This window comes from Achromobacter pestifer, from assembly GCF_013267355.1.
GTDB classification, from domain to species: domain Bacteria; phylum Pseudomonadota; class Gammaproteobacteria; order Burkholderiales; family Burkholderiaceae_B; genus Achromobacter; species Achromobacter pestifer_A.
In genome coordinates this window covers 6,642,598-6,700,268 of the sequence record NZ_CP053985.1, presented here as the reverse complement: position 1 = coordinate 6,700,268, position 57,671 = coordinate 6,642,598, and the positions used below count along the sequence as shown (strand labels likewise).

The 57,671-nt window shown below is 66.1% G+C and carries 48 protein-coding genes (2 of these 48 only partly in view); 25 read left to right on the top strand and 23 right to left on the bottom strand.

The window, feature by feature from the left end; translation table 11 throughout:
* The 3 genes from hutG to FOC84_RS31485 form a co-directional block, all read left to right on the top strand.
* A protein-coding gene (gene hutG, locus FOC84_RS31495) for a formimidoylglutamase (RefSeq protein WP_173149282.1) crosses the window boundary here: on the top strand, positions 1-392 show its final stretch. Its footprint begins 556 nt before the window's first position; 392 of the gene's 948 nt are visible here — the last part of the coding sequence; its start codon lies off the left edge, out of view; the stop codon is at positions 390-392.
* A gap of 302 nt (positions 393-694) precedes the next feature.
* Positions 695-1,984 carry a Glu/Leu/Phe/Val family dehydrogenase gene (locus FOC84_RS31490; protein WP_173149280.1) on the top strand — a complete coding sequence of 430 codons (1,290 nt, stop codon included), beginning with the start codon at positions 695-697 and terminating at the stop codon, positions 1,982-1,984.
* A gap of 333 nt (positions 1,985-2,317) precedes the next feature.
* On the top strand, positions 2,318-3,427 hold the full coding sequence (locus FOC84_RS31485) for a porin (RefSeq protein ID WP_173149278.1): 1,110 nt from the start codon (positions 2,318-2,320) through the stop codon (positions 3,425-3,427).
* Positions 3,428-3,624: 197 nt separating this feature from the next.
* Here FOC84_RS31485 and FOC84_RS31480 read toward each other — a convergent pair whose 3' ends face one another.
* The 6 genes from FOC84_RS31480 to FOC84_RS31455 form a co-directional block, all read right to left on the bottom strand.
* Complete coding sequence (locus FOC84_RS31480; RefSeq protein ID WP_173149276.1) at positions 3,625-4,443, bottom strand: RsiV family protein; 819 nt, start codon at positions 4,441-4,443, stop codon at positions 3,625-3,627.
* A 34-nt stretch (positions 4,444-4,477) separates the two neighbouring features.
* Positions 4,478-5,254, bottom strand: coding sequence for a lipoate--protein ligase family protein (locus FOC84_RS31475; RefSeq protein ID WP_173149274.1), 777 nt, complete (start codon positions 5,252-5,254; stop codon positions 4,478-4,480).
* Entirely contained in the window at positions 5,251-5,526 is a 276-nt protein-coding gene (locus FOC84_RS31470) for a lipoate protein ligase C-terminal domain-containing protein (RefSeq protein ID WP_173149272.1), read from the bottom strand. Before FOC84_RS31470 ends, FOC84_RS31475 begins: the two co-directional genes overlap by 4 nt.
* Positions 5,527-5,556: 30 nt before the next feature.
* Positions 5,557-6,021: a GNAT family N-acetyltransferase gene (locus tag FOC84_RS31465; protein WP_173149270.1), complete on the bottom strand. Its 465-nt coding sequence runs from the start codon at positions 6,019-6,021 to the stop codon at positions 5,557-5,559.
* A 10-nt stretch (positions 6,022-6,031) separates the two neighbouring features.
* Positions 6,032-6,733 carry a glutathione binding-like protein gene (locus tag FOC84_RS31460; protein ID WP_173149268.1) on the bottom strand — a complete coding sequence of 234 codons (702 nt, stop codon included), beginning with the start codon at positions 6,731-6,733 and terminating at the stop codon, positions 6,032-6,034.
* A gap of 136 nt (positions 6,734-6,869) precedes the next feature.
* On the bottom strand, positions 6,870-7,775 hold the full coding sequence (locus FOC84_RS31455) for a DMT family transporter (RefSeq protein ID WP_173149266.1): 906 nt from the start codon (positions 7,773-7,775) through the stop codon (positions 6,870-6,872).
* 123 nt (positions 7,776-7,898) lie between these two features.
* On the opposite strand from FOC84_RS31455, the gene FOC84_RS31450 reads away from it, so the two are divergent.
* Positions 7,899-8,366 carry an Lrp/AsnC family transcriptional regulator gene (locus FOC84_RS31450; RefSeq protein WP_173149264.1) on the top strand — a complete coding sequence of 156 codons (468 nt, stop codon included), beginning with the start codon at positions 7,899-7,901 and terminating at the stop codon, positions 8,364-8,366.
* 8 nt (positions 8,367-8,374) lie between these two features.
* On the opposite strand, the gene FOC84_RS31445 is transcribed toward FOC84_RS31450, so the two are convergent.
* Together FOC84_RS31445 and FOC84_RS31440 are read right to left on the bottom strand one after the other, a co-directional pair.
* Complete coding sequence (locus FOC84_RS31445; RefSeq protein WP_173149262.1) at positions 8,375-8,866, bottom strand: glutathione peroxidase; 492 nt, start codon at positions 8,864-8,866, stop codon at positions 8,375-8,377.
* Positions 8,867-8,879: 13 nt separating this feature from the next.
* Positions 8,880-10,085, bottom strand: a complete 1,206-nt coding sequence (locus tag FOC84_RS31440; RefSeq protein ID WP_173149261.1) for an MFS transporter — start codon at positions 10,083-10,085, stop codon at positions 8,880-8,882.
* Positions 10,086-10,347: 262 nt separating this feature from the next.
* Here FOC84_RS31440 and FOC84_RS31435 point away from each other — a divergent pair, with 262 nt between their 5' ends.
* Positions 10,348-10,680 carry a tetratricopeptide repeat protein gene (locus FOC84_RS31435; protein ID WP_173149259.1) on the top strand — a complete coding sequence of 111 codons (333 nt, stop codon included), beginning with the start codon at positions 10,348-10,350 and terminating at the stop codon, positions 10,678-10,680.
* A gap of 29 nt (positions 10,681-10,709) precedes the next feature.
* On the opposite strand, the gene FOC84_RS31430 is transcribed toward FOC84_RS31435, so the two are convergent.
* Positions 10,710-11,681 (bottom strand): methyl-accepting chemotaxis protein, encoded by a 972-nt coding sequence (locus tag FOC84_RS31430; RefSeq protein WP_173149257.1) that lies wholly within the window; start codon positions 11,679-11,681, stop codon positions 10,710-10,712.
* 113 nt (positions 11,682-11,794) lie between these two features.
* Complete coding sequence (gene phrB / locus FOC84_RS31425) at positions 11,795-13,213, bottom strand: deoxyribodipyrimidine photo-lyase (protein WP_173149255.1); 1,419 nt, start codon at positions 13,211-13,213, stop codon at positions 11,795-11,797.
* A gap of 284 nt (positions 13,214-13,497) precedes the next feature.
* Here phrB and FOC84_RS31420 point away from each other — a divergent pair, with 284 nt between their 5' ends.
* Both FOC84_RS31420 and FOC84_RS31415 read left to right on the top strand, forming a co-directional pair.
* The gene (locus FOC84_RS31420; protein WP_173150554.1) at positions 13,498-14,946 is read left to right on the top strand and encodes a CoA transferase; all 1,449 of its coding nucleotides are present in this window, start codon (positions 13,498-13,500) and stop codon (positions 14,944-14,946) included.
* Positions 14,947-15,496: 550 nt separating this feature from the next.
* The gene (locus FOC84_RS31415) at positions 15,497-22,894 is read left to right on the top strand and encodes an Ig-like domain-containing protein (RefSeq protein ID WP_173149253.1); all 7,398 of its coding nucleotides are present in this window, start codon (positions 15,497-15,499) and stop codon (positions 22,892-22,894) included.
* A gap of 78 nt (positions 22,895-22,972) precedes the next feature.
* Here the strand turns inward: FOC84_RS31415 and FOC84_RS31410 are convergent, their stop codons facing one another.
* The 6 genes from FOC84_RS31410 to FOC84_RS31385 all read right to left on the bottom strand — a co-directional run bounded on the left by FOC84_RS31410 (position 22,973) and on the right by FOC84_RS31385 (position 28,434).
* Complete coding sequence (locus FOC84_RS31410) at positions 22,973-23,509, bottom strand: peroxiredoxin (RefSeq protein ID WP_173149251.1); 537 nt, start codon at positions 23,507-23,509, stop codon at positions 22,973-22,975.
* A 98-nt stretch (positions 23,510-23,607) separates the two neighbouring features.
* Positions 23,608-25,107, bottom strand: a complete 1,500-nt coding sequence (locus tag FOC84_RS31405; protein WP_173149249.1) for an adenylate cyclase — start codon at positions 25,105-25,107, stop codon at positions 23,608-23,610.
* A 30-nt stretch (positions 25,108-25,137) separates the two neighbouring features.
* Positions 25,138-25,302, bottom strand: coding sequence for a hypothetical protein (locus tag FOC84_RS31400; protein ID WP_164794580.1), 165 nt, complete (start codon positions 25,300-25,302; stop codon positions 25,138-25,140).
* A gap of 231 nt (positions 25,303-25,533) precedes the next feature.
* Positions 25,534-25,941 (bottom strand): DoxX family protein, encoded by a 408-nt coding sequence (locus tag FOC84_RS31395; protein WP_173149247.1) that lies wholly within the window; start codon positions 25,939-25,941, stop codon positions 25,534-25,536.
* Positions 25,942-26,108: 167 nt separating this feature from the next.
* Positions 26,109-27,497, bottom strand: a complete 1,389-nt coding sequence (gene dbpA, locus FOC84_RS31390; RefSeq protein ID WP_173149245.1) for an ATP-dependent RNA helicase DbpA — start codon at positions 27,495-27,497, stop codon at positions 26,109-26,111.
* A 178-nt stretch (positions 27,498-27,675) separates the two neighbouring features.
* Positions 27,676-28,434 (bottom strand): IclR family transcriptional regulator, encoded by a 759-nt coding sequence (locus FOC84_RS31385; RefSeq protein WP_173149243.1) that lies wholly within the window; start codon positions 28,432-28,434, stop codon positions 27,676-27,678.
* A 160-nt stretch (positions 28,435-28,594) separates the two neighbouring features.
* On the opposite strand from FOC84_RS31385, the gene xsc reads away from it, so the two are divergent.
* The 11 genes from xsc to FOC84_RS31330 all read left to right on the top strand — a co-directional run bounded on the left by xsc (position 28,595) and on the right by FOC84_RS31330 (position 41,638).
* On the top strand, positions 28,595-30,406 hold the full coding sequence (xsc, locus tag FOC84_RS31380; RefSeq protein WP_173149241.1) for a sulfoacetaldehyde acetyltransferase: 1,812 nt from the start codon (positions 28,595-28,597) through the stop codon (positions 30,404-30,406).
* 86 nt (positions 30,407-30,492) lie between these two features.
* On the top strand, positions 30,493-31,413 hold the full coding sequence (locus FOC84_RS31375) for a bifunctional enoyl-CoA hydratase/phosphate acetyltransferase (protein ID WP_173149239.1): 921 nt from the start codon (positions 30,493-30,495) through the stop codon (positions 31,411-31,413).
* Between the two features lie 133 nt (positions 31,414-31,546).
* Positions 31,547-33,124: an ABC transporter substrate-binding protein gene (locus FOC84_RS31370; protein ID WP_173149237.1), complete on the top strand. Its 1,578-nt coding sequence runs from the start codon at positions 31,547-31,549 to the stop codon at positions 33,122-33,124.
* Positions 33,125-33,136: 12 nt separating this feature from the next.
* Complete coding sequence (locus FOC84_RS31365) at positions 33,137-34,105, top strand: ABC transporter permease (protein ID WP_173149235.1); 969 nt, start codon at positions 33,137-33,139, stop codon at positions 34,103-34,105.
* On the top strand, positions 34,102-35,004 hold the full coding sequence (locus FOC84_RS31360) for an ABC transporter permease (RefSeq protein WP_173149234.1): 903 nt from the start codon (positions 34,102-34,104) through the stop codon (positions 35,002-35,004). Before FOC84_RS31365 ends, FOC84_RS31360 begins: the two co-directional genes overlap by 4 nt.
* Positions 35,001-35,990, top strand: a complete 990-nt coding sequence (locus tag FOC84_RS31355; RefSeq protein WP_173149232.1) for an ABC transporter ATP-binding protein — start codon at positions 35,001-35,003, stop codon at positions 35,988-35,990. Before FOC84_RS31360 ends, FOC84_RS31355 begins: the two co-directional genes overlap by 4 nt.
* Positions 35,987-37,009 (top strand): ABC transporter ATP-binding protein, encoded by a 1,023-nt coding sequence (locus FOC84_RS31350; RefSeq protein WP_173149230.1) that lies wholly within the window; start codon positions 35,987-35,989, stop codon positions 37,007-37,009. Before FOC84_RS31355 ends, FOC84_RS31350 begins: the two co-directional genes overlap by 4 nt.
* 28 nt (positions 37,010-37,037) lie before the next feature.
* Complete coding sequence (locus FOC84_RS31345) at positions 37,038-38,693, top strand: amidohydrolase (RefSeq protein ID WP_173149228.1); 1,656 nt, start codon at positions 37,038-37,040, stop codon at positions 38,691-38,693.
* Position 38,694: 1 nt separating this feature from the next.
* Positions 38,695-39,672 (top strand): CobW family GTP-binding protein, encoded by a 978-nt coding sequence (locus FOC84_RS31340; RefSeq protein ID WP_173149227.1) that lies wholly within the window; start codon positions 38,695-38,697, stop codon positions 39,670-39,672.
* Between the two features lie 124 nt (positions 39,673-39,796).
* Complete coding sequence (locus tag FOC84_RS31335) at positions 39,797-40,189, top strand: nuclear transport factor 2 family protein (RefSeq protein ID WP_173149225.1); 393 nt, start codon at positions 39,797-39,799, stop codon at positions 40,187-40,189.
* A 33-nt stretch (positions 40,190-40,222) separates the two neighbouring features.
* The gene (locus tag FOC84_RS31330; protein ID WP_173149222.1) at positions 40,223-41,638 is read left to right on the top strand and encodes an NAD(P)/FAD-dependent oxidoreductase; all 1,416 of its coding nucleotides are present in this window, start codon (positions 40,223-40,225) and stop codon (positions 41,636-41,638) included.
* On the opposite strand, the gene FOC84_RS31325 is transcribed toward FOC84_RS31330, so the two are convergent.
* The 7 genes from FOC84_RS31325 to FOC84_RS31295 all read right to left on the bottom strand — a co-directional run bounded on the left by FOC84_RS31325 (position 41,618) and on the right by FOC84_RS31295 (position 49,062).
* Entirely contained in the window at positions 41,618-43,198 is a 1,581-nt protein-coding gene (locus FOC84_RS31325; RefSeq protein ID WP_173149220.1) for a PLP-dependent aminotransferase family protein, read from the bottom strand. The genes FOC84_RS31330 and FOC84_RS31325 overlap by 21 nt on opposite strands.
* 107 nt (positions 43,199-43,305) lie before the next feature.
* Complete coding sequence (locus FOC84_RS31320) at positions 43,306-44,133, bottom strand: ABC transporter permease subunit (RefSeq protein ID WP_173149218.1); 828 nt, start codon at positions 44,131-44,133, stop codon at positions 43,306-43,308.
* Complete coding sequence (locus FOC84_RS31315; RefSeq protein ID WP_173149216.1) at positions 44,126-44,959, bottom strand: taurine ABC transporter ATP-binding protein; 834 nt, start codon at positions 44,957-44,959, stop codon at positions 44,126-44,128. Before FOC84_RS31315 ends, FOC84_RS31320 begins: the two co-directional genes overlap by 8 nt.
* A 91-nt stretch (positions 44,960-45,050) precedes the next feature.
* Entirely contained in the window at positions 45,051-46,079 is a 1,029-nt protein-coding gene (tauA, locus tag FOC84_RS31310; RefSeq protein ID WP_173149214.1) for a taurine ABC transporter substrate-binding protein, read from the bottom strand.
* A gap of 214 nt (positions 46,080-46,293) precedes the next feature.
* A complete protein-coding gene (gene folE, locus FOC84_RS31305) occupies positions 46,294-46,839 on the bottom strand; it encodes a GTP cyclohydrolase I FolE (protein WP_088140255.1) in 546 nt (181 codons plus the stop codon).
* Between the two features lie 151 nt (positions 46,840-46,990).
* On the bottom strand, positions 46,991-47,647 hold the full coding sequence (locus FOC84_RS31300) for a response regulator (protein WP_173149212.1): 657 nt from the start codon (positions 47,645-47,647) through the stop codon (positions 46,991-46,993).
* A complete protein-coding gene (locus FOC84_RS31295) occupies positions 47,644-49,062 on the bottom strand; it encodes a cache domain-containing protein (RefSeq protein ID WP_173149210.1) in 1,419 nt (472 codons plus the stop codon). Before FOC84_RS31295 ends, FOC84_RS31300 begins: the two co-directional genes overlap by 4 nt.
* Before the next feature lie 313 nt (positions 49,063-49,375).
* On the opposite strand from FOC84_RS31295, the gene FOC84_RS31290 reads away from it, so the two are divergent.
* The 7 genes from FOC84_RS31290 to FOC84_RS31260 all read left to right on the top strand — a co-directional run.
* A complete protein-coding gene (locus FOC84_RS31290; RefSeq protein WP_173149208.1) occupies positions 49,376-51,457 on the top strand; it encodes a carbon starvation CstA family protein in 2,082 nt (693 codons plus the stop codon).
* Positions 51,458-51,477: 20 nt separating this feature from the next.
* Positions 51,478-51,690 (top strand): YbdD/YjiX family protein, encoded by a 213-nt coding sequence (locus FOC84_RS31285; RefSeq protein ID WP_088140259.1) that lies wholly within the window; start codon positions 51,478-51,480, stop codon positions 51,688-51,690.
* 650 nt (positions 51,691-52,340) lie between these two features.
* Positions 52,341-53,015 (top strand): calcium-binding protein, encoded by a 675-nt coding sequence (locus tag FOC84_RS31280; RefSeq protein ID WP_173149206.1) that lies wholly within the window; start codon positions 52,341-52,343, stop codon positions 53,013-53,015.
* A gap of 33 nt (positions 53,016-53,048) precedes the next feature.
* Positions 53,049-53,531 (top strand): hypothetical protein, encoded by a 483-nt coding sequence (locus FOC84_RS31275; RefSeq protein ID WP_173149205.1) that lies wholly within the window; start codon positions 53,049-53,051, stop codon positions 53,529-53,531.
* Positions 53,532-53,652: 121 nt separating this feature from the next.
* Positions 53,653-55,371 (top strand): type I secretion system permease/ATPase, encoded by a 1,719-nt coding sequence (locus FOC84_RS31270; protein WP_173149203.1) that lies wholly within the window; start codon positions 53,653-53,655, stop codon positions 55,369-55,371.
* Positions 55,372-55,444: 73 nt separating this feature from the next.
* Entirely contained in the window at positions 55,445-56,779 is a 1,335-nt protein-coding gene (locus FOC84_RS31265; protein WP_173149201.1) for an HlyD family type I secretion periplasmic adaptor subunit, read from the top strand.
* A gap of 216 nt (positions 56,780-56,995) precedes the next feature.
* Positions 56,996-57,671: the 5' portion of a TolC family outer membrane protein gene (locus FOC84_RS31260; RefSeq protein WP_173149199.1), read on the top strand. 662 nt of this gene lie beyond the right edge of the window; only the first 676 of its 1,338 coding nucleotides appear in the window; it begins with the start codon at positions 56,996-56,998; the stop codon falls past the right edge of the window.

Here is a 57,671-nt window from a genome sequence, read left to right as displayed (position 1 = left end):
AGTACGCCTGCCTGGGCGTATCGCGGCTGGCCAATACCCCGGCGTTGTATGCGCGCGCCGCCGAAGTCGGCGCCATCTGGGTCGAGGACCGCGACATGCAGGAGCGCCACCTGGCGGCGCGCCTGGCCAACGTCGACGCCTTGCTGGCCCGGGCACGGCATGTGTACCTGACCATAGACCTGGACGTGCTGCCCGCAGGGGTCATGCCAGGCGTCTCGGCCCCGGCGCCCTATGGGGTGCCGTTGACGGTGATCGAGGAAATCGTCCTGCGGGTCAAGGCCAGCGGCAAGCTGCGCCTGGCGGACATGGCGGAGTTCAGTCCGCGCTACGACCAGGACGGCCATGGCGCACGCGCGGCGGCTCGCCTGGCCTGGCAGTTGCTGAACGATTGAACGCACCGGTGCTGCATCCATCGGATGGAGCATGGCAGGACCAAGCGGGGCGGTTTCCTTAACAGGAAACCGCCCCGCTTTTCATCCGCCTTGCGGCTGGCTGCAAGGCCTCCCTCGTAGGACTGGCAGGCTGGACGTTGGCAGTTTGGCGGCTTAGGATAAGGGCAGCATCAGGCTTGGGTTTGCGGCGCGTTCGATAGCCGCAACAGTTATGCGTCCCCAATTAAAATATTTTTGTTTTAAATGGGGACGCTATAACTTTCGTGGATAAAATGGCGCAACTTTGTCAGGAGAGCCAGCTCATGTCTCAAACTCCCACCCACGCATTGCCGTCTTATCTGAACGCCGAGGACCTCGGCCCCTGGGGCAACTACCTGCAACAAGTCGACCGGGTCACCCCGTATCTTGGTTCGCTGGCGCGTTGGGTCGAGACCCTGAAGCGCCCCAAGCGTTCCCTGATCGTCGACGTGCCGATCGAACTCGACAACGGCAGCATCGCCCACTTCGAGGGCTACCGCGTCCAGCACAACGTCTCGCGCGGTCCCGGCAAGGGCGGCGTGCGTTTCCACCAGGACGTCACGCTCTCCGAAGTGATGGCGCTGGCGGCCTGGATGTCGATCAAGAACGCCGCGGTGAACCTGCCCTACGGCGGCGCCAAGGGCGGCGTGCGGGTCGACCCGCGCACGCTCTCGGCCTCCGAGCTGGAACGCATGACGCGCCGCTACACCTCGGAAATCGGCGTCATCATCGGACCGTCCAAGGACATCCCGGCGCCCGACGTGAACACCAACGCCCAGACCATGGCCTGGATGATGGACACGTACTCCATGAATGAAGGCGCCACCGCCACCGGCGTGGTCACCGGCAAGCCGATCGCGCTGGGCGGCAGCCTGGGTCGCGTCGAGGCCACCGGCCGCGGCGTGTTCGTGGTGGGCTGCGAAGCCGCGCGCGACATGAACATCGACGTGTCCAAGGCGCGCGTCGTGGTGCAGGGCTTCGGCAACGTGGGCGGCACAGCCGCCCGTCTGTTCCATGAAGCCGGCGCCAAGGTCATCGCCGCGCAGGACCACACCGGCACCGTCCACAATCCGGCCGGCCTGGACGTGCACAAGCTGCTGTCCTACGTGTCGCAGCATGGCGGCGTGGGCGGCTTCTCCGGCGGCCAGTCCATGGACCGCGATGAGTTCTGGACGCTGGAAACCGAATTCCTGATCCCGGCCGCCCTGGAAAGCCAGATCACCGCCGCCAATGCCGCCAAGGTGCGCGCGAAGATCGTGGTGGAAGGCGCCAACGGCCCGACCACGCCCGAAGCCGACGACATCCTGGCCGAACACGGCGTCTACGTCGTGCCGGACGTGTTGGCCAACGCCGGCGGCGTGACGGTCAGCTATTTCGAATGGGTGCAGGACTTCTCCAGCTTCTTCTGGAGCGAAGACGAGATCAACCAGCGCCTGGAGCGCCTGATGCGCGAAGCCTACGCTTCGGTGTCGCAAGTGGCCAAGGAGCACAAGGTCACGCTGCGCACGGCGGCGTTCATCGTCGCTTGCACGCGCATCCTGCAAGCGCGCCAGGTGCGCGGCCTGTACCCCTGATACCCGATACGGCGGGGCGTCCCCGGACGCCGCGCCGAGGAGGGCAGGAGACAAAAAAGGAAATCGCCCCGCAAGGGGCGATTTCCATTTGCGCGCCTGCACGCGCACCGCGCATGAATAGCACATCGGCATTGCAGGCCTGCGCGCGCCGCGCCGGTGTCGGCCTGGCGCGACACCATGCGCCTTTTTCGCGGCCTAGGGAATTTCCCAGCTTGCGTAACCAGAATTGACACATTGCGTCCCTAGAATCCGTTCCTGCCATGCGCCGGGCGCGCCGCACGCCATGCGTGCCAGCCCGGATGCGCATGTCTGTTCAATCAATGGGAATTTGCAATGAAAAAGACTTTGTTCGTCACCGCCATGCTGGCCGCGTTCGGCGCAACGGCGCAAGCGGAAACCTCGGTGACGCTCTACGGCCTGATCGACACCGGTATCGGCTACCAGCGCATCAAGGGCGATGGCTACCATGAGTCCAAGGTGGGCATGGTCAACGGCGTGTCCAGCGGCTCGCGCTGGGGCCTGCGCGGCGCCGAGGATCTGGGCGACGGCCTGAGCGCCGTGTTCACGCTGGAAAGCGGCTTCAATTCGGCCAGCGGCGTGTCGGGCCAGAGCAGCCGCCTGTTCGGCCGCCAAGCCACCATCGGCCTGAAGAGCACCTCGTGGGGCCTGTTGGAACTGGGCCGCCAGACCAACATCGCCTCGAAGTACTTCGCCGCGATCGATCCGTTCGGCGGCAGCTACGGCCAGGCCAACGTCGGCGTGGCCTTCAGCGCCGCCAACACGGTCCGCTACGACAACATGGTGCAGTACTCGACGCCGTCGTTCAGCGGCGTGCAGTTCGGCATCGGCTACTCGTTCAACGCCGCCGACACGACCGCCGCGCAAACCGGCTTCAAGACCGCCGACAACACCCGCGCCATCACCACCGGCCTGCGCTATGTCAGCGGCCCGGTGAACCTGGCGCTGACGTATGACCAGCTGAACCCCGCGAACCAGTTGAACACCGACGCCACGCCCAAGTCGTGGATGATCGGCGGTTCGTATGACTTCGAAGTGCTGAAGCTGGCGCTGGCCTATGGCCAGACGCGCGACGGCTGGTTCACGGGCCAGGGCGTCAATGCCTTCGGCAGCGGCAGCCCCACGGCCAAGGGCTTCGGCACCAACGTGGCGGTGTCGGGCTTCAAGGCCAATTCCTACCTGGTGGGCCTGAGCGTGCCGATCGGCGGCGCGAGCAACATCCTGGCTTCGTGGCAGCGTGCGGACACGGACAGCGACAAGCTGACCGGCGACGACGCCACCATGAACATCTACAGCCTGGGCTACACCTACAACCTGTCCAAGCGCACCAATCTGTACGCCTTGGGTTCGTATGCCACCAACTTCGCGTTCACCGACGGCGTGAAGAGCACCGTGGCCATGGTGGGCGTGCGTCACCGCTTCTAAGAAGCAAGGCGAGCCAGGGCGGCGCGTCTGCGCCGCCCTGCCGCCGCGGTTGCACTGAGCGGACTGGGCGTCTTACCCGGCCACAGACGCGAAAAAAGCGGCCACCTCCCTAGCTCCATCCTCAGTCCGCTCAACCTAACCCCGGCTTGCTGCCGTGCGCAGCGCCCGCGTAGACCGCGGGCGTTGCCGGGTGCGGCTCAGGAAGCAGGCAGCAGCTCAGGCTTCAGGATCCCGCGCAGTTCCGAATAGGGAATGTTCAGCTCGGGTTCGCCATGCGAATACGGCGCGATGGAATAGGCGTCGTACTTGACCACGATGCCCTCGCGCGTCAGCGCATAGTTGTCGCTTTCCTGGAACGGCCACATCTTGTTGTAGGCCGCCGGATCGCGGCGCGCGTCCGGATTGCCGGCCAGCCACTTGGCATGCGCCTGCCGCAAGGCCGCCACATACTGCGGATGGCGGCCCGGTATCAAGGCCTCTTCCAGGCCCATCACGCGGGCGCGGCTGCGCTCCCAGTTCAGGTACTGGGTGGCGGGAATGCCGTGCGCGGCGCCGGTCAGAAATTGCTCGGTGTGCAGTTCGACGGCCACGATGTCGCCCACCGTGTCCTTCACGCTGGCTTTGAAGTAGGTGGCGTCGCGCGGGCGCGCGATCGACCAGAAGTACTGTGTGTACTCGGACAGCGTGTCGTAGGGGCCGCGGCGGTTGGCGTCGGTGCCGGTCATGTAGGCCAGCACGTGGTCCACCAGCGCGGTCAGCTTGGGTATGCCGGGAAACGCGACGCTGTCGATTTCGATGCGCGGGCAGTCGCCCTCGCAGCCGGGCTTGCTCGATGCCCACTTGATGCGCTCGGTGGACAGGTCGCCGACTTTTTCCGGCGTGGACGCCGAGGCTGGCGCCTGCGTGGCCAGGGTGATGTCGGCGGGCGGCGTGCTGCCGCAGCCAGCCAGCGCCAGCAGGGCCGCGCCCAGGAAGAGACCGCTTATCGCGCCTTGCGGCGTGAATGTGCGACGCATTGAAACTACCTCCAGAAAATCGGGGCGCGGCCGTTCAGGGCACCACGCCGGTCCACTCGGGCGTGGAGAACTTTTCGGCCGCTTGCGCCTGCGCGCGTGCCAGGGTGTCGCTGCCTATCTGCCCAGGGGTGAGACGGTGCAGGCCGGCAAAAGTTTCCACCATGCGGTCGATGATGACTTCCCGTGCGAGCCCGGTCTGGGTGCGCAAGGGATCGACGCGTTTCTTGGCGCTGGTGGTGCCTTTGTCGGACAGCTTTTCGCGGCCGATGCGCAGGACCTCGACCATTTTATCCGCGTCGATGTCGTAGGACATGGTGACGTGGTGCAGCACCGCGCCGCCGCGGCGGGCCTGCGCCGCGCCGCCGATCTTGCCGATGTCCGAGGCGATGTCGTTGAGCGGCTGGTACCAGGCCTTGATGCCCAGGGCCTGCAGGGCGGTCAGCACCCAGGCATCCAGGAAGGCGTAGGACTCCTGGAAGCTCATGCCGTGCACCAGCGCCTGAGGGGCGCTGAGCGAATAGGTGATGGAGTTGCCGGGCTCCATGAACATCGCTCCGCCGCCGCTGACGCGGCGCACGACCTGGATGCCGTGGCGGCGCGCGCCGTCGGGGTCGACTTCGTTCTTGAGCGATTGGAAGCGGCCGATCACGACCGCGGGCGCGGCCCATTCCCAGATGCGCAGGGTAGGCGGACGCAGGCCGGCGCCGACCTCGTCGGTGATGACGGCGTCCAGCGCCATGTGCAGCACCGGGTCTTGCGGCCCTTCATGGATCAGTTGCCAGTCGTAGTCGTTCCAGTCGGTGCGCGTCATGCCAGCGCCCTCCGCAGCACCACGGCGACGGCCTCGGCCGAGAAGCCGAACATTTCGGCATCGGCGGGCAGGGCCGATTGCACGGCCACCGCCAGTTCCAGTTCGCCGGCGTCGGCCGGCAGGCCGTTCAGGCCGCTATTGATGGCGTCCAGGGCCTCGGGCGGCTCAAGAAAAAAGTCGCCGCTGATACGCACGTCGGCCAGCCGGCCATCGCGCACTTCCAGATCCGCGACGACCAGTTTGCCGCCGGGGACTTTGTATTCGCCATGCATGGGCGTTCCTTCCAAATCAGTACTGAAAAACTACAGGCTGAGCTTCATGCCGTCGTGGCTGGCCTTGAAGCCCAGGCTTTCATAGAATCTGCGCGCATCGGGCCGGGCGCGGTCGGTGGTCAGCTGCACCAGGCTGCAACCCTGGATGCGGCATTGCTCGATCGCCCACTCGAACATCCTGCGTCCGAGGCCGGCGCCGCGCGAGGACGAGGCGATGCGCACGCTCTCGATCTGCCCGCGCCACTGGCCCAGCCGCGACAAGCCGGGTATGAACGATAACTGCAAACAGCCGACCAGGTTCGAGTCCTGTTCGACCACGGCCAGGAATTGATTGGAATCCTGGCCGATTGCGGCAAAGGCGGCAGCATAGCGCGGGTCCAGCGGCAGCGCGGGATTCTCGCGCGTGGCGCCGAGTTCGTCGTCGGCCAGCAGGGCGACGATGCTCGGCAGATCCCCCAGTCTTGCGCGGCGGAAAACCAGTTGCGGGTCGGGCATGGCGGTTCCTTCAGCGGGCGGTGTTCTGGGCGGTCTGGCCGAACAGGATGCGGCGCGATTCCTCGTCGCTGATGGACGGCGCGGTATTGATGGTATCGGCCAGTGCATAGGCGCGCTGCGTGGCGGGGCGCGCCGCGATGGCGTCGAACCAGCGCTTCAGGTGCGGGAAGTCGTTCAGGTCCTGGCCTTGCTTGGCGTGCGGCACGATCCAGGGATAGGCCGCCATGTCCGCGATGGAATAGTCGCCGGCGACGAACTCGCGGTCCGCCAGGCGCTTGTTCAAGACGCCGTACAGGCGATTGGTTTCCTTGACGTAGCGCTCGATGGCGTAGGTGATGCGCTCCTGCGCGTAGCCGGAAAAGTGGTGGTTCTGGCCGGCCATGGGGCCCAGGCCGCCCATTTGCCAGAAGAGCCATTGCGACACTTCGGCGCGGCCGCGCACGTCGGCAGGCAGGAAGCGCCCGGTCTTTTCGGCCAGATACAGCAGGATCGCGCCCGACTCGAACAGCGAAATCGGCGCGCCGCCGCCAGCCGGGGCCTGGTCGACGATGGCGGGAATGCGGTTGTTCGGCGCGATGGCCAGGAACTCGGGCTTGAACTGATCGCCGCGGCTGATGTTCACCGGATGGATCTTGTAGGGCAGGCCGGTTTCTTCGAGGAACAGCGTGATCTTGTGGCCGTTGGGGGTGGTCCAGTAGTAGAGATCGATCATGGGATGTCCTGTACGTCGCGCCGGCGGCGGCCGGCGCAGGGAAAAGCCATGATAGCGGGGCCGGCTTGGCGCCGGCCCCAATAACCGGGGGGCGGGTACGGGTTTGCCCCGGGGTTGCCTACCGTCTGGCCGACGTTCAGGCCGCGCCGGCGCGCGGCCGGCCCGGCAGGCGCCAGGTCCAGTTCAGGCTCACGCCTGCCGCCGCCAGGAAGATCATGGCCACGCCGGCAATCTGCATGGCGTCCATGCGGTGCCCGTAGACCACGAAGTCCAGCAGGATGGCGACGGCCGGATAGATGAAGCTCAGCGCGGCGGTGGAGGTGGTCGGCAGCTTCTGGATGGCCGAGTACATCAGGATGTACATCAGGCAGGTATGGATCAGCCCCAGCGCAACCAGATAGCCCCATTGCAGCGGCGCGGCGGGCAGGGCGTTGAAGTCCGCCAGGGGCAGCAGCATCACGGCGCCCAGCGTCACCTGCACCAGCGCCAGCACCTGCGGCGGAATGTGCTTGAGCCGCTTGACGATGATGGCGGTGACGCCATAGAGGGCCGCCGCGCCCAGCCCCAGCATCAGCCCCGACAGATAGGCCCGGCCGTCCGCGCCGCCGGCTTCGGACAGGCGCAGCACCAGCATCAAGCCGGCGAAGGCCAGCACCGACCAGGCCAGCTTGCCGCGCGTGGGCCGCTCGCCCAGGAACAGCACGCCCAGGCCGATCAGGAAGAAGGGCTGCACGTTGTAGACCGCGGTGGCCAGCGAAATGGACGCCAGCCGGTAGGCGGAAAACAGCAGCACCCAATTCAGCACCAGCGCGGCGCCCGCGGCCAGGGCCAGCGCCAGCGTGCGGGTGGTGAACAGGCCGGGCTTGAGCAGGCCGCGCGCCCAGCAATACAGGAACAGCGAGAGGGCGCCGAACACGCAGCGGAAGAACACCACGTTCCAGGCGCTTTGGCCGGACTCGAGCACAAACACGCCCAGGGTGCCGGACAAGGTCATCGCCGCGGCCATCTGGGCCAGGCCCACGCGTTCTGATGAGGGGTTCATGAGGGTTCTCCAGGGGCCTTGCGGCCGCGATGTTCGATGGAGAAATTATCCCAGGCGGATCAAGCTGGTTATATGATGTTGATGTGGTGAATCGATTCCGAAACCTTTGTTTAGGTGGAATTTATGCAAAACGACCTAAAAAGTGAAAACCCGGTTCTGGACGGTATCGACCGCCGCCTGGTGGAGATGCTGACCGCCAATGCGCGCACCACCACGGCCGACCTGGCGCGCCAGGTCGGAATGTCCGCGCCCAGCGTCGCGGACCGCATGCGGCGGCTGGAAGAGTCGGGCGTGATCCGGGCCTATACCCTGGACGTGGACCCCGTGGCGCTGGGCTACGCGCTGGAGGCCATCGTCCGCATCCGCCCCTTGCCCGGGCAGTTGCGTCACGTGGAGGGCCTGATCCAGCAGATCCCGGAATTCGTCGAATGCGACAAGGTCACGGGCGATGACTGCTTCATCGCCCGCGTCGTGCTGCGCTCGATCTCGCACCTGGACGGCATCCTGGAGCGCGTGACCGAATTTGCGGAAACCAACACCGCCATCGTCAAGTCGCATACGGTGCGCCGCAGGCTGCCGCCGCTGCGCTGAAGCGCGCCTCAGACCGGCGCGGACAGCGCCTTTTCGATGTCGTCCTTGATGCCGGCCGGGGTGTCGGTGGGCGCGTAGCGCTTGATGACCTGGCCGTCGCGTCCCACCAGGAACTTGGTGAAGTTCCACTTGATGCCCTCGGTGCCGAAGACGCCGGGCTTCTCGCCCTTGAGCCAGCGGTACAGCGGATGGGCGTCGTCGCCGTTGACGTTGATCTTGGCGTAGAGCGGGAAGGTGATGTCGTACTGCGTGGTGCAGAAATTGCGGATCTCGGCCTCGTCGCCCGGCTCCTGGTGGCCGAACTGGTCGCAGGGAAAGCCCAGCACCGTGAAACCATCGTCGTGGTACGAGCGGTACAGCTCTTCGAGACCGGTGTATTGCGGCGTGAAGCCGCACTTGGACGCCACGTTCACCACCAGCAGCACGCGGCCGCGGTAGGTGTCCAGGGACTGTTCCGTGCCGTCGATGGCGCGGGCGGAGAAATCATGGATGGTGCTCATGCGGGCTCCCAGGTCAGGCGTCCGAACGCGAGGGCGTCAGCGCGCCAGCTTGTTGTCCAGCGAGTGTAGCCCCGGCGCCGCGCCCGTAGTAGCGCGTGCCCCACAAGGTCAGCAGCAGGACGGCGGCGGTGATGCCGGCCGACATCCAGGGCAGGTCCGTCAGCGGCAGGCCGTGGCCCAGCGCCACGCTGCCCAGCCAGGCGCCGCCCGCATTGCCCAGGTTGAACGCGCCCTGGTTCAAGGTCGACGCCAGGTTGGGCGCATCGGCCGCCTGGTCCACGATCAGCGTCTGCAGCAGCGGCACCACGGCAAAGCCCAGCACGCCCCAGATGAAGGTCACGGCCAGCATGGGCGCCAGCGCGTGGATGGCCTGGCTGAGCGCCAGGAACACCAGCAGCAGGCCGATGAAGATGCGGCGCAGCGACACTTCCAGGTTGCGGTCGCCCAGCTTGCCGCCCAGGGTGCTGCCCACGGTCAGCGCCACGCCGAACAGCAGCAGCACGCCGGTCACGCCACGCTCGGACACGCCGGTCACTTCGCGCAGGAGCGGCGCGATATAGGTCAGCACGCAGAACAGCGCCGCGGAGGCCAGCACGCTGGCGGCCAGCGGCCAGACCACGCGCATGTCGCGCAGCACCTTGAATTCGCGCAGGATGTTGCCGGGCTGCATGGGGATGCGCGCCGGCAGCCAGGCGGCCAGCGCGGCCACGGCGACCAGGCCGATGCCGCTGACCACCCAGAACGTCGAGCGCCATCCGGCGACCTGGCCCAGCGCGGTGCCCAGCGGCACGCCCAGCACGTTGGCCAGCGTCAGGCCGGTGAACATCAGCGCGATGGCGCTGGCGCGCTGGTTGCGCGGCACCAGGTCCGCGGCCACCACGGCGCCCAGGCCGAAGAAGGCGCCATGGCAGAAGGCCGTGAAGACGCGGGCGGCCATCAGCAGTCCGTAGTTCGGCGCCAGCGCGCATAACAGGTTGCCCACCACGAAGGTAGAGGCCAGGCCGATCAGCGTCGCTTTGCGCGGCAGCCTGGCGGTAATGATGGCCATGATGGGCGCGCCGATTACCACGCCCATGGCGTAGCCGGTGATCAGCAGGCCGGCGACGTCGATGCTGACCCGCAGGTCCTGGGCGACGTTGGGCAGCAGGCCCATGATGACGAACTCGCTGGTGCCTATGCCGAAAGCGGCGGCGGCCAGCGCGATGAGGTGCAGGGGCATGGGAGACAGGGCCGGGACGAAAAGGAAAGCCCCGGCGGCAGAGAAAGGGCAAGGGCGGAATTTTAGGGCAGCGCGCTGCGGGCGCTTGGGCAAAGCCCTATTGCCATTGAGGGTATACCCTGAAACGACACCTGCGCATGCCTGGCGCCGGCCGGGCTTGCGATTTGGGCCTGCGCCATGCGGGGCCATTGCCAGGGTTCGGGCGCTGCCGTCCTATCATGTGCAATCAGATCGAATGGCGTGCCTGCAGGAGAAATTGGCAATGGAAGGAATGATCGAACGGCTGGAAGCGATGCTGGCCAAGGGCACGGACAACATGCTGCTGCGTTTTTCCTTGGGCAAGGCCTACGTCGAGCAGGACTGCTTCCGCGAAGCCGAGCCGCATCTGCGCGCGGCGCTGGCGTTCGATCCCGCCTATTCGGTGGCCTGGAAATGGCTGGGCAAGGCTTGTCTCGGGCAGGGCGACAGGGACGGCGCGCGCGCCGCCTGGGAGTCGGGCCTGCAGGCCGCGCAGGCGCGCGGCGATCAGCAAGTGGTGAAGGAGCTGCAGGTGTTCATCAAGCGCCTGGACAAAGAGGCCGCGGCCGGCGCCTGACGTCACCGCAAGCCTGTGCCGGCGCGGCGCTACAAGGGCCGGCGCGTAGCCAGGGGCTGGACGCGCCCGATCCGGAACACTTCGATCGCATGGCGCAGGTCGCCCGCGCCAGATGCTTGCAGGGCGGGCGCCGCGCCGTTGTTCGTCGTAACCGCAATGCCGGTGTGCACGTCGCGGGCCAGGCCGACCAGATTCCTGCGCGTGGCTTCCAGCGACAAACTCAGTGCGCCGATTTCGTCATCCGTGTTGGCGGGCGCCAGCGGCGTGCCCAGATTGCCGGCCGCGATCTGCCGCGTGAAGTCGGTGGCCGTGGCCAGCAGCCCGGACAGCGTGCGAGCGTAGGCCCAGCCCGATGCGAAGATCAGGCACACACCGGCGGCCAGCACCGCCGCGGCCAAGCCCAGTTGCTCGATGCTTAGATTGGCGGCCATGCCATGCAGCGCGATGCCGCCGGCGGCCAGGAACAGCGCGGACGAGAGCCCGGCCCAGGCCAGCATGCGCCCGCGTATGCCCGCCGCCCGCCAGTCGCGCAGGCGCGCCAGCAGGCCACCGGGACGGATCCGCCCCGCGCTCAGCCGCAAGCCGCCGGTGATGCCGGTGCGCAGGCGCCGGTAGGCGCTTTCGGCGGTCTCGATCTGGGCGCGCGTCGGCTTGACGCGCACGCAGGCATAGCAGACGGTGACGCCGCGCTCCACCACGGGGGTGATGCTGGCCAGCGACCAGTAGTGGCCGCCATGCTTGCGCCGGTTCTTGATCACGCCCGTCCAGGACTTGCCGCGCTGTATCGTGCGCCACAGATCGTCGTAGGCGGCCAGCGGCATGTCAGGATGGCGCATGGTGTCATGGCCCTTGCCGATCAGATCCGCTTGCGTGTAGCCGCTGACTTCCAGGAACGCGGGATTGGCATAGATGATGCGGCCGCGCGCGTCGGTGCGGGTGATGAGGCACTGCTCGTCGTGCAGCGTGTATTCCTGGTCAGGGACCTGCTGATGGTCGCGCATGCTGTGTCGTCCTGCGATCGGCGTTGGCGGGGAGTCGCCGAGCCATCATCCAGGACGCGGACGGAAACGGCGTTGACCTAGGTCAAGCGACGCCGACGCCCGTCCCGCGCGCCTCAGGCCGGCGGCAGTCCGCTGAACGCCTCCAGCGCGCGCAGCCGGCTCTGGGCCAGGTCGACGATGGGCAGCGGGTAGCCTGCGCCCGCACGCTCCATGGGACTGGGATCGTGGATGGCGCGGCGGTCCAGGTGCGCCAGTTCCGGCAGCCATTCGCGCAGGAACACCCCATCCGGATCGAATTTGCGCGACTGCGACAGCGGATTGAAGATGCGGAAGTAGGGCACCGCGTCCGCGCCCGTGGACGCGCTCCACTGCCAGCCGCCGTTGTTGGCGGCGAGGTCGCCGTCCACCAGCCGCGCCATGAACCAGGCCTCGCCCAGCCGCCAGTCGATCAGCAGGTTCTTGGACAGGAACATGGCCGTCACCATGCGCAGGCGGTTGTGCATCCAGCCCAGCGCCAGCAGCTGCCGCATCGCCGCGTCGACGATGGGGATGCCGGTCTGGCCTTGCTGCCAGGCATGCAGGTCGTCCGGCGCGTCGCGCCAGGGCACGGCCGCGGTCTCCGGCTTCATGGGCTGGTGCATGGACAGCCTGGGGTAGGCGGCCAGCAGATGCTGATAGAACTCGCGCCACAGCAGTTCGTTGATCCAGGTGGCGGCGCCGCGCTTGCCGCCGTCCACTTCGCCCTGGTTGGCGGCCAGTGCCGCGCGCAAGGCCTGGCCCGGCGACAGCACGCCCGCCGCCAGATAGGGCGAGAGGCAGCTGGTGGCCGGCAGCGAGGGGAAGTCGCGTTCTTCCTGATAGGCGTCGATGATGCCGTCGGCAAAGGCGTCGAGCCGTTCGCTGGCCGCGTTCTCGCCGGCGGGCCAGAGCGCGCGCACCGGCTCGGCGGGCGCATCGAAACCTTCGAAGGCCGCGGGCAGCGGATCCGCCGGCCAGGACGGCGGCGTCTGCGCGCGCGGGGCGGGCAGGGCGCGCAGCGGCGCCGTGCGCAGCCGTTCGCGGCAGGCCCGCGCATAAGGGGTGTAGACGCGATAGCACTCGCTCTTGCCGGTCAGCACCGTGCCGGGCCGCAGCAGCGTAGCGCCGTGATGCTGCGTCCAGTCCACCCCCATGGCCCGCAGGCGGGCGGCGACCGCGGCATCGCGGCGCCGTTCGTTGACGGCCCATTCGGCATTGGCGTGGACCTGGCCGATGGCGTGATCGCGACAGAAGGTGGCCAGCGCGTTCGGCGCCTCGCTCCAGTCATGCACCGTCAGCAGCCGCAGCGGTATGCCCAGGCGCCCGAGCTCGCGCGAGAGTTCGCGCAGGTTGCGCAGCCAGAAATCGACCTTGGCCGGCGCGTCGCCATGCAGGCGCCATTGGCCGGGCGCGGCCAGGAACAGGGCGGTGACCGTGCCGCCTTCGGCGGCCGCGGCCAGGGCGGGATTGTCGTGCGCGCGCAGGTCGGTGCGCAGCCAGAGCAGCGTGTTCATGGGCGGTCCAGGGCAGGGGAGGCGGCGAGGCTGGCATTCTATATTGCGTCCGCCTTATGGGCGCGCGGGCGGCGCGGGCTTGGAAGACGATGTAAAAACTACGAGTAGATGTGTCCTTGCCTGCGCAGGCTGACGCAGCGGACCTCGCAGGGGAATCCGCGCGGCGCGGCCGGATCGCGGCGCTTTGCGGTCAAACCATGAAACACGCTGGCGCGCCGCGCGTATTGACGCGGCCTGGGCCCCGCCATGTAATTCAAATAAACGACTAGAGCAAGATGAACGCTATGGGAAATCTGATGGACCTACGCCCGTCTTTTCTGAGGGGCCGCACACCCGCAGGCAATGCGTCGCGCGACGTTTTGCAGAAGCTCTGGCGCTCGGTGGATCTACCGGACGAGTCGCTGGACCACGTGGTGTTGACTGGCGCCGACCCGGTACTCCCATCGTCCTTCGCCGTCGGCGCGGCGGCGCAGGCCAGCATGGCCGCGGCCGCGCTGGCCGCGGCCGAATTCTGGCACTTGCGCGGCGGCGCCAGGCAGCAGGTCAGCGTCGACATGCTGCACGCGGCGCAGGAATGCCGCAGCCACTACACCATCAACGGCATCACCCCGAATCCCTGGGATCCCATCACCGGCCTGTATCGTTGCGGCGACGACGGCTGGGTCCGCATCCACGCAAATTTCGCCCATCACCGGGATGGCGCGCTGGCGCTGCTGGGCTGTCCCGCCGGGGAAGACACCACCCGCGCAATGGTGGAGCGCGCCCTGAGCCGCTGGAAGGCCCTGGACTTCGAACAGGTGGCCGCCGATGCGGGCCTGCCCGTGGCCGCCATGCGCAGCTTCGACGAATGGGACCGCCACCCCCAAGCCGTGGCGGTGGCGGCGCAGCCCTTGCTGACCATCGAGCGCATCGGCGAGGCCGATCCGCGGCCCTTGCCCAAGTATGGCAACGGCGCCAGGCCGCTCAAGGACATCCGAGTGCTGGACCTGACCCGCATCATCGCCGGCCCGGTCTGCGGCCGGGCGCTGGCGGCCTACGGCGCCGACGTGATGCTGCTTAATTCCCCGCATCTGCCCAACATCGACAACATCATCGACACCAGCCGCGGCAAGCTGTCGGTGCTGGCCGACCTGGACACGGCCGACGGCCGCATCGCGCTGGGCAACCTGCTGCGCAGCGCGCACGTGTTCGTGCAGGGTTACCGCCCCGGCGGCCTGGCCGCGCTGGGCTTCGGCCCGCAGGACGCGGCGCGCATCCGTCCGGGCATTGTTTACGTGTCCTTGTCCGCCTATGGCGACAAGGGCCCCTGGGCCGGCCGCCGCGGCTTCGATTCCCTGGTGCAGACCGCCACGGGCTTCAACCATGCGGAAGCGCAGGCCGCGGGCCAGGACGCGCCCAAGCCCATGCCCATGCAGATCCTGGACCATGCCTCGGGCTACCTGATGGCATTCGGCGCGCAGGCCGCGCTGGCGCGCCAGGCGACCGAGGGCGGCAGCTGGCACGTGCGCGTGTCGCTGGCGCAAACCGCGCATTGGCTGCGCGGGTTGGGCCGGGTCGAGGGCGGGCTGGCCTGTCCCATGCCGGGTTTCGACGGCTTGCTGGAAACCGAGCCCTCGGGCTTCGGCGAACTGGAGGCTCTGCGCCACGCCGCGCAGTTCTCCGAAACACCGGCCCGTTGGACGCGGCCGTCCAGCCCGCCTGGCACGCATCCGCCAGTCTGGCCGTTCAACTAGGAACTGCGGCCCGCTCCTGCACGCCGCCCGGCGTCCGCTTGGGAGTGGGCCGTCTCTTCGGGCCGCGGATTCATCTGCGGTTTCGTCTGATCTACACCCAAGCCTTTACGCAAACGCCGTAACACGGCCTGCGGGGCGTGTCTGCTCGACACTGCCCGCGTTTCCCGCGTTCAGCCCTGACTGAGCCGCCTCCATCGCCTTCCCCGCGCAAGCCCGCCTGATGCCGGTAATCAGGTTTTCTGTTGTGGCATCAATAAATTACATATTGAAATCAACAGTCATATAAATAGCATATTGTCATATTTTGTCATTTGTAAGTAACAACACGAATCCCTGGGCGTGAAGGCTTGGAGCGCGAGTGGGATTTCGTCCTGGATATGACCCAGAACGGAACCGCCCATGCCGCAGTTCAGTAGCTTGGCGGCTGTGCCTGGCCGGCGCACCACCCGTCCGCGGATTCCTTTGAGACAAGGTCATGACGATGCTGAAGCCACCCAAGTCATTCGCTTGGCGGAGATCGGCCGCGCGCCAAGCCAGAAAGATGTTGTGTATGGCGCTTTCGGTTTTCCTGCTGTTCCAGGGGTGCGCGGCGCCGCTGGCTGGTGAACACCGCAAGCCGTCCGCCGCCGCCGACGTTCATGCCGCATCCGCTACCGTCGCGGTTCTGGAAGGGGGGCGCACTCAGGAAGCGGTGGCGGCGCGCCCCGCGATCCCTGGGGGCATGGATCCGGCGCCTGATCTGGAAGGGCGCCCCTTGCCTGCCAATCCCGATCAAATGGCCAGCGGCGACGCCAGGGCCATGGCCGGCGGCAAGGCCACCGGCGAAGCGAAGCGGTTGGCGGAAGGCTGGCTGGGCCAGTTCGGCACCGCCAGGCTGGACCTGCTGGGCAGCTTCCATGGCGGAGCCCTGGACATGCTGTTTCCGGTACGCGATTCCGGGACGGGCCTGCTTTTTTCCCAGCTCGGCGCGCGGCGGACCAACCTGCTGCAGGAATCCTATCGGACCACGGTCAACCTCGGGCTGGGATACCGCCATTTCGCCGACGGCTACATGGTCGGCGGCAACGCCTTCCTGGACCAGGATGTGTCGCGCGGCCATCGCCGGCTGGGCCTGGGCGGCGAATGGTGGGCGGACTATCTGAAACTCAGCATGAACGGCTATTTCCGGCTTAGCGACTGGAAGCGCTCGCCTGATGCGCGGGACTACCAGGAACGTCCGGCCAGCGGCTGGGACATTCGGACCGAAGGGTATCTGCCCCAGTATCCGCAGTTGGGCGGCAAGCTGATGTTCGAGAAATACTACGGCGATGAGGTCGGGCTGTTCGGCGCCAGCAACCGGCAAAGGAATCCCAGCGCCTGGACCCTGGGCGTTTCCTACACGCCGGCGCCAGTCGTCACCCTGGGCCTGGACCATCGCATGGGGCAGGGCGGAAAGTCCGACACGAGCTTCAAGCTGGGCGTGAAATACGCCATCGGCGTGCCCTTGGCCAAGCAACTGGAGCCGGGTAGCGTCGCGAGCAGCCGCCAACTGGCCGGCATGCGCATGGACCTGGTCGAGCGCAATAACGAAATCGTCCTGGAATACAAGAAAAACGCCCCAATGACGATCCAGCTGCCGTCGGCCGTCAGCGGCTATCCGCAGGCGGTGCTCAGCTTTCCGGTGACCATCGTGGGTGCGGGCGCGGCGCCCGCGATCGAATGGTCCGGCTCTGCAGCGGCTTTTGCCGCGCGGTATGGCGGCGGGTCGGGGGCGATAACGCTGCCTGCCTACAACATCGGCGGCGTCAACACTTATCGCCTGACCGCAACGGCCATCGATGCGCATGGACGGAAAATCAGTTCGAACATCATGGAGGTGAGTGTCAACCCGCTCAGCCTCAGCGTCGCGCGCTCGAAAGCCGCCGCCATGGCCGACGGCATCGACAGCGTCAGGTTTACGGCCCAGGTCCGCGGCGTCGAGGCCGAACCCATGGCCGGGCGCGCCATTGCATGGGCCTTGCGCGGGCCCGGCGCCATCAAGGAATCTTCGGACCGGACCGATGCGGACGGACAGGCGTTCGTCATGGTCAGCAGCACGGTCGCCGCCATGGTCGAAGTCGAGGCGACGGAAGCCCAGGGTTTCAAGGGCAGGAGCGAAGCCGAGTTCCTTGCAGCGCCCGCTTCGGCGAATGTCGCGCAGCTCGATGCGACCCCGGCGTCCATCCTTGCCAATGGCCGGGACAAGGCCGTGCTGAAGGCGACAGTCAAGGACGGCAAGGGCAACGCCGTAGGCGCGGGTGTGGCGGTGAACTGGACGGCCACCGGCGGCCAGCTTTCCAGCAATAGCAGCAATACCGATGCGAGCGGCATGGCGGTGGCGGAACTGCTGGCGGCCACCGCTCCCGGCACTGCGGTCATTACCGCCAAGGCAGGAGCCGAGGACCCAGGGAAGACCAGGTCCGTGGATTTCCTGCTCGACGCATCCGACGCGAAGGTCGTGCTGCTCACGCCCAGCAAGACCAGCGCCCTGGCCAACGGTATCGACACCGTGACTTTCACGGCCACCGTCGCCGATGGCCGGGGCAATCCGGTGGGCGCCGGTATCGCCGTCCATTGGGGAGCCAGCCTCGGCACGCTGGGCGCCGCCTCCGGCAGCACCGACGCGAACAGCCAGGCCACGATCGTGCTGACGGCGCCCACTGCGGCGGGCGTGGCGACTGTCAGCGCCAGGAGCGCAAGCGGCGACGCCGGCAAAACCGCTGCGATTGCGTTCGGGGCGGATGCCTCAAGCGCCCGCGTGGTCCTGCTTACGCCCAGCGAGGCCAGCGGCGTGGCCAATGGCACGGCAACCGTGGTCTTCACGGCCACGGTTGAAGATGGCCGTGGCAATCCGCTGGGCGCCGGCATCACCGTTAACTGGAGCGCCAATCTGGGCGTCATCGCATCCACCAGCATCACCAACGCCAGCAGTCAGGCAATGGTCATGCTGACCGCCCCGCTCGTCCCCGGCATGGCGACCATTACTGCCAAGGCCGCGGAGGGCGATGCTGGCAAGACTGCCTCTGTCGTTTTCGCGGCCAACGTACTGATGGCGCGCGTGGCCCAGCTTACGCCGAGCAAGACCAGCGGCTTGGCCAATGGCGCCGACACTGTCACGCTCACCGCCACGGTCGACGATGGCCGCGGCAATCCGGTGGGGGCGGGCGTCGCCGTCAATTGGACCACTGACCGGGGCACCATTGCCGCCGCCAGCGTCACCAACGCCAGCAGCCAGGCCACGGCCGTGCTGACTGCGCCGACCATGATCGGTCCGGCGACCGTCACCGCCAAGTGCGCGCCTGTCCGCCAGGGGAGGGGCTTGGGCAGCGATCCTGGCAAGACCGCCGCCATCGCCTTCACCGCTGACTCCTCCAGCGCCCATGTCGTCGAACTCAGTCCGAGCAAGCCCGTCGGCCTGGCCAACGGCACGGATACGGTGACCCTCAAGGCCTTGGTGGCGGATGCGCAGGGCAATCCGGTGGGCGCCGGCGTCGCCGTCAACTGGAGCGCCAGCCTGGGCGCGATCGCCGCCACCAGCGTCACCAATGGCAAGAGCGAAACCTCGGTCGTGCTGACCGCGCCGACCGCGGCCGGCGTGGCGGCCATCGTTGCCAAGGCGGCTGGCGGGGATGCCGGCAAGACCGCCTCCGTCACCTTCTCGGCCGACGCGTCCAGCGCCCGCGTGATTGCGCTCACGCCCAGCAAGACCGCCGGCGTGGCCGACGGCAGGGATACCGTGACGTTCATGGCCACGGTCGCGGACGCGGCGGGCAATCCGGTGGGCGCGGGCGTTGCGGTCAACTGGGGCTCCACCATGGGCACCCTCGCGGGCGCGACCAGCGCGACCAACGCCAGCAGCCAGGCCACGATTGTGCTGACCGCGCCGACGGCTGTCGGCGCGGCCAAGGTCACCGCCAAGGGAGCAAGCGGAGACGCGGGCAAGGCCGCCTCTGTTGTCTTTACCGCCGACGCATCCAGCGCGCACGTCATCGAACTCGGCCCGAGCAAGCCCGTCGGCCTGGCCAACGGCACGGATACCGTGACCCTCATGGCCTCGGTGGCCGATGCGCAGGGCAATCCGGTGGGCGCGGGCGTCACCGTCAATTGGAGCGCCAGCCTGGGCACGCTTGCCGCCACCAGCGTCACCAATGGCAAGAGCGAAACCTCGGTCGTGCTGACCGCGCCGACCGCGGCCGGCGTGGCGGCCATCGTTGCCAAGGCGGCTGGCGGGGATGCCGGCAAGACCGTCTCCGTCACCTTCACGGCGGACGCGTCCACCGCCCGCGTGATTGCGCTCACGCCCAGCAAGACCGCCGGCGTGGCCGACGGCAGGGATACCGTGACGTTCATGGCCACGGTCGCGGACGCGGCGGGCAATCCGGTGGGCGCGGGCGTCGCCGTCAGCTGGAGCGCCAGCCTGGGCACCCTCGCGGGGGCGACCAGCGCGACCAACGCCAGCAGCCAGGCAACAATCGTGCTGACCGCGCCGACGGCTGTCGGCGCCGCCAAGGTCACCGCCAAGGGAGCAAGCGCAGATGCGGGCAAGACCGTCTCCGTTGCCTTCACCGCCGACGCGTCCAGCGCACACGTCCTCGAACTCAGTCCGAGCAAGCCCGTCGGCTTGGCCAACGGCACGGATACCGTGACCCTCATGGCCTCGGTGGCCGATGCGCAGGGCAATCCGGTGGGCGCGGGCGTCACCGTCAACTGGAGCGCCAGCTTGGGCACGATCGCAGCCACCAGCGTCACCAATGGCAAGAGCGAAACCTCGGTCGTGCTGACCGCGCCGACTTCCGCTGGCGTGGCGGCCATCGTGGCCAAGGCGGCTGGCGGCGACGCCGGCCAGACCACCTCCGTCTCCTTCACGGCCGACGCGTCCACCGCCCGCGTGGTCGCGCTCACGCCCAGCAAGACCGCCGGCGTGGCCAACGGCTGGGATACCGTGACGTTCACGGCCACGGTCGCGGACGCGGGGGGCAACCCGGTGGGCGCGAGCGTCGCCGTCAGCTGGGGCGCCAGCCTGGGCACCCTCGCGGGCGTGACCAGCACGACCAACGCCAGCAGCCAGGCCACGGTTGTGCTGACCGCGCCGACCGCGGCGGCTGTGACGGTCGTGACCGCCAAGGCCGCGAGCGGCGACGCAGGCAAGAGCGCTTCCGTCACCTTCGCGGCCAACGTTATCGACGGCTATGTCTACTCGATCGAACCCAGCAAGAAGACCGCCGTCGCCAACGGCGTGGACACCGTGACCTACACGGCCAACGTGCAAGATTTCAGGGGCAAGCCCGTGGGGGCGGGCATCGACATCCACTGGACCACCAACAACGGCACTCTTGCCAACGCGGTCAGTGTCACCGACGCCAACAGCCGTGCCACCGTCGTGCTGACCACTTCAACCAAGGCGGGCCTGGTGACCGTCAGGGCCAAGGGCTCCGCAGGAGATGGCAGGACCGTGGACATCACGTTCCTGGCCGACCACTCCACCGCTCGCGTTGTCGAAGTCGTTTCCCCCATGGGCACCGTCCACGTCATCGGCTATCAGCCTCCCTTAATTGCCGCTGTGCACGACGCCAACGGCAATCCAGTGGGTGAGGGCGTCAAGGTCAACTGGAGCACCGATTTCGGATCGATGGCCTGGGTTGAGAGGGAGACGGCCTTTGGCGGCAAGTGCTCGTCCTCCCTGAATCCAGTGAGGGATAAGGCTGGCGTCGCCACGGTGACGGCACGGGTGGTAGGGACGGCGGATCCGGGCAAAAGCATCATCTTGACATTCCAGCGGGATGGGTCCAAGGACGCCGTTCTCAAGGTGCTCAGCAGCAAGGATGTCGGGATGGCAGACGGCAAGGACGTGGTGACCTTGAGGGCTGACGTCCGCGACTGGTGGGGGGACCGAGTAGGCGCCGGCATCACGGTCAATTGGACAACGACGGGAGGAACGTTGGCCGCGCCCACCAGCACTACCGGGGCGAACAGCGAAGCGGTGATCGTGCTGACGGCGCCGGACAAGGCAGGCGCTGTGTCGGTAACGGCCATGGCGGCAAAATCAACCAAGGATCCCGGCAAGACCGTCACTTTGAACTTTACGGGCGGTGGCTCTTCCCCCCGCGTGGGCAACTTCTCCGCCAGCAAGACCAGCATCCTGGCCGATGACCGCGACACCGCGACCTTCACCGCCGTGGTGCTGGATGGCAACGGCAACCTGGGAGGCGCGGGCCACGTGGTCAACTGGGGCACCGATCTTGGCACCTTGGACACGTCCGCCAGCACCACCAACGGCAATGGCGAGGCGACCGCCGTGCTGAGGGGGCCCGTCGCGGGGCTGGCCTCGGTGACGGCCAAGGCGGGGGCCGGCGATCCGGGCAGGACCGTCCGCGTGACCTTGACGGCGGACCCGCTTTCCGCGCGGGTCGCGACTCTCGCCGCCAACAGAAGCAAGGCCCTGGCCAACGGCAGCGACACCCTGATTCTCACGGCCTTGGTGGCAGATGCGCGGGGCAATCCGGTGGGCGCGGGCGTCACCGTCAACTGGAGTGCCAGCCAGGGCACGCTCGCCGCCACCAGCGTCACCAATGGCAAGAGCGAAACCTCGGTCGTGCTGACCGCGCCGACCGCCGCAGGGATGGCGACCATCGTTGCCAAGGCGGCAAGCGGGGATGCCGGCAAGACGGTCTCCGCCACCTTCACGGCCGACCTGTCCACCGCCCGCGTGGTTTCGTTCGTTCCCATGCGCACCACCAGCACCACCTTTCCAGCTGGCGTTGGGGTCAACGTAAGAGCGACCGTGCAGGATGCCTATGGCAATCCTGTCGGCGCGGGCGTCACCATCACTTGGAGCAGCGACTCCGCTACTTTGGATCTGGCTACCAGCAGGACTTCTCAGGACAGCACGGCTACCAACACCGTAACGTATTACTCGGCCGGCACAGTCTTGGTGAAGGCCCATGCCGTAGCCGACGATCCGGGCAAGACCCTTGCCATGAACTACGTGGCGGACTCGTCCCGGGACTACGTCACCACCTTGAATGCCAGCCAGAGCACGGGCGTGGCCGACGGCAGCGGCACCGTTACCTTCACGGCCGCCGTGCGGAACCAGTTCAACGATCCGGTGGGGGCCGGCGTCACCGTGCACTGGACGACGACGGGAGGTACCTTGGCCGCGCCCACGAGCATGACCAATGCCGCTGGCGTAGCCAACATCGTGCTGACCGCGCCGACTGTGGCGGGCGAGGTGTTGGTGAGCGCCAAGGCAGGAGCCAATGATCAGAACAACAATTTCGCCGTGGTGACTTTCAAAAACGGCGCATCCTCTCATCGCGTCGGCAGTTCTTCCGCCAGCAAGACCCGCGTCGTGGCCAACGGCCGCGACTCCGTGATCTTCACGGCGATGGTGGTGGACGGCAACGGCAATCCTGGGGGCGAGGGCCACACCGTCAATTGGAGTACCGACCTCGGCACCCTGGATGGCGCTACCAGCAAAACCAACGCCAGCGGCGCGGCCACGGCCGTGCTGACGGCAGGGACCGCTGCCGGCCCGGCCTCGGTGACCGCCAAGGTCGGGGCGGGAGATGCGGGTGCGACCGTCCGCGTGACGCTGATGGCCGACCCGTCATCCCCCCGGGTTACCTCCCTCACCGCCAGCAAGACCTCCGGGCGGGCCGACGGGACTGATACCCTGACCCTCACAGCGACCGTGAAGGATGTCAACGGCAATCTGGAGGATGAGGGCATCGTCGTCAACTGGAAGACCGACCGCGGCGCCCTGGCCGCGGCCACCAGCAGCACCAACGCTAGCGGTGTGGCCAAGGTTGAACTGCGCGCGCCTTCTTCCCCCGGCACTGCGGTGCTGTCCGCCAGGACAGTGGCGGCAGATCCGGGCAAGACCGTCCGCGTGAAATTCGAGTCAAACACCATCAACCCGCCGCCGCCATGACGGCCAAGACAGTCGCGGAGGATCTGGCCAGGCTGGTCCCAGCGTATGCCTTGGCGGCGCGCTGCTTGCCGGCGTCGTCTACTGCCTGGCCTTCCAGTCGCGCAGCGCGCGCATGGTGTTGGCCACGTGGGAATCCGGATTCATGTCCGTGTATTCATACAGGATCTTGCCTTGCGGCGAGATCACGTAGGAAACGCGTTGCGCGTATTCGGGACGCTTGTCGTGGACGGCGTCGTAGGCTTTCATGATTTTGCCGTCGCCGTCGGCCGCCACGGCGAACTTGCCGCGGCACTCGCTGACCGAGAATTTGTTCAAGGTGTCGATGTTGTCGGTCGACACGCCGATGACGGTGGCGCCCAGGGACTTGTACTCGTCGGTGGCTTCGGCGAAGTTGTGGGCTTCTATCGTGCAGCCCTGGGTGAACGCGGCGGGAAAGAAGTACAGCACCACCGGGCCTTGCTTGAGCGCCTCGTTCAGCGTGAACGTGTAGACCTTGCCGCCCAGCGAGGCCTGGGTGCTGAAGTCCGGCGCCGGGGCGCCCACGTCCAGCGCGGCCTGGGCCGACGGGCCGGCCAGCAGGCCGCAGAGCAGTAACCAGGGGGCAATGCGCTTCATCGGTATCTCCAGGAATCTCAGGGGCCGCGCGGCAACGGATCTACTGTAGCCGCGCGGGAAGCGAGGGTCCAGTCAGCGGTGCGACGGCGTTGCCCGTCCTAATCGCGTCCGGAGCCGCCGCGGCCATTGCCATTGCCGTTGCCGTTGCCGTCTCCGCGTGGTTGATCGCGCTGTTGTTGCTGACGCGCCTGTTGCTGCACCTGCTGGTCGCGCTGTTGTTGCTGACGCGCCTGTTGCTGCACCTGCTGGTCACGCTGTTGTTGCTGACGCGCCTGTTGCTGCACCTGCTGGTCGCGCTGTTGTTGCTGACGCGCCTGTTGCTGCACCTGCTGGTCGCGCTGCTGTTGCTGACGCGCCTGTTGTTGCGCCTGCTGGTCGCGCTGCTGTTGCTGACGCGCCTGTTGCTGAGCCTGCTGGTCGCGCTGCTGTTGCTGACGCGCCTGTTGTTGCGCCTGCTGGTCGCGCTGCTGTTGCTGACGCGCCTGTTGCTGCACCTGCTGGTCGCGTTGCTGCTGCTGGCGATCCTGTTGTTGCGCTTGCTGGTCACGCTGCTGTTGCTGACGCGCTTGCTGCTGGGCCTGCTGGTCGCGCTGCTGTTGCTGCCGTGCCGGCTGCTGGGCTTGTTGATCGCGTTGCGGTTGCTCGCGCACCTGCTGCCCCTGCGGTTGCTGGGAGCGGCCTTGCTGTCCGGCAGGCATATCGCGTCCGCGCTGCGTGTCGCCGCGATTCGCGTCGTTCCGGTTTCCGCCGTCGCGGTTGTCCCGCCCGTCGCCATCCTGGGTGCGGTCGCGTCCGTCGCGTCCATTGCCCGGACGCTGGCCTTCAGGCGGCCGGCCATTGGATTGATGGTCCACGTAGGTTTGGGGCGGCCGGCCCTTGTTGTGATCGTAGAACTGAGCCCGGTTATTGCCGGCGTCGCGCGCATAGCCGCGCTGTATGTCGGTCTGCGGCGCGTGGCGTTCCTTGCGCGCGGCGAGTTCGCGCGGGTCCGCGTCGCGCCGGATGCCGGACGGGCCACCGTGGTAGCTGACGCGGCGGTTGTCCACGTTGTTTACCACCACGTTGCGGTTGTAGACGTTGGTCACGTGCGTGATGTTCACGTTCGTGACGGAGCGGTTGTAGTAAAAGCGGTCTCGCTTCCAGTAGCCGCCCACATAGCCCAGGCCCGTATAACCGAAGCCGTAGTTGATGCCGCCGTAGAAGCCCACATGGGGCCCCCAGTAGCCGGCGTTCCACAGGTATAGGCCGTTCACAAAGCCCCAGTAGCCGGGCGTCCAGAGGGCGCCGGGATAGGGCGCCAGCACCCACGCGCCGGGCACCCAGAAGAAGCCGTAGCGGTTGCGGCTCCAGTAGCCGGGCACCCACATATAGCCGTCCGCCGGCGCGGCCGGCTGCACATAGACGGGCAGTGCCGGAGGCGGTTCGGGACTGCGATCCACCAGGGCCAGGTTGGCGTTGGCGGGATCGCCATCGTCATAGACGGGGGCGGCGGGCGCGGGCGGCGGCGCGTAGGTCTGCGCCGCGGCGCCGGCACAGGCGGCCAGCAGGACAGCCGCGACCCAGGGGCGCGGATGGAGGATCCGGGAGTAGGTATTCATGGTTTTTCCTTTGCGCAACTGGCGCGCGGATCAATAGCCACGATAGTAATAATGGGGGGCCGGGTACGCCGGGTAGTAGTAATGCGGCGTGTAATACACCGGCGCCGGCCGGTAGTACGCCGGCCTTGCGGGCACGACCACGCATCCGGTCAAGGCGCTGGCCATGGCCAACATCAGCAACAGACTCTTCTTCATTTTGCGGCTCCTGCCGAGCGCCGGGCGTGGTTCACGCCTTTTTTGCGCTCGTCAGGATTAGGCCATAGGCCAGTCCCCAGGGTTCTGGACTGTAATCGTTCCGAAACAGCTTTCCGGTGACGGATGTTTGCGCCTGCGTGACCGTCGATGTCGTTCGTATCAATGTCCGCGCAAATGAAAGGGGGCCGCCTCGGCGACCCCCTGATACCGCGTAGCGCCGTGTTACGGCTGTCAGTTCCAGCGGCCGCCGTTGCCGGCGAGGCTGAAGCGGCCCGCGCCCATGAAGGCGATGGCCAGGCCGGTGAACAGGAACATGCCTTGCAGTTCCAGCGCCCAGCCGCCGTTGTTGGTCATGCTGCTGATTTGGCCGGAGTGGGCCAGCAGGATGGCGACTAGCATGTTGATGGCGATCAGCAAACCGCCCAGGCGGGTGTAGATGCCGACGATGAGCAGGACGGGGGCGAGGATTTCGCCGACGTAGGCGCCGTACGCGAGGAAGCCCGGCAGGCCGTGCGAGGACAGCATCCCGCTGATGCCGCCGACGCCGCCGCCGGTCAGTTTGAACAGGCCATGCAGCAGAATCAGAATACCGAGGGTCAGGCGCAGGATCAGCTTGCCGGTGTCGTCGGATTTGATCATGGTGAGTTTCTCATCTATTGGTTGAAAGGGGACCGCGGCCGTTGGAACAGGTTGCGAGCCTTTGGTTCCGCGCCCCGGTGATCGCGGACTGGGCGGCCGCCAGGGCAGGCCGCGCCATTATTGCAAAACCCGAGCAAAATCATCAAGTTTTTGTCGCCCGCCGATACTCAGAACTCTTCCAGATAGCGCATGCGGAAGCGCCGGCCCTTGATGTTGCTGTTGGACAGGCGCGAGAACGCCTGCTTGGCGATCTGGCGGTCCAGCGCCACGTAGGAGTTGAACTCGGTGATATTGATCTTGCCGACCTGCTCGAAGGTCAGGCCGCCGTCGCCGGTCAGCGCGCCCAGCAGGTCGCCCGGACGCAGCTTGTCCTTCTTGCCGCCCTGGATGCACAAAGTGATCATGGGCGCGCGCAGCGGCCGGTCCGCCTTGGGCCGCAGCGTCTTGATGTCGTTCCACACCAGCGGCGTGCCCTGGTACTGCTCGATCAGGTTGGCCCAGCGCATTTCCTCGGGCGAGCACAGACTGAGCGCCAGGCCCTTCTGGTCGCCGCGGCCGCTGCGGCCGATGCGGTGCACATGGACCTCGGTGTCCTTGGTCACGTCGACGTTGATGACGGCGCTGAGGTTCTGGATGTCCAGGCCGCGCGCGGCCACGTCGGTGGCCACCAGCACGGCGCAGCTGCGGTTGGCGAATTGGATCAGGATCTCGTCGCGTTCACGCTGTTCCAGGTCGCCGTTGAGCGCCTGGGCGCTGATGCCCTCGGCCTGCAGCCGTTCGACCAGGTCGTGGCTGCGGATCTTGGTGTTGCAGAAAGCCAGCGTGGATTCCGGGCGGAAGTGCGCCAGCAGGCGGGTCACCGCGTCGAGCCGGTCCTTTTCGTCGATTTCGTAGAAGATCTGCTCGATGCGGCTGGCGTCATGCTGCGCCTCGACCTTGACCTCGGCGGGATTGCGCAGGAAACGGGCGCTGAGCTTGCGGATGTTGTCGGGATAGGTGGCCGAGAACAGCAGGGTCTGGCGCTTGCTCGGGCAATGCGAGGCGATGGCCACGATATCGTCATAGAAGCCCATGTCGACCATGCGGTCGGCCTCGTCCAGCACCAGGGTGTTCAGGCCCGACAGGTCCAGGCTGCCGCGTTCCAGGTGGTCCTGGATGCGGCCCGGCGTGCCCACCACCAGGTGCGCGCCGCGCGCCAGCGATTCGGCCTGCGGACGGGCGGCGGCGCCGCCGCAAAGGGTCAGTATCTTGACGTTGCCGATCTGGCGGGCCAGGCGGCGCAGCTCCTGGGCAACCTGGTCGGCCAGTTCGCGCGTGGGGCACACCAGCAGCGCCTGCGGCGCCAGGCGCGTGGGATCGAGCTTCTGCAACACGCCCAGGCCGAAGGCCGCGGTCTTGCCGCTGCCGGTCTTGGCTTGCGCGATGAGGTCGCGGCCTTCCAGGATCAGCGGCAGGCTTTGGGCCTGGATGGGCGTCATCTGCTCGAATCCCAGGCTCTTCAGATTGTCGAGCAGGGCGGGCAGCAGGGGCAGGGAGGTAAAGGAAGTGTCGGTCACGATAGGAGAGAGTCGCTTTCTGCCTGGGGAAGCCCCGGCGGCAAAAGAAAGGGGCGGTTGAGCGAACCGCATACGCCCAAGAGTGTAATGCCTGCGGCCGATGAGCCCGGAAACAAGAGCCGGGAATACCACGGCCGGGAATGAAGCCCCGGGTGGCGGAAACAGGGGCGGGGCGGCGCTAGGTCTCGGATTCGTAGGTGCCGGCCAGCGCCCGGGCGGCCTCCTGCATGCGCGGCAGCCAGGCGCGCGCGCCGTCGATCGACAACCGGGCCACCGGCGCGTGCAAGGCGACCGCGGCGATGGCGCGCGTGCCATGCAGGATCGGGACCGCCATGCAGACGATGCCCAGCAGGAATTCCTCGCGGTCGAAGCTCGCGCCTTCCTTCTTGATGGTGCGCAGTTCCTGCTCCAGCGCGGCCACGTCGCACAACGTGTTGGGCGTGTAGCGCGGCAAGGGAGCCGCGGCCAGCAGCCGCTGGCGCGCCTCGCGTCGCATGTGGGCCAGGAACAGCTTGCCGCTGGCCGAGCAATGCAGCGGCACGCGCGAGCCCGATTGCAGGTTGACCCGCAGCGGCCAGGCGGTTTCGACGCGGTCCAGGTAGATGACCTCGTCGCCGTCCAGCATGGTGCAGTTGCAGGTCTCGCCGATCTCGTCGACCAGGCTATCCAGGATGCGGTGGCGCTCGCCGCGCAAGGGCGAGTTCAGCAGGGTGTCGCGCGCCAGCGCGCTCAGGCGCGGGCCGCTGACGTAGCTCTTGCCGGCGGGTTCGCGCAGCAGCATGCCGGCGTCGACCAGCCGCGACAGGATGCGCAGCACCGACGGCTTGGGCAGGCCGGTGGCGTCCGTCAGCGCGGCCAGCGATACCGGTTGCCCCGAGCGGGCGACCTGTTCCAGCAGGGTCAGCGCGCGCAGCGCTGCGGAGGATTCGTCTTTCATCTTTCAATAATTGAAGATTCAGCGGCTTGCTGCGCATCCTCGCACGGATTTTGCAGAAAATGAAACGCCGTGGGCTGTGAACGTGCAGGTTTCTGCTGCAGTATCGGATCATGCCGGCCCAGATGCAATCCGACACCGCCGGCCTGCCAGGAGAGAGACCATGAGCAGCAAGCAACACATGACCCCCAGCGAAGCGTTTGTGGAAACGCTGGTCGCGCAGGGCGTCAAGGACGTATTCGGCATCGTCGGCTCGGCCTTCATGGACGCGCTGGACCTGTTTCCGGCGGCCGGCATCCGCTTCGTGCCCACGGTGCACGAGCAGGGCGCTGCGCACATGGCCGACGGCTATTCGCGCGTCACCGGCCGCCACGGCGTGTGCATCGCGCAGAACGGCCCGGGCATCACCAATTTCGTGACCGGCGTGGCGGCGGCGTACTGGGCGCACAGCCCGGTGGTGGCGATCACGCCCGAGACCGGCACCGCGGGCATGGGGCTGGGCGGCTTCCAGGAAACCGAACAGCTGCCGATTTTCTCGCGCATCACCAAGTACCAGGCCCACGTGAACCGGCCCGACCGCATGGCGGAATTCACGGCCAAGGCCTTCGACAATGCGCTGGCCGAACGCGGCCCGACGCAGCTGAACATCCCGCGCGACTATTTCTACGGCGAGATCGACGTGGCCATTCCGGAGCCGCGCCGCATCCGCCGCGGCCCGGGCTCGGAAGAAGACCTGGAAGCGGCGGCGCAGATGCTGGCGCAGGCCAAGTTCCCCGTCATCGTGGCGGGCGGCGGCGTGCTGTTCTCGGAAGGCCAGGCCGAATGCGTGGCCCTGGCCGAGCTGCTGGGCGCGCCGGTGGTCACCAGCTATCTGCACAACGACGCCTTCCCGGCCAGCCATCCGCTGTGGTGCGGCCCGCTGGGCTACCAGGGTGCCAAGGCCGGCATGAAACTGCTGTCGCAGGCCGATGTGGTGCTGGCGCTGGGCACGCGCCTGGGACCCTTCGGCACCTTGCCGCAGCACGGGCTGGACTACTGGCCGCAGGGCGCGCGCATCATCCAGGTGGACGCCGACCACCGCATGCTGGGCCTGGTGCGCCCGGTATCGGTGGGCATCTGCGGCGACGCCAAGCCTGCCGCCGCGGCGCTGGCCGCCAAGCTGCGAGGGCGCGAGGTGGCATGCGTGGCTACCAAGGCCGGGCGCGGCGAACAGATCGCGGCGCAGAAGACCGAATGGGAAAAGGAGCTGGACAGCTGGTCGCATGAGCGCGACGACTGGAGCCTGGACATCATCGAGCACGGCGGTGGCCGCATGCATCCGCGGCGCATGCTGCGCGAGCTGGAACGCGCCATGCCCAAGCATGTCATGGTGTCCACCGACATCGGCAATATCTGCTCGGTGTCCAACAGCTATCTGCGCTTTGACGAGCCGAACTCCATGCTGGCGGCCATGAGCTTCGGCAATTGCGGTTACGCCTTGCCAGCGCTGATCGGCGCCAAGCTCGGCCGGCCCGACCGGCCGGCCGTGGCCTACGTGGGCGACGGCGCCTGGTGCATGAGCTTCCAGGAACTGCTGACTTGCGTGCGCGAAAAGATACCCGTGACGGCGGTGGTGTTCCACAACGGCCAGTGGGGCGCCGAAAAGAAGAACCAGGTGGACTTCTACGGCCGCCGCTTCGTTGGCAGCAACCTGCAGAATCCGAACTTTTCTGAACTGGCGCGCGCCATGGGCGCGGAAGGCATACGGGTGGAGCACGCCGATCAGGTCGGCGCGGCCTTGCAGGCTGCCTGCAAGGCCCAGTCCGAGGGCAAGACCACCGTGCTGGAGATGATGGTCAGCCAGGAACTGGGCGACCCGTTCCGCCGCGACGCGCTCAAGCAACCGGTGCGCTTCCTGGACAAGTACCAGAAGTACGTGAACCAGCCGTTCCAACCGGGCGAGGTGCCGCTGTCGATCGATCCCGCCAAGCGCTGATCGCGTAGCGTCCGTCCGGCGCGGCGGCCGCCGCGCCGGAATTCTCCCGCCAGGCGCCGCGGACTCCGCGGCAGGAGCAGACCGAAATGGAAAGCGATCGCTTGTTCGAGCCGCTGCGCAATGCCGCGCTGTCGGCCGGACGTTTGCGCACCGCGGTGGCGTATCCGCTGTGTCCGACCAGCTTGGGCGCGGCCGTGCAGGCGCGCGACGCGGGCTACATCGAACCGGTGCTGGTTGGCCCGGCGGACAGGCTGCGGGCCCTGATGGCAGAGCTGGGGTTGCGCGAAGGCGAGCTGGATGTGGTCGACACGCCCGACGACGAGGTGCAGGCCGCGCGCGCCGCGGCGGCGCTGGCGCGCGACGGCGCCGTGCGCATGCTGATGAAGGGCAGCCTGCATACCGACCACTTCATGTCGGCGGTAGTGGCGCGCGACGCGGGCCTGCGCACCGCCAGGCGCATCAGCCATGCCTTCGTGATGGCGGTGGCGGCGTACCCCAAGCTCTTCATCCTGACCGACGCGGCGGTCAACATCGCGCCCAGCCTGCAAGAAAAGGCCGACATCGCGCAGAACGCCATCGATCTGGCGCGCGCGCTGGGCGTGGAACGGCCCAAGCTCGCGGTGCTGTGCGCCACCGAGTCCGTCAATCCTGCCATGCCCGCCACGCTGGACGCGGCGGCGCTGTCGAAGATGGCGGACCGCCAGCAGATCCGTGGCGGCGATATCGACGGCCCGCTGGCCTTCGACAACGCCATCTCGCGCGAGGCGGCCGACCAGAAGGGCATCGTGTCGCGCGTGGCGGGAGACGCCGACATCCTGCTGGTGCCCGATATCGAGGCCGGCAACATGCTCTACAAAGAGCTGACCTGGCTGGCCGGCGCGGGCACCGCCGGACTGGTGCTGGGCACGCGCGTGCCCGTGCTGCTGACCAGCCGCTCCGATTCCATGCAGGCGCGCGTCAACAGCTGCGCGGTGGCTTCGCTGTACGCGCGGGCGCGGGCGGCCTGAATTCCTGCCCTGCGGCAGGCTGGCTCCAAAAAGTCCGGCGGTTTGGTACTAAGCCTGGACCGGCAGGCTGGATACGCTACCCCCAAGGCCATCCGATGAATGGTTCGCGACACTAGACATCAAGGGGTAGAACATGCGCAGCGCAAGAAAATGCCTGACCACGATACTGACGGCGCTGGCCCTGGCGGGCGGGGCCATGGCCGCGGACGCGCCCAAGCCCGGCGGCACGCTGGTGATAGGTTCGACGCAAGTGCCGCGGCACCTGAACGGCGCGGTGCAGTCGGGCATCGCAACCGCCTTGCCCAGCACGCAGCTGTTCGCCAGCCTGCTGCGCTACGACGCGGATTGGAAGCCGCAGCCCTATCTGGCGCAATCGTGGGAGCTGGCGCCAGACGGCAAGTCGCTGACGCTGCATCTGCGCAAGGACGCCGTATTCCATGACGGCAAGCCGGTGACCTCGGCTGATGTCGCATTCTCCGTCATGGCGGTCAAGAAGAACCATCCCTTCCAGACCATGTTCGCGCCCGTGGAAGCGGTGGACACGCCGGATCCCTACACGGTGGTGCTGCGCATGAACAAGCCGCATCCGGCCATCCTGCTGGCGCTGTCGCCGGCCTTGATGCCGGTGCTGCCCAAGCACATCTACGACGATGGACAGGATCTGAAGAGCCATCCGCGCAATTCGGCCGACGTGGTTGGCTCCGGCCCGTTCAAGTTCAAGGAATTCAAGCCAGGCCAGGAGATCGTGCTGGAGAAGTTCGACAAGTTCTTCCTGCCCGGCAAGCCCTACCTGGACCGGATCGTGGTGAAGATCAATCCCGACGCCACCAATCTGCTGATCGGGCTGGAGCGCGGCGACATCGGTGTGCTGCCCTTCATGACCGAGCCCACCATCCTGCGGCGCGCCAAGGACAATCCCGCCATCGTCATGACCAGCAAGGGCTATGAAGGCATAGGCGCCTTGAGCTGGCTGGCTTTCAACACGGCGCGCAAGCCCTTGAACGACGTGCGGGTGCGGCAGGCCATCGCCTACGCCACCGACAAGGGCTTCATCACCAAGGCCCTGAACGCCGGCTTCGCCACGCCCGCCAACGGTCCCATCATCGGCACCAGCCCGTTTGCCACGCAGGAGGTAGTGAAGTATCCGCTGGACCTGAAGAAGTCCGAGCAATTGCTGGAAGAGGCGGGCTACAAGAAGGATGCCAAGGGCGAACGCCTGTCGCTGACGGTGGACTACATGCCGGGATCCGACGTGCAGGGCAAGAACGTCGCGGAGTACCTGCGCAGCCAGTTGAAGAAGGTCGGCATCGCGGTGCAGGTGCGCGCCTCGCCGGACTTCCCGACCTGGGCCAAGCGCATCGCCGGCAAGGACTTCGACATGACCACGGACATTGTCTTCAACTGGGGCGATCCGGTGATCGGCGTGCACCGCACCTACCTGTCCAGCAACATCCGCGACATCATCTGGACCAACACGCAGTCCTATTCCAACCCCAAGGTGGACCAACTGCTGGAGCAGGCCGGCACCGAGACCGACGTGGACAAGCGCCGCGCGCTGTATGCCGAGTTCCAGCGCCTGGTCACGGCCGATGTGCCCATCGATTTCCTCACGGTCATTCCCTACCACACTCTGTCGCTGAAGAAGGTGCACGGCCTGCCGGACGGCATCTGGGGCGTCATATCGCCCATGGACGACACCTACCTGCAGTAGGGCGGAGCCGCCATGACGCGCTATCTCTTGCGCCGCCTTGCCTACGCGCTGGTGCTGCTGCTGGCCGTGGTGACGCTGAATTTCCTGCTGATCCACATCTCGCCGGGCGATCCGGTCGAGACCATCGCGGGCTCCATGGGCGGCATCAGCGAAGAACTGCGGGCGCAGCTGCGCGTGCAGTACGGGCTGGATAAACCCTTTCTGACGCAGCTGGGCATCTACCTGATGCAGGTGCTGCGTGGCGATCTGGGCTATTCCTATTTCTTCAACGTGCCGGTGGCGCAGCTGATCTGGGACCGCGTGCCGGCCACGCTGCTGCTGGTGGTGACCTCGGTGCTGAGCGCGTTCGTGGTGGGCACGCTGCTGGGCACGCTGGCCGCGCGCAAGCCCAACGGGCCGCTGTCGCAAGGCATCACGCTGTTGTCGGTGGTGGGCTATTCCGCGCCGGTGTTCTGGACCGGCATCATCCTCATCATCCTGTTCGCCTCGGCGCTGCCGATCTTCCCGGTGTCGGACATGCGCTCTGCCGGCGGGCCGCAGGACGGCTGGGCCGGCGTGCTGGACGTGCTGCACCATCTGGTGCTGCCGGCCTTCACCCTGGCCTTCGTCTATCTGGCGCAGTACAGCCGGCTGGCGCGCGCCAGCGTCATGGAGGCGCTGTCGGCCGACTACATCCGCACTGCGCGCGCCAAGGGCCTGCCGGAACGCACCGTGCTCTACAAGCACGCGCTGCGCAACGGCGTGCTGCCGGTGGTGACCATGCTGGGCCTGCAGTTCGGCAATGTGCTGGCCGGCGCGATCCTGGTCGAAACGGTCTTCAACTGGCCCGGACTGGGCCGGCTGGCGTTCGACTCCGTGCTCAGGCGTGACTATCCCACGCTGCTGGGCATCCTGCTGTTCGCCTCGCTGCTGGTGGTCGTGATGAATCAGCTTACCGATCTGGCCTACCGCCTGATCGATCCCAGGATCAAGACCTCATGAGCCAGACTCCTCCTGCCGCATCCATCGCGGCCTTGCAAGGCCAGGCGGCGCGGCCGCCGGCCCGCCCATCGTACGAGGCCTTGCGGGTGTTCGCGCGCAATCCCTCGGCGCTGGCCGGCGTGCTGCTGCTGGCCGCCATCCTGGCGGTGACGCTTTTCGGGCCCATGATCATGCAGGCGGACCCCTTCGAGATCGCGGGCGCGCCGATGTCGCCGCCGGGCGCGGACGCGCTGCTGGGCACCGATTACCTGGGCCGCGAAGTGCTGACCGGCATGGTCTACGGCGGCCGCGCCACGCTGCTGGTCGGCGTGGTGGCGGCGGTGCTGTCCATGGCCATCGGCCTGACGGTGGGCGCGCTGGCGGGCTACTACGGCGGCTGGATCGACGAAACCCTGATGCGCATCACCGAATTCTTCCAGGTGCTGCCGACCTTGCTGTTCGCCATGGTGCTGGTGACGCTGTTTTCGCCATCGCTGGCGACCATCGCCATCGCCATCGGGGTGGTCAGCTGGCCGGGCACGGCGCGGCTGGCGCGCGGCGAGTTCCTGCGCCTCAAGCGCCGCGAATACGTGCTGGCCGAGAGGGTGATAGGCGCGGGCGACGCGCGCATCATCTGGAGGGTGATCCTGCCCAACGCGCTGGCGCCGCTGATTGTGTCGGCGACGCTGGCGATAGGCACGGCGATCCTGTTCGAGGCCGGCCTGTCGTTCCTGGGGCTGGGCGATCCCAACATCATGAGCTGGGGCCTGATGATAGGCAGCAACCGGCCTTACATCCTGACCGCGTGGTGGGCGGTGACCCTGCCGGGCGCCGCCATCTTCCTGACCGTGCTGGCCGTCAGCCTGATCGGTGACGGGCTGAACGATGCGCTCAATCCCAACTCGCGGGGGCGGGCATGAACGGCCCGGTGCTGGAGGTCGATAGCCTGAGCCTGGAGTTCCAGGCGCGCGGCCGCGCGGCCGAAGTGCTGAGCGCGGTCAGCTTCGCGCTGAACCCCGGCGAGACCCTCTGCCTGGTGGGCGAGTCCGGCTGCGGCAAGAGCATGACCGCGCTGGCCATCATGCGGCTGATTCCCGCGCCGGGCCGCATCGGCGGGGGCTGCGTGCGCCTGCGCGGCGACGACCTGGCCGGCCGCGACGAAGAGGCCATGCGCCAGGTGCGGGGCAACAAGATATCCATGATCTTCCAGGAGCCCATGACGGCGCTGAACCCGGTGTACACCGTTGGCGACCAGATCGGGGAGCCCCTGCGGCTGCATCAGGGGCTGAACAAGAGCCAGGCCCGCGTACGCGCCATCGAGATGCTGAAGTCGGTCGGCATACCCTTGCCGGAACGGCGCGTGGACGATTATCCGCACCAGATGTCGGGCGGCATGCGGCAGCGCGTGATGATCGCCATCGCGCTGGCCTGCGACCCCGACGTGCTGATCGCCGACGAACCCACCACCGCGCTGGACGTAACGGTGCAGGCGCAGATCTTCGACCTGCTGCGCGAGCAGCAGGCGCGGCGCGGCACCGCCGTGCTGCTGATCACGCACGACATGGGCGCGGTGTCGGAAATGGCCGACCGCGTCGTGGTCATGTACGGCGGGCGGGTGGTCGAGCAGGGCGGCGTGCGCGAGATCCTGGCGCAGCCCCGCCATCCCTATACCCAGGGGCTGATCGCCTGTCTGCCCGAACTGGACCGCGAGCCCGACGATGTGCGCCCGGACCTGCCGGAGATTCCCGGCGTGGTGCCCTCCATCTGGGAGCGCGGCCAGGGCTGTCCCTTCATGGAGCGTTGCGGGCAGGCCATGGCGCGCTGCCGCGACGCGTTTCCGCCCCTGACCCGTGTAGGCGAGGGGCAGGAAGTCGCCTGTTGGCTGTATCCGGAGGCCGCGCGATGACATCACCGCAATCCCCCGCCTTGCTGTCCGTGCGCGATCTTGCCGTGCATTTCCCCATCGGCGGGCGCAGCCGCGACGGCAAGCCGGTAGTCGTGAAGGCCGTGGACGGCGTGTCCTTCGAGCTGCAACGCGGCCGCACCCTGGCGATCGTGGGCGAGTCGGGTTCGGGCAAGACCACCACGGCCTTGTCCGTGTTAAGGCTGGCGGATCCGACCGCGGGCTCCATCCACTTCGACGGCACGGACATGACGGCGCTGAACGGCTCCGCCTTGCGCCGCATGCGGCGTCGCGTGCAACTGGTGTTCCAGGATCCGTATTCCTCGCTCAATCCGCGCCAGCGCGCGGGCGACATCGTGCGTTCGCCGCTGGACCTGATGGGCATCGATCCCCCCGGCGGCCGCGAGGCGCGCGTGGCCCGCATGTTCGAACTGGTGGGCCTGCGGCCGGAACAGCGGCAGCTTTTTCCGCATCAGTTTTCCGGCGGACAGCGGCAGCGGCTGAACGTGGCCCGGGCGCTGGCCAGCGCGCCGGACCTGATCGTCTGCGACGAGCCGGTGTCCGCCCTGGATATTGCGATCCGCGCGCAGATCCTGAACCTGCTGCGGCGCATCCAGCGCGAGCAGGGGCAGTCATTCCTGTTCATTTCGCACGACATGGCGGTGGTGGAGCACATCTGCGACGACATCGCCGTCATGTACCTGGGCAAGATCATCGAGCAGGCCTCGCGCAATGCCTTCTTCACGCGTCCGCTGCATCCCTACAGCGTCGCCCTGATGTCGGCGGTGCCGACCGTAAAGGGCGGGCGCGAGCTGGCCGCGCGCCGCGTACGGCTGGCGGGCGATCCGCCCAGTCCGGTCGATCCGCCGCCGGGCTGCCGCTTTGCCGGGCGCTGCCCGGCCGCGCAGCCGCTCTGCGCCACGCGCGAGCCCAGCTTGCGCGAAGTCGCGCCGGGCCACCGCGTGGCCTGCCATTTCGTCGAATCCCGCGACGGCGTCCTGGTGTCGCCGTTGCAGGGATGATCCCACCCTCCGATAGAAGGACAGACCGATGACCCAGACCCGCGCCCGAACCACGATCTATGCCGCGCGCAGCATCCTGACCATGAATCCGATGCAGCCGCGGGCCACGCACGTGGCGGTGCGCGACGGCCGCATCCTGGGCGTGGGCAGCCGGGAAGACCTGGCGGGCTGGGGGCCTGCCGATATCGACGAGCGCTATGCCGACAAGGTGCTCATGCCCGGCCTGGTGGAAGGGCATTGCCATCTGCCCGAGGGCGGCATGTGGAAGTTCGTGTACGTGGGCTACTACGACCGGCGCGGGCCCGACGGCCGGCTGTGGGAAGGCCTGAAAAGCTTCGACGCGGTGGCCGCCCGGCTATGCGAGGCCGAGCGCGCCCTGGCGCCCGGAGAAACGCTGATAGGCTGGGGCTTCGATCCGATCTTCTTCGAAGGCGCGCGCATGCGCGTGCAGGACCTGGACGCGGTGTCCGCCGAGCGGCCCGTGGTGGTCATGCATGCCAGCATGCACCTGATGAACGTGAACACGCCCATGCTGGCGCGCGCCGGCATAGACCGCGATACCGACATCGAAGGCGTGACGCGCATGGAGGACGGGCGCCCCAGCGGCGAACTCTGCGAATTCGCCGCCATGTTTCCCGTCATGCGCCTGATCGGCAGCCCGTTCCGCACCGTGGGCGTATCGGAAGAGGGCCTGCGCATGTTCGGCAAGGTGGCGCAGTGGGCGGGCGTCACCACCGCCACCGACCTGGTCAACGAGCTGGGCGACGAGGGCCTGGCGACGCTGGCCCGCATCACCGCCGAGCCGGACTATCCCGTGCGCATCGTGCCGGCCGCGTCCGCGCTGACCTACGCGGGCGATCCCGCGCGCTGCCTGGCCAAACTGGCCGATGCCCGGCGCCTGAACAACGACAAGCTGCATCTGGGCATGGTCAAGCTGGTGGTGGACGGCTCCATCCAGGGCTTTACGGCCCGGCTGCGCTGGCCGGGCTATTACAACGGCGCGCCCAACGGCATCTGGGTGATCGCGCCGGGCGAGCTGGACGCCATGGTCCAGACGTACCACGACGCAGGCGTGCAGCTGCACATCCACACCAATGGCGACGAAGCCACCGAGCTTGCGATCGACGCGGTGGACCGCGCCCTGCGCCGCAGCCCGCGGCGCGATCACCGCCACACCTTGCAGCACTGCCAGATGGCCGACGCGGCGCAGTTCCGGCGCATGGCCAGCCTGGGCATGTGCGCCAATCTCTTCGCCAACCACATCTTCTACTGGGGCGACGCGCACCATGCCCTGACCATGGGGCCCGACCGCGCCAGGCGCATGGACGCCTGCGCCTCGGCCGCGCGCGCCGGCGTGCCGTTCTCCATCCATTCGGACGCGCCCATCACGCCGCTGGCGCCGCTGTTCACGGCCTGGTGCGCCGTGAACCGCCAGACATCATCGGGCAAGGTGCTGGGCGAATCCGAGCGCATCGGCGTGGAAGCGGCCTTGCATGCCGTCACGCTGGGCGCGGCCTACACCTTGCACCTGGATCACCTGGTCGGCTCCATCGAGATCGGCAAGCATGCGGATTTCTGCGTGCTGCAGGACGATCCGCTGGAGGTCGCGCCGCAGAAGCTGAAGGACGTGCGCGTGCTGGGCACGGTCATCGGCGGCCGGCCTTTGCCGCTGCGGGAGGCCTGAGATGACGCCGCAGGGCGGGCCGCGCATCGCGCTGACCGTGGTGGGCGGGTTCCTCGGCGCGGGCAAGACCAGCCTGCTCAATCACGTGTTGTCCCGCAGCCGGCGCCGCGCTGCGGTCCTGGTCAATGACTTCGGTCCGGTCGATATCGATGCCGGGCTGATCGCGCAACGCAGCGATCAGGTGATCAGGCTGGCCAACGGCTGCGTCTGCTGTTCGATGGCGGGCGGCCTGGACGACGCGCTGGCGCGCGTGCTGGCGCTGGATCCCTTGCCCGAATGGATCGTGATCGAGGCCAGCGGCGTGTCGGACCCGGGGCGCATCGCGCAGGTCGGCATGTCCGATCCCATGTTGCAGCTGGAGGGCGTGGTGGTGCTGGCCGATGCCGCGAACGTGCGCGCGCTGGCGGCGGATCCCTTGCTGGCCGATACCTTGGAACGCCAGCTCAAGGCTGCGGACCTGCTGGTGCTGAACAAGACCGATCTGGTGCCAGCCGCGGCATTGCCGCCGCTGCGCCAGTGGCTGCGCGCGGCGAGCGGCGGCGCCGCGATGGTGGAGACGCGGGAAGGGCGCGTGGACCTGCGCCATCTGCTGGACGAGAGCGAGGGCGCCGCGCGCCGCCTCACGCAGGAATGCGCCAGCGGCGCCTGCGGCCATCCTGGGCACGTCCATGCCGTAGCGCCCGAAGAGCCCGACCATCCGTTCCAGAGCTGGCTGTGGCGCGCGCCCGCGCTGCTCGATGCCGACCGGCTGGCCAGCAGGCTGCGCGAGGCGCCCAGGCAACTGCTGCGCGCCAAGGGCTGGGTGCGCACCGACCGGCATGGCTTGGTGCTGGTCCAACTGGCGGGCCGGCGCGTGCGTTACGACACGCAGGCCAGGCCGCCCGCGGATCTGGATGCGCCATCGCTGGTGCTGATAGGCATGCGTGGCGCTATCGACCCCGCAAGCGTGGACGCCTGGCTCGCGCCGGCCGCGGCTTGAGCAAGCCGCACGCGTCTGGTGCAAGCGATTTCCCGTTTCTGGTTCTAGACCATGCCTGGGGGCTCACTTACCTTGGATCCTGAATGCTGGCGCATGCCGCGCCCGCGTCTACCGGAGGTATGCAATGCAGAAGACCGTCACCGCGGACATGCTGGCCGAATTCGCGGCGGCCTGGAACCGCCACGATATCGACGCCCTGATGTCCTTCATGAGCGACGACTGCGTGTTCGAGACCGTGGCCGGCCCCGAGCGATGGGGCGCGCGGCATGAGGGACGCGAGGCGGTGCGGGCGGCCTTTGCGGCGGCGTGGACGAATTTTCCCGATGCGCAGTGGAAGAACGGCACGCATTGGGTCGCCGGCGACCGCGGCGTATCCGAATCCACCTTCACCGGCACCGCCGCCGACGGCTCCCGCGTGGAGGCGGACATGGTGGACGTCTTCACCTTCCAGGACGGCAAGATCCGCGTGAAGAACGCTTATCGCAAGCAGCGCCCGGCCTTGCCGGCGCGCGGCTGAGAACGGACCCGCACCCAGCAACCGGAACGCAGCATGGATACTCAAATGTCCTTCCAACCTGTAGGTCCGGCCTCCGCTGGCCGGACGGCGATCAGCGCCTACAACCCGGCCTATGATCCGCTGGTGTCCCCGCCCGGCCGCGGCCAGGATTACGCGCCCACCTACTGGGTCGCGACCGCCGGCGAACCGCCCGAGGACGACGGTCCCGTCAACGGCGATATCGACGCCGACGTGGTGATCGTGGGCTCGGGCTTTACCGGCCTGTCGGCGGCGCTGACGCTGGCGCGCGATTTCGGCGTGAAGGCCGTGGTGCTGGAAGCCAACCGCGCGGTGTGGGGTTGCACCAGCCGCAACGGCGGGCAAGGCCAGAACGCGTCCGGGCGCCTGTACCGCTCGCAATGGATAGCGCGCTGGGGCTTGGCGACCGCCAAGCGCCTGGACGCGGAGATCCGCGAAGGCTTCGAATACTGGAAGAGCCTGGTGGCCCAGGTGGATTGCGATGCGCAGCCGGGCGGCCACCTGTACACGGCGCACCGCCAGAAGAAGATGGCGTTCCTGGAAAACGAGGCCCGCGTGATGCGCGAGGTGTTCGGCTATGACGCCAGGATGCTGAGCCGGGAGGAACTGCGCGAGCGCTACGTGTACGACCGCGAGGCGGTGGGCGCGATGCACGAACCGGACGGCGTGGGCGTGCATCCGCTGAAGCTTGCCTATGGCTATATGCGGCAGGCGCGGGCGCTGGGCGTGCGCATCCATCCGGGCAGCCCGGTGCTGGGCTGGCGCGCCGAGAATGGCGGCGTGCGGCTGCAGACACCCAACGGCTACGTGCGCGCGCGGCGCGTGGCGTTCGCCACTGGCGGCTACACCGCGCAGGGCGTCAACCGCCTGCTGGACAACCGCATCATGCCGGTGCTGTCGAACTCGCTGGTGACGCGGGTGCTGACGCCGGCGGAACGCGATGCCGCTGGCCTGAAAAGCACGGTGTTCATCACCGACACGCGGACCTTGCGCTTCTACTACCGCTTGCTACCCGACGGCCGCATGCAGATCGGCAGCCGCAGCGCCTTGCGCGGCGCGGATGCGCAGCATCCCCGCCATCTGCAGTTGCTGCGCGAAGGACTGGCGCGCAAGTTTCCCACGCTGGCGGGCGTGGAGGTCGACTATTCCTGGTGGGGCTGGGTGGACGTGAGCCACGACATGATGCCGCGCGTGACGCAGCCCGATCCGGCGCAGCCGGTCTATTACGCCTTCGGCTACGGCGGCAATGGGGTGGCGTTTTCGGCCCATGCGGGCAAGCGTCTGGCGCAGCGCATGATGGGCAAGGACGGCGTGGCCTGGGACCTGCCCATCTACGACTCGCCCTTGCCGGGGCATATGTTTGCACCATTCCGCAGGCTGGGCCAGGGCCTGCTGTATCGCTGGTACTACCTACGAGACGAAATGCTCTAGGGAATGCAGGTCAGGGCCCTCAGGGGCCTTTTTGTCGCCGGCGGCGGCACGGCGGTAGCGGTCGACGACCTTGGCCAGCCTGGCGATGCCGGGCTCGATGTGTTCCGGCCGGATCGAGGTGAAGCCGACCCGCAGGAAGTTGCGCGGCGCGTCGGCGCCGTCCATGAAGAAGACGTCGCCTGGCTCGACCACCACGCCTTCGGCCAACGCCGCCTCGGACAGCTCGACGGCGTTGAGCCAGGGCGGGCCTTGCAGCCAGCAGAACGAGGATCCCGTGATGGGGATGACCTTGAAGTCAGGCAGGTGCCGCGCCAGCGCGCGGGCCAGTTCGGTGCCGCGTTCCTGGTAGGCCTGCGATTGCCTGCGCAGTAGCGAATGATGGTGGCCCAGCGAGATGAACAGCGAAAACGCGCGCTGGATATAGGCCGAAGGGTGGCGCAGCATCAGGCGGCGCAGGGCGCGCAGTTCCGCGGTGAGCTCGCGCGGGGCCACGATGTAGCCGATGCGCAAGCCCGGCGCGAAGGACTTGGCCAGGCTGCCGACGTAGATCACGCGGCCGTCGCGGTCCAGGCTCTTCAAGGCGGGAATCGCGCCTTCGCCCCAGCGGCTCTCGCTTTCGAAGTCGTCCTCGATGATCAGGCTGTCGGCCTGGCGCGCCAGCGTCAGCAGGCTCTGGCGGCGTTCCGGCGACAGCGTGACCGTGGTGGGGCATTGGTGGCCGGGCGTGACGAAGAGGTAGTCGCAGCCCAGCAGATGGGTGCCGGTGCACAGCCCCTGTTCGTCCACCGGCAGGGGCAGCAGGTTGCGCGTGTGGCTGGCGAAGATGTTGCGGGCGTCGGGATAGCCGGGGTCTTCCATGCCGACCACGGTGTCCTCGTTGACCAGCAGATCGGCCAGCAGGTAGAGCGCATGCTGCGCGCCCACGGTGATGACGATTTCCTCGGCGTCGGCCCAGACGCCGCGCCGCGGCAGGACCTGGGTGCGGATCTGCTCGATCAGCGCCGGGTCGTCGTGGGTGATCAGGTCGGGCGCCCAGCTGCGGATGTCCAGCACGGACAGCGCCTTGATACAGCACTCGCGCCATTCGGCGGTGGGAAACAGGTCCTGGTCGAACTGCGCGTAGACAAAGGGGTAGGGCTGCTTCTGCCAGTCGCGCGGCTTGGTGATGTTGCGCTGGCGGGATGGGCGAAAGCGCAGGCGCTCTTCCCAGCGCACGCCGGGCGTGCCGCCGTCATCCGCCGGCTGCGCGTCGGTTGCCGGCCCCGAATGGCCGCGCATCACGGTGTCGCTGACGAAGTGGCCGCTGCGTTCGCGCGACACCAGATAGCCCTCGCTCACCAGTTGCTGATAGGCGAACACCACGGTGTTGCGCGCAATGCGCAGCTGGTCGGCCAGATGCCGGCTGGAGGGCACCGGGGTGCCGGGCGGCAGGTGGCCGCTGAGGATGGCGGACACCAGCATCTGGCGCACGCACCCTTGCAGGCTCAGGTTGGGCGCGCTTTCGCGTTCGAACAGGCGCTCCCACAACACAGGCTTGAGCATCGAGGCCTGGCTGGACATGACGGCTCCTTGTCTAGGCCGCGCAGCCGATAGCGGCTGCGCAGGCGCCGTTCTTGAGGATAGAGGAGCCGGATGGGGGACGAAATGAGGGATTGCCCGGGCGCGCTTCAGACCCGTCCCTTCCAGGGGATGACGAATTTCTCCAGATAGCGCACCAGCAGGTCGAAGGCGAAGGCGAACACGCCGATCACGATGATGCCCATGATGACGGTGTCGCTGGCCAGGAACTGGGCGGCGTTGAGCACCATGAAGCCCAGGCCGCGGTCGGCGGCCACCATTTCGGCGGCCACCAGCGTGGTCCAGCCCACGCCGATGCCGATGCGCATGCCCGTGAAGATTTCCGGCATGGCGGCCTTCAGGATCACGTGCCAGACCACTTGCGCCGGCGTGCCGCCCATGGCGTAGGCCGCGTGGATCTGCTCGATCGACACCGAGCGCACGCCGGCGCGGGCCGCGATCGCCATGGGCGCGAAGATCGCCAGGTAGATCAGCAGGACCTTGGGGAATTCGCCGATGCCGAACCAGATGATGATGAGCGGCAGATAGGCCAGCGGCGGCAGCGGGCGGTAGAACTCGATGGGCGGATCGAAGATGCCGCGCGCGTAGCGGTTCACGCCCATCAGGATGCCGACGGGAATGGCGGTCACGCAGGCCAGGAAAAAGGCCCCGAACACCCGCGACAGGCTGGCCAGCGCATGTTCGGTAAGCGTGGAGTTGGCCACGCCGTCGGTCATGGCCGAGACGAACTTGTCGTACACAGCCAAGGGCGAAGGCAGGAACAATGGCCGCACCCAGCCGGCGCTGGTCACCAGGAACCAGAGCCCCAGAAGCGCCAGGCTGGTGATCAGGCTGATGTGGCCGCTATAGCCCGCGCCCGGCGCGCCGTAGACTTTGCCCGGCGAGGCGGGTTTGTGGCCGGTCCGGCCGCTAGCCATGGAGGCCTTGGGGGGAGGAGGCTCGCTCGTCGCCATAGATGATGCCAAGGACTTGTTCGCGCATGGCGATGAAGTCGGGACTGGATTTGATGCTGCGGCCATCGCGGGTCTCCAGGTAGCGCCGGTTGAAGTCCGGCGTGAAGGTGTGCGTGATGCGGCCCGGGCGGGGCGACATGACAATCAGCCGCGAACCCAGAAATAACGCTTCCTCCACGCTGTGCGTGATGAAGAAGAACATCTTGTGGGTCTGCCGCCAGATGTCCAGCAGCAGCTCCTGGATGGTCTCGCGGGTCAGCGCGTCCAGCGCCGCCATGGGCTCGTCCATCAACAGCATGGCGGGGTTGCAGGTCAGCGCGCGCGCAATGCCCACGCGCTGCTGCATGCCGCCGGACAACTGGTAGATCATGTGGCGGTGGAAGTCCTGCAGGCCCACCAGCTCCAGATTGCGGCGCGCGCGGGCGCGGCGGGTTTCCTTGTCCACGCCTTGCAGCTTCAGGCCGAACTCGGTGTTCTCGAGCACGTTCAGCCAGGGCAGCAGGGCGTGCTTCTGGAACACCACGCCGCGGTCGGCGCCGGGACCCACGATGGGCCTGCCGCCCAGCGTGATCTCGCCCTCGGTGGGCGACAGGAACCCGGCCAGCAGGCTGAGCAGGGTGGTCTTGCCGCAGCCCGACGCGCCCAGGGCCACGACGAACTCGCCCGGCTGGATGGTCAGGTTGACGTTTTGCAGCGCGATGACCGGACCGCTTTCGTGCAGGCCGGGGTAGGTGACGCTGACTTTCTCCGCGCACAGGCTTTGCGTGGCGGACGAGGACTGCATGGTCATGCCGGCTCCCCTAATTGCGATGGACTGCGCGCAGCCCTGCGTGGCGCGAGGCAGGCGGCGCCGCGCGGGCCGCCTTGGCCGCAAGCGCCCCTTACTTCTCGGCCGCCTTGGCGTACTTGTCCGTGACGTGCGGGCTGTAGTCGGCCAGGGCCTTGTCGATCTGCTTCTGGTCCTTCAGGAACTGGGCGCTGGCCGCGAAGGCGCGCGCGGCGCCCGAGTCCTTGCCGCCGCCCAGCCACACATTGGAGGCCTGTTCCTGCACGGTCGGGAAGACCAGCAGCTGGAGCGCTTCGACCATGTCCTCGGGCTTGCCGCCGATCAGCTTGACGATGCTCTTGACCTGCGGCGAGTCTGCCGTCCACTTGGCGCTGTTGGCGCGGTAGTCCGCATAGGACTTGGCCAATACGCCGGTGAAGGCGGCCATGAACTTGGGATTCTTGGCGGCCCAGGCGCGGTCGACCACGATGCCGTCGAAGGTTGGCACGCTAGCCTTGCCGATCTGTTCCGAGTCGGCAATGATCTTGCCGCTCTTGGCGATCTCGGTCAGCGCGGGCGGCCAGACGTAGGCGGCGTCGATATCGCCGCGCTGCCAGGCGGCCACGATCTGCGGCGGCTGCATGTTCAGGATGCGCACGTCGCGCGGGCTGATCTTCCAGACCTGTTCCAGCCCCACCAGCAGGTGGAAGTGGGAGGTGGACACGAAGGGCGTGGCGACGCGCTTGCCTTTCAGGTCGGCCGTGCTGTTGATGCCGGAACCGTTGCGCGCCACCAGCGCCTCGGATTTGCCGATATTGTCCAGGATCCAGAACAGCTCCATGTCCACGCCGCGGGTCGCGGCGGCGGTGATGCCGGTGGAACCCAGCACGCCGACCGGCACGCTGCCGGAGGCCAGAGCGGTGGAAATGTCGCCGCCGGAGGTGAACTGGCGCCAGTCCACCTGATAGCCGGCGTCCTTCAATGCCTTGTCGAAACTGCCGTCGGCGATCGCTGTCAGGAAGGGCCCGACGATCAGCTGGTAGCCGACCACCAGCTTGGTCTGGGCATAGGCGGGAGCGGCCAGCAGCGCGGCGGCCAGGCCGGCCAGGGTGCAGCGGCGGATGAGGCGGAATATCGCGTTCATGGAGATCTCCGGGAGGGAACGGCCGCGCTCCGGCGCGACCGGCATGCTGGAGCCAGTTTGCCCGGATGGAGCCAGAACGCTAGGTCCAGATGCCCTAATCAGTAGGAGCCAAAAAGGACCGGGCCCGCCGGCCGCGCCGGCAACGCCAGGACTGGCGCGGCCGGCGCGGCGGGGCGGGCCCGCGCTATGCGCCAAAAGAGGGAGGGGGATCCCGCTAGCGGATGAGGCTGAGGAATTCGGCCCGGGTCGACGGGTTGTCGTGGAATTCGCCCAGCATGACCGAGGTGACCATGGACGAATTCTGCTTTTCCACGCCGCGCATCATCATGCACATGTGCTGGGCTTCGATCACCACGGCCACGCCGGCGGCGCCGGTCACGGACTGCACGGCCTCGGCCACCTGGCGGCTGAGGTTTTCCTGGATCTGCAGGCGGCGGGCGTACATCTCGACGATGCGGGCGACCTTGGACAGGCCCAGCACCTTGCCGTTGGGCAGGTAGGCCACGTGCGCCTTGCCGATGAAGGGCAGCATGTGGTGCTCACAGAGCGAGTACAGCTCGATGTTCTTGACCAGCACGATCTCGCGTGTGTCGGAGGTGAACAGCGCGCCGTTGACGATTTCGTCCAGGTTCTGGTCATAGCCGCGGCACAGGTGGCGCATGGCCTTGGCCGCGCGCGCCGGCGTGTCGGCCAGCCCTTCGCGGGACGGATCTTCCCCTAGTTGTTCGAGAATGGCGGTGTAGTGCTTTTCCAATGACATCGGGGACTCCTGGGGGCGGCGCTTTACTGGGTGTAGCGTAGTGCTGCAAGTCTACCTCAGGCCAGAAGAAGGGTTTCCCCGCCGGGCCGCCCCAAGGGGAAACAGCCCCCTCGGGGGGCAGCAAGCGTGCGTAGCGTGCGCGGCGTGGGGGCTACATTCCTCTGTTCTCGACGGCGTACTTGATCAATTCCGCCTGGCCGTCTATGCCCAGCTTGCGCTTGATGTTCAGGCGATGGGTTTCCACCGTGCGCACCGACAGCCCCAGCGCCTGCGCGATCTGCTTGTTGGCCTCGCCGCTGGCGATGTGGCGCAGCACGTCGCGTTCGCGCTGCGTCAGCATGGTGGCTGGCGCCGTGGCCTGCGACAGGCGCACCGCCACCGCCGCGCTGAAGTAGCTGCGGCCCGCCATGACAGCGCCGATGGCGGTGACGATTTCCTGCGCCGGCTCGTCCTTCAGCAGATAGCCGCGCGCGCCCGCCTTGACGGCCTGCACCATGTATTCGGGGTTGTCGTGCATGGACAGCACCAGCACCGCGATCTGCGGGTAGCGCTCGTGCAGCAGGGCGGTCAGCTCCAGCCCGCCCACGCCCGGCATGTTCAGGTCCATCAGCGCCAGGTGCGGCAGGGTGCCGCCCTGCGGGTCCTCCGCCATGCAGGCGGCCAGGAAGGCCTGGGCGGCGGCGGCGTTGCCCGCTTCGCCCACTACCTGCAGTTGCGGCACGGTTTCCAGGCGCAGGCGCAGCCCGTCCCGCACCAGGGGGTGGTCGTCGATCAGCAGCAGCCGGATGGCGTCGGGCTTGTGGTTCATGCTTCGGGGCTCGCGGGTAGAGGGGCGGCGGGCAGCGGCAGCCAGGCCTGCAGGACCGTGCCGTCGGGCGTGGAGCGGAAGGTCAGCGTGCCGGCCAGCGCGTTCATGCGTTCGCGCATATTGCGCAGGCCGATGCCGCGGCGCGGATCCTGCTGCACCTCGGCATAGTCGAAGCCGCGGCCGTCGTCGGCGATGGTCAGGCGCAGGTCGCGCGGCGAATAAGCCAGCGTCATGTCGGCGCGGGTGGCGCCAGCGTGGCGGATGACGTTGGTCAGGGCTTCCTGGGTGACGCGGAACAGGGCGGTGGCGTAGGCCTCGGGCAGCTTCACCGGCTGCCCGGCGGTGTGCAGGCGCACGGCCAGGGGCGGGGCGCCGTCCTGGCTGGGAATGGCGAACTCCCGGCCCAGATGTTCGAGTGCGGCCGGCAGGCCCAGGTCGTCCAGCAGCGTGGGCCGCAGGTTGTGCGAAATGCGCCGGACTTCGCCCACGGCGGTGTTCAATCGGTCCAGCGCGCCGCCCAGCGGGGTGTCGATATGGGCCAGCGCGCGCGGTTCCGCCGGCAGCGCCTGCCGCAGCCGCTCCCGCGCCGCCTCCAACGACAGCTTGATCGACACCAGCACCTGGCTGATGCCGTCATGCAATTCGCGCGACAGGCGGGCGCGCTCGTCTTCCTGCGAACGCACCAGCTGCCGCGCCATCAGCCGCAGCTTGGCGTCGGACTGCCGGTGGTCGCTGATGTTCAAGGCCAGCCCGCAGGCGGCCACGCCCAGGATGGACACGGCGGCGATGCCGGCCACCCAGGCGAACATGCTGCGGATATTGGCCTGGGCGGCGGCGTCGATGCGCTCCAGCGCCTGCTGCACGTCGTCCAGGTAGATGCCGGTACCCAGCATCCAGCCCCAGCGCTCCAGCACCACGACGTAGCCCAGCTTTTCCTCGGTCTGGTGGGTGGACGGCTTTTCCCACAGGTAATGCACCGCTTCGCCGTCCTGGCCGCCGCGCCGGGCGGCGGTCAGCAGGTTCTGGATGACGGGCTGGCCCTTGGTGTCGCGCAGCTCCCAGAGGTCCTGCCCAACCAGTTCCGGCTGGCGCGGGTGCATCAGGTTCCTGCCCTTCAGGTCGTAGACGAAAAAGTAGCCGTCATGGCCGAATTCCATCTGCGCCAGCAGGTCCAGCGCGCGCTGGCGGGTGGCGTCGTCGTCGGCCGCGGCCTGCAGGGGCGCGATGGCGCTGTAGGCCAGGTTCACGTAATGGCGCAGCTCGCCTTCCTTGCTGGCCAGCCAGGCGCTTTCCACCACTTGTTTTTCGCGCTGCGCCAGCTGCAGGCCCTGCACGTAGACGGCCACCGTGATGGCGGCGACGGCCACCAGCAGGGGCACCGCGGCGAGCAGCAGGATTTTGAGGCGCAGCTTCATAAAGGATTTGTATCAGCGCGGGTGCGCATATTGCGACGCAGCATTTGCGGCCGCGCGATAAAGGTCAGGCGAATTTACCGCCGATTTTACGATTTTCGGAAAATTATGCTGCGGCGCATTCCGTAGTAACACGTAGTGGAATTGCGTAGTTCCGCGCTTGTTGCTGCGTGGTCAAACCGAAATACTAGCGTCCGCGTCGACACGGCGCTGCGTGGACGCGCGCGTCCACCACCCCACAACAATGAGTCTGCCTTCCGCGGGACGATAAAAGCGTTTCACGCCAAAAGCATGGCGGGAGGCAAGAGGAGCACTTATGCATACCAGCAGTAAGGGACTGGGTCAGCACCTGGTCTGGCTGGCGGTTGCGGTACTGGGCGCGTTCGCGCTGGGCACCGTGGCGCTGGCCAGAGGGGAGACCATCAATGCGCTATGGGTGGTGATCGCCGCCGTATGCGTGTACTTGATCGCATACCGTTACTACAGCCGCTTCATCGCCAAGAACGTCTTCCAGCTGGATCCGACGCGCATGACGCCGGCATGGAAGCACAACGACGGCCTGGACTACGTGCCCACCAACAAGCACGTGCTGTTCGGCCACCACTTCGCCGCCATCGCTGGCGCCGGCCCCCTGGTGGGCCCGGTGCTGGCCGCGCAGATGGGCTATCTGCCGGGCATGCTGTGGATCCTGGCCGGCGTGGTGTTCGCCGGCGCCGTGCAGGACTTCACCATCCTCTTCATTTCGACCCGCCGCGACGGCCGTTCGCTGGGTGACCTGGTCAAGTCCGAACTGGGCAAGATCCCGGGCGTGATCGCGCTGTTCGGCGCCTTCATGATCATGGTCATCATCCTGGCCGTGCTGGCGCTGATCGTGGTCAAGGCGTTGACGCACTCGCCCTGGGGCACCTTCACGGTGGCCGCGACCATCCCCATCGCGCTGTTCATGGGCGTGTACCTGCGTTACATCCGTCCGGGCAAGATCGGCGAAGTGTCCATCATCGGCTTCGTCGGCCTGATGGCCGCCATCACCTTCGGCCAGGACGTGGCTGCGCACCCGGTGATCGGCCCCATGTTCGATTTCGACGGCAAGGGTCTGACCTGGATCCTGATCATCTACGGCTTCATCGCCTCGGTGCTGCCGGTATGGCTGCTGCTGGCGCCGCGCGACTACCTGTCGACCTTCCTGAAGATCGGCACCATCGTCGGCCTGGCCATCGGCATCGTGGTGGTGGCGCCCGAGCTGAAAATGCCCGCGCTGACCCAGTTCGTCGACGGCTCTGGTCCGGTGTGGTCGGGCAACCTGTTCCCGTTCCTCTTCATCACCATCGCCTGCGGCGCGGTGTCGGGCTTCCACGCCCTGATCTCCTCGGGCACCACGCCCAAGCTGATCGAGAACGAAACCCAGGCCCGCTACATCGGCTACGGCGGCATGCTGATGGAATCCTTCGTGGCCATCATGGCGCTGGTGGCGGCTTGCGTGATCGAGCCGGGCATCTACTACGCCATGAACAGCCCGGCCGCCGTGATCGGCACCACGCCCGACCAGGTGGCCCAGGTGGTGTCCAGTTGGGGCTTCGTGGTGACGCCGGCCGAGCTGATCCAGACCGCCAAGGACGTGGGCGAAAGCACCATCATCTCGCGTGCGGGCGGCGCGCCCACGCTGGCCGTGGGCATGGCGCACATCCTGCACCAGGCCATCGGCGGCCCGGGCATGATGGCCTTCTGGTACCACTTCGCCATTCTGTTCGAAGCGCTCTTCATCCTGACCGCTGTCGACGCCGGCACCCGCGCGGGCCGCTTCATGCTGCAAGACCTGCTGGGCACCTTCGCCCCGTCGCTCAAGCGCACCGACTCGCTGCCCGCCAACCTGATCGCCACCGGCCTGTGCGTGGCGGCCTGGGGCTACTTCCTGTACCAGGGCGTGGTCGATCCGCTGGGCGGTATCAACACGCTGTGGCCGCTGTTCGGCATCGCCAACCAGATGCTGGCCGCGATCGCGCTGACCCTGGGTACCGTGGTGCTGTTCAAGATGAAGCGCGACCGCTACGCTTGGGTCACGGTGCTGCCGACCTTGTGGCTGCTGGCATGCACGCTGACCGCCGGCTGGCAGAAGCTGTTCCACGCCGACCCGCGCGTCAGCTTCCTGGCGCACGCCGACAAGTACAACGCGGCCATCGCCGAAGGCAAGGTCCTGGCTCCGGCCAAGTCCCTGGGCGAAATGTCGCGCGTGGTGCTCAACGACTACATCAACGCCGGCCTGTGCGCGATCTTCATCTTCGTGGTGGTGAGCATCGTGGTGTTCGGCCTGCGTTCGGTGCAGCGCGCACGCAACGAAAACAAGCCGACCTCGCGTGAAATGCCGTACGAAACGCTGCCGGCTCCCGCCGGCGCGGACTGAGCGGACCAGGGAGACGACGCATGCTGTTCAGCAACATGAGTTCCGCGGCCGGCGCCGCCGGCCGCTACCTGGGGCAGACGCTCCGGCTGATGGTCGGCGTGCCGGACTACGAAACGTATGTGGCGCACATGCGGCGCACGCATCCTGACCAGGAGCCGATGAGCTACGAAGAATTCTTCCGCGAGCGCCAGGACGCGCGCTACGGGGGAAAGAAACGGATTGGCTGCTGCTGACGATCAACGGCTTCGTTCGCGAGAGCTGGATTGATGATGAACCCTCCCGTAAAACGGAGGGTTTTTTCGTGGGCGGGAGATTTCAAAACGACCGTTTGCCTGCCAGCAGGAATTGCTGCTGGCGACGCTCGGGGTCCAGTCATCTGTGACGTGAAACCACGCTGAAGCCATTAGCGGCTGCGGATTCGCGCTCCGGTGCATTTTTCCGGGATATAGAAAGATTTGGTGAGCTATATAAAAAAAACTGTCTTCTCCTGGATGTGAGGTCGATGTTATTTCTTGTACGCGCCAATCTCAATTTCGGCGTTTTTATGGTTCTTTTCAATTGGAGAAAATCATGAAAATTTCGAGGGGCGGGCGCGATGGCGTCGTGTCGTCAGTTTCCGGAATTTCGAATAGGGAAGGAGGTTGGCGGAATGAAGCCATTTATGAGGGGGCGACGGTTACGACATTCTCGATGGCGGGAGGTGCGGGGCTGCTCAGTGACCAGCTATGAGCAGCTACTGCTGACGGGTTGCGTTACCTGGGTACAAAAATAGGCGTGCTATATAAAAAATATTGATATTTTTCTGTGTGAGAATCTGGTGTTGACTTTTGTGGGCGCCACTTTTTACTTGAATTTTTTAGTGAAGACATGAATGGAGTGAGTAATGGAATCTATCAATAGTAATAGGGGTGTTGATGAATATTGGGCCCCAAGGATTTCTGGAGATGATGGGGATGACCGCGACAACACGCTATATGGAAACTATGATTACAACATCATAGATGGTAAGGGCGGGAACGATACGATATATGGGTTTGGAGGAACTGATGTGCTTATCGGCGGTTATGGTGACGATAGGTTGTATGGTGGGGATGGAGATGATCTCTTAGTGGGAGATAATACGGTAAACGGCATCGGCGGGAATGATTTTTTGTACGGAGGCGAGGGAAACGATCGTCTGTACGGTGGCTACGGTAATGATGTTTATTGGTACACCGCGAATACCGGGATCGATGTCGTCAACGATGGGCGAACCGCCGCAGAAGTGCCTGGGTATGGCGGTGGCGATGATGTGCTGGTGTTCAATGGTGCGAATTTGTCTGATCTTCAAGCTTTCAGGCTGGTGGGCAGCAATAATTTGTTGATATATTCACCAGCAGGCATGGTGGATGGGGTGGTCCAACATGGGGTGGTTATTCAGGATTTCTACCTGAATAGTAAAAGCAGCAATATTGAATATATCCAGGATGGCAAGGGGAATTATGCAACCTTGTCCGCAATGCTGGCATCTGATGATTTTTTGCATAGTGATCCCACGATTTTAGATGTGGCGGCTTGAAGATTGAATGAAAACCAATGATCAGGAGGTTTTATGGACGTTTTTTTCAATGGACAACGGTATCGTGGGCAACCCCTGCCCCTTGATCGGCAGGGAGCCGAGCCTATCCCTGAATCCCATCAGGCCATGTTGAAAGAAGCCCTTGAGACAGGGAAGGGCCTGCTGGAAAGGGAAAAGCATGTCCGCATGGGTGATGGCGCGGCCGATAACTCTCCCGAAAAGGCTTTCAAGGACATTGTCGTGAACGGCGAGACTCTGGCTACGGTGTATATAACTGGTGTTTCTTCGATGACCAGCGAGGCCATTCAAAAATTGGCAAGCCTGGGCTTAAGTCTTCCAAGTGATGGAGCTGGTATGCAGTCGGCAATGACGCGTGTGGAATTTCTGGCCAAGGCGTTGGGCGGAGAAATCAGAGATGCCGTTAAACCCAAGTCTGCGTCTTCCACTTCCTCGCCTCCTTCTTTTTCAACTTTTTCTTCATCTTTACCTTCGATTTCGCGCTTCAAGATGACATAAATAAATATGGCGCGAATCTAGAAATGAAAATTCCCTACTAAGCTCTGCTTCGGCGGGCTTTTTTTTGAAGTCTACTTCTTTGGTTGTTATTGAGAAAGGATCGCACGGGGAGAGAGATGCGATGAGCATGCGACAGTTCCAGCCAGACAATGGAGGGGGGCGCGAACTAGCGCAGGCCTTATTGACCTATCGGAGTGCGCTCGTTCATGCAGGCGTTTTTTCTGGTGTGATGGCGGTAGTTATGCTGGCGCCGACGGTGTATATGTTGCAAATCTATGATCGTGTGCTGGTTTCCGGTAATGAAGAGACCTTATGGATGTTGACGATTATTGTTTTGATGGCGTATGCAATCATTGGCGCGCTGGAGTGGGCGCGTGGGATGGTGGTGTGGAGTCTTGGCGTCGAGTTCGATAAGAAACTAGGGGCTCGCGTCTTTGATGCTGCATTTGCTGCCAATCTCAAGACTGGCAGGCTCAATGCTCTGCAACCGTTGGAAGATCTGCAGCAGCTACGCCAGTTTGCGACTGGGCCGTGGTTGCTGGCGCTGTTTGATGCGCCTTGGTCTCCGGTATATGTACTGCTGATGTTCTATTTTCATTCGGCATTGGGGTGGTTTGCACTGGGCGGTGTTTTGGTGCTGCTGGCGTTGGGATGGCTGAACGAACGGGTAAGCCGATCGCATCTGCAAAAGGCGGGGGAGTTGATGATTGCCTCGAATCGCGAGGCTCATGCCAATTTGCGCAATGCCGATGTGATCGCAGGCATGGGAATGCTCGTCAATCTGCGTCGCCGCTGGGCAGATCGGCATCAGGCGTATGTGCGTGAGCAGAGCTTGGCCCAGGTTCGCATGACCAGAATACAAGCTTGGAACAAGGCGCTGCGCCTGACCATGCAGTCGCTGGCGTTGGGCATGTGCGCGTGGCTGGTGCTGCGGCATGAAATGACAGCGGGGATGATGATCGCTGGTTCGGTGCTCTTGAGCCGAGCGCTGACGCCCATTGATCAAATCGTCGGTGCGTCGCGGCATTGGGTCCATGTAAAGGAAGCTAGGCGCCGTCTGAGCCAGTTGCTGGACGCATTTTCACCTCCGGCCGGAGGCATGGATTTTTCTCAACCGAAGGGGGGAGTGCATGTTGAACAACTATTGGCGGCGCTACCCGACAGCACGCAGCTGACGCTGCGTGGCATCAGCTTCAAATTGGAACCCGGCGAGACTATGGCAGTCGTGGGTTCTTCCGGGGCAGGCAAGAGTACCTTGGCACGTTGCCTAGTGAACGCTTGGCAACCACTGCGTGGGAAAGTGCTGCTGGACGGTGTGCCATTGAATCAATGGCAGCCGGAGACTCTTGGAGCGCTGATTGGCTACCTGCCGCAGGACGTGCAGCTGTTTGCTGGCACTGTGGGCGAGAATATCGCTCGCTTTAATGTGGCGGACGAATCCAAGGTGATTGCTGCAGCCGAGATGGCTGGAGCGCATGAATTGATTCTTCAATTGCCAGAAGGCTATCAAACCCAGTTGGGCGAGAACGGCAAAGGGCTGTCGGGCGGACAGCGGCAACGCGTAGGCTTGGCACGTGCGCTCTATGGCAAGCCGTGCTTGGTCGTACTTGATGAGCCCAATGCCAATCTGGACGAAATGGGCGCCGCCATGTTGACACAGGCTGTGGCCCGCATGAAGCAAACGGGTATCACGTTGATCTTGATCACTCACAAGTCGAACATTCTTCGGCAAGCAGACAAGATGCTTGTGTTGCATGCCGGCGCACAGGTTGATTTCGGTTCCTCAGCCGAGGTGGTGGCGCGCAGGCAACGAGCCATATCAAGTACTTCTCGTCAGTGAAGAATGCTCTCGAGTATCGGGCTCTGATGTTCTATTTTCGGACGTCAAGATGAGGTTATTTTCTTGGGAAAATATGGCAGATCTTCCGAGTGGCCAAATTCGAGTTAAGAATGATCTGCCGCATGACTCGCGCCGGCATGTGCTTCTGGGGTGGTTGATCATATTAATCGCCGTTGTCGGATTTCTGGGATGGGCTGTCCTAGCCCCGCTGGATGCGGGCGTGCCGATAGATGCAAAGGTAGCAGTTAGTGGGAACCGCAAGGCAGTACAACCACTAGTAGGTGGGAAGGTGCAGCGGATACTGACAGCAGAAGGTGCGCGCGTACAGGCAGGCGAGGTTCTGGTCGAACTCGACTCCACCTTGGCCGCCAACCAACTTGATTCATTGCGCTTTCAGTATTCGAGTGGTTTGGCAGTCGAGAGTCGTCTTGCGGCCGAGCGTGATGGGCTATCAGATATCCACTTGAATGCAAAACTATTGCTTGCACTGCAAGAAGGTAATTTGCAAGTGGACGAAATGGTTCGGGTCCAGCAACAATTGTTTGGCACTCGCATACGCGCTCAGCAAGCGATGTTGGAGGGGCTGGAAGCCGCCTTACGTGGCGCGCGTGAGCAGCGCGGCAGTGTGCAACGTATTCTGCGCTCGCGCCAGGAGCAGCGCATCACCTTTGAACGTCAGCTTGAAAGCCAACGCATCTTGGCCGACGAGGGGCTGCTGGCGCGCAATCGATTGCTGGAAGCGGAGCGGCAGTATTTACAGCTACTTGGCTCGGTCGCGGACGAGCAAGGCCGCTTAGGTTCATTGGAAGCAACCGTGCAGGAGTATCAGTCAAGACTGATTTCCCAACGTGAGGATTATCAAAAGGAGGTGCGCGTCGAGTTGAGCGAGACGCGTACTCGCGTATCCGATCTGCAATCAAGATTGGCTAGTGCGGAGTACGAAATGGCAAACATGGAAATAGTGGCGCCGACGACAGGCATTGTAACGGGGGTGGCGGTATTTACCCAGGGAGGCGTGGTCAGGGCTGGCGACAGGCTCATGGACATTGTGCCGTTGGACAAGCCGCTGATGGTGGAGGGGAGACTGCCAGTGCAGGAAGTGGATAAGGTCCGTGCAGGTCTGTCTGTGGATCTGGAGTTCATGGCTTTCAACCGCGCCGTCACTCCAAAAATGGCTGGGACTGTGACGACAGTGTCTGCCGACAGAGTGGATGACTCGCAGGACAGGCCGTATTACCGCGTAGAAATCGCCGTGGATGAGCTCCGGGAGCGAGAGTTGGCGCCTGGACTGAACCTGCAGCCGGGTATGCCGGTAACTGCATTCATCAAAACGGGAGAACGAACACTGATGAGTTACTTGCTCAAACCGCTGCGCGACCGCAGTCGTCTCGCCTTGATAGAGAAGTAAATGATGCAAATGGCGAAACGACTAGGAATGGGTCGGGATTCTCGTTGGCGGGGCTGCTTTCGGCCAAGCCAGATGCTACAGGCCCATGCCAGTGTGGTGCTAGGGGCATTGTTGCTTGTAGTCACCACGTGGCCAATTGAAGGAACAGCTCAATCCCTATTGCAGGAACCGCCATTATTCTTGCCGCATGAGTCCAGGGTTCCGCAGCAGCCAGAAATGAAATCGGCCCGGCAGGCAGGGTGGCAGCAAGAGGATCGTCCCGCGCTTGATTTGGTGCACGCCTATGAGCGCATGCTGCAAAGAAACCCGAAGGTGCATGCGGCGCGGGCCGCCCGGGACGCCGGGCTGGATGCCAGGAATATCGCTCGCGCAGCTCTATTGCCGCAGGCTTCAATCAACTATTTGCGCAATCGCACGCAGCGGACGGAGTATGTCGTACGGCGCAGCGGCGTGCCGTGGATTCCTGCCCGTAGCTATACGGATGAAGACCGATTCTACGGACAGCGCACTGGTCTGACGATTGAGCAGGTACTGTTCGACTACTCCGCTATCAGTGCTTATCGCGTGGGTGAAACTCAAGCGGCTTATGCTGAAGCTCAATACCGGCTGCAATTTCAGCAGCAGGCGATTACCTTGATCGAGGACTATTTAAACGCAGTGCTGGCGCGAGACCTGCTGGAGCTCGCCCGCCATCAACTGCGCGCCTATGAAATCATGCTGCGCGACAACGAACGGATGCTGGCTCAAGGCGAGGGTACCCGGATCGATGTTCTGGAAACTCGTGCGCAACTGGGCACCCTGCGTGCGCAACTGGTGGTTCATGAGAATGAACTGGCGGATCGGCTGGAGGAGCTATCAATACTTGTGGGCGAGCAGGTACAAGCGCCCCAAT

Coding starts and splice junctions, on each gene's coding strand:
- phrB (WP_173149255.1), bottom strand. CDS start 13,213: ATGAACACGCTGCTCTGGCTGCGCACCGACCTGCGCGCGCACGACAAT.
- FOC84_RS31450 (WP_173149264.1), top strand. CDS start 7,899: ATGCAAAACGACCTAAAAAGTGAAAACCCGGTTCTGGACGGTATCGAC.
- FOC84_RS31275 (WP_173149205.1), top strand. CDS start 53,049: ATGGACGTTTTTTTCAATGGACAACGGTATCGTGGGCAACCCCTGCCC.
- FOC84_RS31475 (WP_173149274.1), bottom strand. CDS start 5,254: ATGACGCGCACCGACTGGAACGACTACGACTGGCAACTGATCCATGAA.
- FOC84_RS31485 (WP_173149278.1), top strand. CDS start 2,318: ATGAAAAAGACTTTGTTCGTCACCGCCATGCTGGCCGCGTTCGGCGCA.
- FOC84_RS31350 (WP_173149230.1), top strand. CDS start 35,987: ATGACATCACCGCAATCCCCCGCCTTGCTGTCCGTGCGCGATCTTGCC.
- FOC84_RS31335 (WP_173149225.1), top strand. CDS start 39,797: ATGCAGAAGACCGTCACCGCGGACATGCTGGCCGAATTCGCGGCGGCC.
- FOC84_RS31415 (WP_173149253.1), top strand. CDS start 15,497: ATGGCGCTTTCGGTTTTCCTGCTGTTCCAGGGGTGCGCGGCGCCGCTG.
- FOC84_RS31315 (WP_173149216.1), bottom strand. CDS start 44,959: ATGACCATGCAGTCCTCGTCCGCCACGCAAAGCCTGTGCGCGGAGAAA.
- FOC84_RS31330 (WP_173149222.1), top strand. CDS start 40,223: ATGGATACTCAAATGTCCTTCCAACCTGTAGGTCCGGCCTCCGCTGGC.
- FOC84_RS31285 (WP_088140259.1), top strand. CDS start 51,478: ATGCTGTTCAGCAACATGAGTTCCGCGGCCGGCGCCGCCGGCCGCTAC.
- FOC84_RS31365 (WP_173149235.1), top strand. CDS start 33,137: ATGACGCGCTATCTCTTGCGCCGCCTTGCCTACGCGCTGGTGCTGCTG.
- FOC84_RS31355 (WP_173149232.1), top strand. CDS start 35,001: ATGAACGGCCCGGTGCTGGAGGTCGATAGCCTGAGCCTGGAGTTCCAG.
- FOC84_RS31280 (WP_173149206.1), top strand. CDS start 52,341: ATGGAATCTATCAATAGTAATAGGGGTGTTGATGAATATTGGGCCCCA.
- FOC84_RS31470 (WP_173149272.1), bottom strand. CDS start 5,526: ATGCATGGCGAATACAAAGTCCCCGGCGGCAAACTGGTCGTCGCGGAT.
- FOC84_RS31360 (WP_173149234.1), top strand. CDS start 34,102: ATGAGCCAGACTCCTCCTGCCGCATCCATCGCGGCCTTGCAAGGCCAG.
- FOC84_RS31270 (WP_173149203.1), top strand. CDS start 53,653: ATGAGCATGCGACAGTTCCAGCCAGACAATGGAGGGGGGCGCGAACTA.
- FOC84_RS31375 (WP_173149239.1), top strand. CDS start 30,493: ATGGAAAGCGATCGCTTGTTCGAGCCGCTGCGCAATGCCGCGCTGTCG.
- FOC84_RS31440 (WP_173149261.1), bottom strand. CDS start 10,085: ATGCCCCTGCACCTCATCGCGCTGGCCGCCGCCGCTTTCGGCATAGGC.
- FOC84_RS31290 (WP_173149208.1), top strand. CDS start 49,376: ATGCATACCAGCAGTAAGGGACTGGGTCAGCACCTGGTCTGGCTGGCG.
- folE (WP_088140255.1), bottom strand. CDS start 46,839: ATGTCATTGGAAAAGCACTACACCGCCATTCTCGAACAACTAGGGGAA.
- tauA (WP_173149214.1), bottom strand. CDS start 46,079: ATGAACGCGATATTCCGCCTCATCCGCCGCTGCACCCTGGCCGGCCTG.
- FOC84_RS31395 (WP_173149247.1), bottom strand. CDS start 25,941: ATGATCAAATCCGACGACACCGGCAAGCTGATCCTGCGCCTGACCCTC.
- FOC84_RS31445 (WP_173149262.1), bottom strand. CDS start 8,866: ATGAGCACCATCCATGATTTCTCCGCCCGCGCCATCGACGGCACGGAA.
- FOC84_RS31460 (WP_173149268.1), bottom strand. CDS start 6,733: ATGATCGATCTCTACTACTGGACCACCCCCAACGGCCACAAGATCACG.
- FOC84_RS31325 (WP_173149220.1), bottom strand. CDS start 43,198: ATGTCCAGCCAGGCCTCGATGCTCAAGCCTGTGTTGTGGGAGCGCCTG.
- FOC84_RS31295 (WP_173149210.1), bottom strand. CDS start 49,062: ATGAAGCTGCGCCTCAAAATCCTGCTGCTCGCCGCGGTGCCCCTGCTG.
- FOC84_RS31345 (WP_173149228.1), top strand. CDS start 37,038: ATGACCCAGACCCGCGCCCGAACCACGATCTATGCCGCGCGCAGCATC.
- FOC84_RS31320 (WP_173149218.1), bottom strand. CDS start 44,133: ATGGCTAGCGGCCGGACCGGCCACAAACCCGCCTCGCCGGGCAAAGTC.
- FOC84_RS31265 (WP_173149201.1), top strand. CDS start 55,445: ATGGCAGATCTTCCGAGTGGCCAAATTCGAGTTAAGAATGATCTGCCG.
- FOC84_RS31435 (WP_173149259.1), top strand. CDS start 10,348: ATGGAAGGAATGATCGAACGGCTGGAAGCGATGCTGGCCAAGGGCACG.
- FOC84_RS31465 (WP_173149270.1), bottom strand. CDS start 6,021: ATGCCCGACCCGCAACTGGTTTTCCGCCGCGCAAGACTGGGGGATCTG.
- FOC84_RS31410 (WP_173149251.1), bottom strand. CDS start 23,509: ATGAAGCGCATTGCCCCCTGGTTACTGCTCTGCGGCCTGCTGGCCGGC.
- FOC84_RS31405 (WP_173149249.1), bottom strand. CDS start 25,107: ATGAATACCTACTCCCGGATCCTCCATCCGCGCCCCTGGGTCGCGGCT.
- FOC84_RS31455 (WP_173149266.1), bottom strand. CDS start 7,775: ATGAACCCCTCATCAGAACGCGTGGGCCTGGCCCAGATGGCCGCGGCG.
- FOC84_RS31385 (WP_173149243.1), bottom strand. CDS start 28,434: ATGAAAGACGAATCCTCCGCAGCGCTGCGCGCGCTGACCCTGCTGGAA.
- FOC84_RS31480 (WP_173149276.1), bottom strand. CDS start 4,443: ATGCGTCGCACATTCACGCCGCAAGGCGCGATAAGCGGTCTCTTCCTG.
- FOC84_RS31430 (WP_173149257.1), bottom strand. CDS start 11,681: ATGCGCGACCATCAGCAGGTCCCTGACCAGGAATACACGCTGCACGAC.
- FOC84_RS31300 (WP_173149212.1), bottom strand. CDS start 47,647: ATGAACCACAAGCCCGACGCCATCCGGCTGCTGCTGATCGACGACCAC.
- FOC84_RS31490 (WP_173149280.1), top strand. CDS start 695: ATGTCTCAAACTCCCACCCACGCATTGCCGTCTTATCTGAACGCCGAG.
- FOC84_RS31400 (WP_164794580.1), bottom strand. CDS start 25,302: ATGAAGAAGAGTCTGTTGCTGATGTTGGCCATGGCCAGCGCCTTGACC.
- FOC84_RS31370 (WP_173149237.1), top strand. CDS start 31,547: ATGCGCAGCGCAAGAAAATGCCTGACCACGATACTGACGGCGCTGGCC.
- xsc (WP_173149241.1), top strand. CDS start 28,595: ATGAGCAGCAAGCAACACATGACCCCCAGCGAAGCGTTTGTGGAAACG.
- FOC84_RS31420 (WP_173150554.1), top strand. CDS start 13,498: ATGGGAAATCTGATGGACCTACGCCCGTCTTTTCTGAGGGGCCGCACA.
- FOC84_RS31340 (WP_173149227.1), top strand. CDS start 38,695: ATGACGCCGCAGGGCGGGCCGCGCATCGCGCTGACCGTGGTGGGCGGG.